This is a genomic window from Streptomyces sp. NPDC089915 (assembly GCF_040684675.1).
Classification (GTDB): Bacteria; Actinomycetota; Actinomycetes; order Streptomycetales; family Streptomycetaceae; genus Streptomyces.
The window spans coordinates 1-56051 of the sequence record NZ_JBFBGN010000025.1; the positions used below are offsets into that span (position 1 = coordinate 1).

General features: G+C 72.6%; 55 protein-coding genes (1 of these 55 running past the window's edge). 28 read left to right on the plus strand and 27 right to left on the minus strand.

Annotation, left to right across the window (positions count from 1 at the left end; genetic code table 11):
• Positions 1 to 595 precede the first annotated feature (595 nt).
• Together AB0O29_RS10775 and AB0O29_RS10780 are read right to left on the minus strand one after the other, a co-directional pair.
• Positions 596 to 895, minus strand: coding sequence for a hypothetical protein (locus AB0O29_RS10775; RefSeq protein ID WP_045952120.1), 300 nt, complete (start codon positions 893 to 895; stop codon positions 596 to 598).
• A gap of 127 nt (positions 896 to 1022) precedes the next feature.
• On the minus strand, positions 1023 to 1199 hold the full coding sequence (locus AB0O29_RS10780; protein WP_365149315.1) for a hypothetical protein: 177 nt from the start codon (positions 1197 to 1199) through the stop codon (positions 1023 to 1025).
• A gap of 192 nt (positions 1200 to 1391) precedes the next feature.
• Between AB0O29_RS10780 and AB0O29_RS10785 the strand changes: the two genes are divergently transcribed.
• Positions 1392 to 1931 carry an N-acetyltransferase gene (locus tag AB0O29_RS10785; protein ID WP_365149318.1) on the plus strand — a complete coding sequence of 180 codons (540 nt, stop codon included), beginning with the start codon at positions 1392 to 1394 and terminating at the stop codon, positions 1929 to 1931.
• Between the two features lie 83 nt (positions 1932 to 2014).
• Entirely contained in the window at positions 2015 to 3043 is a 1029-nt protein-coding gene (locus AB0O29_RS10790; protein ID WP_365149321.1) for a hypothetical protein, read from the plus strand.
• Here AB0O29_RS10790 and AB0O29_RS10795 read toward each other — a convergent pair.
• The gene (locus AB0O29_RS10795; RefSeq protein ID WP_365149324.1) at positions 3040 to 3846 is read right to left on the minus strand and encodes a hypothetical protein; all 807 of its coding nucleotides are present in this window, start codon (positions 3844 to 3846) and stop codon (positions 3040 to 3042) included. The genes AB0O29_RS10790 and AB0O29_RS10795 overlap by 4 nt on opposite strands.
• Positions 3847 to 4113: 267 nt before the next feature.
• On the opposite strand from AB0O29_RS10795, the gene AB0O29_RS10800 reads away from it, so the two are divergent.
• The 4 genes from AB0O29_RS10800 to dcm all read left to right on the plus strand — a co-directional run bounded on the left by AB0O29_RS10800 (position 4114) and on the right by dcm (position 9458).
• On the plus strand, positions 4114 to 4797 hold the full coding sequence (locus AB0O29_RS10800; protein ID WP_365149327.1) for a hypothetical protein: 684 nt from the start codon (positions 4114 to 4116) through the stop codon (positions 4795 to 4797).
• 93 nt (positions 4798 to 4890) lie between these two features.
• Positions 4891 to 6309 (plus strand): transcriptional regulator, encoded by a 1419-nt coding sequence (locus tag AB0O29_RS10805; RefSeq protein WP_365149330.1) that lies wholly within the window; start codon positions 4891 to 4893, stop codon positions 6307 to 6309.
• Positions 6306 to 8141 carry a DEAD/DEAH box helicase gene (locus tag AB0O29_RS10810; RefSeq protein ID WP_365149333.1) on the plus strand — a complete coding sequence of 612 codons (1836 nt, stop codon included), beginning with the start codon at positions 6306 to 6308 and terminating at the stop codon, positions 8139 to 8141. The genes AB0O29_RS10805 and AB0O29_RS10810 overlap by 4 nt, the downstream gene beginning before the upstream one ends.
• Positions 8142 to 8261: 120 nt before the next feature.
• Positions 8262 to 9458 (plus strand): DNA (cytosine-5-)-methyltransferase, encoded by a 1197-nt coding sequence (gene dcm / locus AB0O29_RS10815; protein WP_365149336.1) that lies wholly within the window; start codon positions 8262 to 8264, stop codon positions 9456 to 9458.
• On the opposite strand, the gene AB0O29_RS10820 is transcribed toward dcm, so the two are convergent.
• From AB0O29_RS10820 to AB0O29_RS10830, 3 genes are read right to left on the minus strand one after another with little or no spacing between them, the layout of a single operon-like run.
• Positions 9455 to 9901: a very short patch repair endonuclease gene (locus AB0O29_RS10820; RefSeq protein ID WP_365149339.1), complete on the minus strand. Its 447-nt coding sequence runs from the start codon at positions 9899 to 9901 to the stop codon at positions 9455 to 9457. The two genes, dcm and AB0O29_RS10820, sit on opposite strands and share 4 nt — an antisense overlap.
• Positions 9891 to 10790 (minus strand): NaeI family type II restriction endonuclease, encoded by a 900-nt coding sequence (locus tag AB0O29_RS10825; protein ID WP_365149342.1) that lies wholly within the window; start codon positions 10788 to 10790, stop codon positions 9891 to 9893. The genes AB0O29_RS10820 and AB0O29_RS10825 overlap by 11 nt, the downstream gene beginning before the upstream one ends.
• Entirely contained in the window at positions 10787 to 11803 is a 1017-nt protein-coding gene (locus AB0O29_RS10830; protein ID WP_365149345.1) for an SEC-C metal-binding domain-containing protein, read from the minus strand. Before AB0O29_RS10830 ends, AB0O29_RS10825 begins: the two co-directional genes overlap by 4 nt.
• Positions 11804 to 11937: 134 nt before the next feature.
• Between AB0O29_RS10830 and AB0O29_RS10835 the strand changes: the two genes are divergently transcribed.
• From AB0O29_RS10835 to AB0O29_RS10850, 4 genes are all read left to right on the plus strand, one after another.
• Positions 11938 to 12714, plus strand: a complete 777-nt coding sequence (locus tag AB0O29_RS10835) for a class E sortase (protein WP_365149348.1) — start codon at positions 11938 to 11940, stop codon at positions 12712 to 12714.
• A 143-nt stretch (positions 12715 to 12857) separates the two neighbouring features.
• The gene (locus AB0O29_RS10840) at positions 12858 to 13130 is read left to right on the plus strand and encodes a DUF6412 domain-containing protein (RefSeq protein WP_365149475.1); all 273 of its coding nucleotides are present in this window, start codon (positions 12858 to 12860) and stop codon (positions 13128 to 13130) included.
• Positions 13131 to 13257: 127 nt separating this feature from the next.
• A complete protein-coding gene (locus tag AB0O29_RS10845) occupies positions 13258 to 13917 on the plus strand; it encodes a YidC/Oxa1 family membrane protein insertase (RefSeq protein ID WP_365149351.1) in 660 nt (219 codons plus the stop codon).
• Between the two features lie 246 nt (positions 13918 to 14163).
• On the plus strand, positions 14164 to 15021 hold the full coding sequence (locus AB0O29_RS10850) for a fumarylacetoacetate hydrolase family protein (RefSeq protein WP_365149354.1): 858 nt from the start codon (positions 14164 to 14166) through the stop codon (positions 15019 to 15021).
• Between the two features lie 91 nt (positions 15022 to 15112).
• Here AB0O29_RS10850 and AB0O29_RS10855 read toward each other — a convergent pair whose 3' ends face one another.
• Both AB0O29_RS10855 and AB0O29_RS10860 read right to left on the minus strand, forming a co-directional pair.
• Entirely contained in the window at positions 15113 to 16309 is a 1197-nt protein-coding gene (locus AB0O29_RS10855; RefSeq protein ID WP_365149357.1) for an ALF repeat-containing protein, read from the minus strand.
• Between the two features lie 98 nt (positions 16310 to 16407).
• On the minus strand, positions 16408 to 17514 hold the full coding sequence (locus AB0O29_RS10860; RefSeq protein ID WP_365149360.1) for a Gfo/Idh/MocA family oxidoreductase: 1107 nt from the start codon (positions 17512 to 17514) through the stop codon (positions 16408 to 16410).
• Between the two features lie 55 nt (positions 17515 to 17569).
• On the opposite strand from AB0O29_RS10860, the gene AB0O29_RS10865 reads away from it, so the two are divergent.
• From AB0O29_RS10865 to disA, 5 genes are all read left to right on the plus strand, one after another.
• Positions 17570 to 18661 (plus strand): ROK family transcriptional regulator, encoded by a 1092-nt coding sequence (locus tag AB0O29_RS10865; protein WP_365149363.1) that lies wholly within the window; start codon positions 17570 to 17572, stop codon positions 18659 to 18661.
• Between the two features lie 196 nt (positions 18662 to 18857).
• A complete protein-coding gene (locus AB0O29_RS10870; RefSeq protein ID WP_365149366.1) occupies positions 18858 to 19262 on the plus strand; it encodes a hypothetical protein in 405 nt (134 codons plus the stop codon).
• A gap of 224 nt (positions 19263 to 19486) precedes the next feature.
• On the plus strand, positions 19487 to 20338 hold the full coding sequence (locus tag AB0O29_RS10875) for a hypothetical protein (protein WP_365149368.1): 852 nt from the start codon (positions 19487 to 19489) through the stop codon (positions 20336 to 20338).
• A gap of 179 nt (positions 20339 to 20517) precedes the next feature.
• Positions 20518 to 21942 (plus strand): DNA repair protein RadA, encoded by a 1425-nt coding sequence (radA, locus tag AB0O29_RS10880; RefSeq protein ID WP_365149371.1) that lies wholly within the window; start codon positions 20518 to 20520, stop codon positions 21940 to 21942.
• Positions 21943 to 22174: 232 nt separating this feature from the next.
• The gene (disA, locus tag AB0O29_RS10885; RefSeq protein ID WP_351890220.1) at positions 22175 to 23299 is read left to right on the plus strand and encodes a DNA integrity scanning diadenylate cyclase DisA; all 1125 of its coding nucleotides are present in this window, start codon (positions 22175 to 22177) and stop codon (positions 23297 to 23299) included.
• 65 nt (positions 23300 to 23364) lie between these two features.
• On the opposite strand, the gene AB0O29_RS10890 is transcribed toward disA, so the two are convergent.
• Entirely contained in the window at positions 23365 to 24153 is a 789-nt protein-coding gene (locus AB0O29_RS10890) for a hypothetical protein (protein WP_365149374.1), read from the minus strand.
• Positions 24154 to 24312: 159 nt separating this feature from the next.
• Here AB0O29_RS10890 and AB0O29_RS10895 point away from each other — a divergent pair, with 159 nt between their 5' ends.
• The 7 genes from AB0O29_RS10895 to AB0O29_RS10925 all read left to right on the plus strand — a co-directional run bounded on the left by AB0O29_RS10895 (position 24313) and on the right by AB0O29_RS10925 (position 30646).
• Entirely contained in the window at positions 24313 to 24927 is a 615-nt protein-coding gene (locus AB0O29_RS10895; protein ID WP_365149377.1) for a phosphatase PAP2 family protein, read from the plus strand.
• Positions 24928 to 24958: 31 nt separating this feature from the next.
• The gene (locus tag AB0O29_RS10900; RefSeq protein ID WP_365149380.1) at positions 24959 to 25864 is read left to right on the plus strand and encodes an A/G-specific adenine glycosylase; all 906 of its coding nucleotides are present in this window, start codon (positions 24959 to 24961) and stop codon (positions 25862 to 25864) included.
• 300 nt (positions 25865 to 26164) lie between these two features.
• Positions 26165 to 26725 (plus strand): SigE family RNA polymerase sigma factor, encoded by a 561-nt coding sequence (locus tag AB0O29_RS10905; RefSeq protein WP_358814434.1) that lies wholly within the window; start codon positions 26165 to 26167, stop codon positions 26723 to 26725.
• Positions 26713 to 27414: a hypothetical protein gene (locus tag AB0O29_RS10910; RefSeq protein ID WP_365149383.1), complete on the plus strand. Its 702-nt coding sequence runs from the start codon at positions 26713 to 26715 to the stop codon at positions 27412 to 27414. Before AB0O29_RS10905 ends, AB0O29_RS10910 begins: the two co-directional genes overlap by 13 nt.
• Before the next feature lie 38 nt (positions 27415 to 27452).
• Positions 27453 to 28166 (plus strand): two-component system response regulator CseB, encoded by a 714-nt coding sequence (gene cseB, locus AB0O29_RS10915; RefSeq protein ID WP_365149386.1) that lies wholly within the window; start codon positions 27453 to 27455, stop codon positions 28164 to 28166.
• A gap of 10 nt (positions 28167 to 28176) precedes the next feature.
• Positions 28177 to 29490, plus strand: coding sequence for a two-component system sensor histidine kinase CseC (gene cseC / locus AB0O29_RS10920; protein WP_365149389.1), 1314 nt, complete (start codon positions 28177 to 28179; stop codon positions 29488 to 29490).
• Positions 29491 to 29551: 61 nt separating this feature from the next.
• Positions 29552 to 30646: a LamG-like jellyroll fold domain-containing protein gene (locus AB0O29_RS10925; RefSeq protein ID WP_365149392.1), complete on the plus strand. Its 1095-nt coding sequence runs from the start codon at positions 29552 to 29554 to the stop codon at positions 30644 to 30646.
• Positions 30647 to 30659: 13 nt separating this feature from the next.
• Here AB0O29_RS10925 and AB0O29_RS10930 read toward each other — a convergent pair whose 3' ends face one another.
• Both AB0O29_RS10930 and AB0O29_RS10935 read right to left on the minus strand, forming a co-directional pair.
• Positions 30660 to 31286: a M23 family metallopeptidase gene (locus AB0O29_RS10930; protein ID WP_365149395.1), complete on the minus strand. Its 627-nt coding sequence runs from the start codon at positions 31284 to 31286 to the stop codon at positions 30660 to 30662.
• Between the two features lie 649 nt (positions 31287 to 31935).
• Positions 31936 to 34461, minus strand: coding sequence for an ATP-dependent Clp protease ATP-binding subunit (locus AB0O29_RS10935; RefSeq protein WP_365149398.1), 2526 nt, complete (start codon positions 34459 to 34461; stop codon positions 31936 to 31938).
• Positions 34462 to 34912: 451 nt separating this feature from the next.
• On the opposite strand from AB0O29_RS10935, the gene AB0O29_RS10940 reads away from it, so the two are divergent.
• Positions 34913 to 35494, plus strand: a complete 582-nt coding sequence (locus AB0O29_RS10940; protein ID WP_365149401.1) for an SCO3374 family protein — start codon at positions 34913 to 34915, stop codon at positions 35492 to 35494.
• Here the strand turns inward: AB0O29_RS10940 and AB0O29_RS10945 are convergent.
• The 12 genes from AB0O29_RS10945 to AB0O29_RS11000 all read right to left on the minus strand — a co-directional run bounded on the left by AB0O29_RS10945 (position 35473) and on the right by AB0O29_RS11000 (position 44743).
• On the minus strand, positions 35473 to 35811 hold the full coding sequence (locus AB0O29_RS10945) for an Lsr2 family protein (protein ID WP_344169801.1): 339 nt from the start codon (positions 35809 to 35811) through the stop codon (positions 35473 to 35475). The genes AB0O29_RS10940 and AB0O29_RS10945 overlap by 22 nt on opposite strands.
• Positions 35812 to 35975: 164 nt before the next feature.
• Positions 35976 to 36506: an amino-acid N-acetyltransferase gene (locus AB0O29_RS10950; RefSeq protein ID WP_365149404.1), complete on the minus strand. Its 531-nt coding sequence runs from the start codon at positions 36504 to 36506 to the stop codon at positions 35976 to 35978.
• A gap of 10 nt (positions 36507 to 36516) precedes the next feature.
• A complete protein-coding gene (locus tag AB0O29_RS10955) occupies positions 36517 to 36990 on the minus strand; it encodes a BlaI/MecI/CopY family transcriptional regulator (RefSeq protein WP_365149407.1) in 474 nt (157 codons plus the stop codon).
• 79 nt (positions 36991 to 37069) lie between these two features.
• Positions 37070 to 37234, minus strand: a complete 165-nt coding sequence (locus AB0O29_RS10960; RefSeq protein WP_344169792.1) for a hypothetical protein — start codon at positions 37232 to 37234, stop codon at positions 37070 to 37072.
• Positions 37235 to 37248: 14 nt separating this feature from the next.
• Positions 37249 to 37893 carry a hypothetical protein gene (locus AB0O29_RS10965; RefSeq protein ID WP_365149411.1) on the minus strand — a complete coding sequence of 215 codons (645 nt, stop codon included), beginning with the start codon at positions 37891 to 37893 and terminating at the stop codon, positions 37249 to 37251.
• An 88-nt stretch (positions 37894 to 37981) separates the two neighbouring features.
• Positions 37982 to 38170, minus strand: a complete 189-nt coding sequence (locus AB0O29_RS10970; RefSeq protein WP_365149414.1) for a DUF397 domain-containing protein — start codon at positions 38168 to 38170, stop codon at positions 37982 to 37984.
• 139 nt (positions 38171 to 38309) lie between these two features.
• Positions 38310 to 39062 (minus strand): GntR family transcriptional regulator, encoded by a 753-nt coding sequence (locus AB0O29_RS10975; protein WP_365149417.1) that lies wholly within the window; start codon positions 39060 to 39062, stop codon positions 38310 to 38312.
• 167 nt (positions 39063 to 39229) lie between these two features.
• Positions 39230 to 40039, minus strand: coding sequence for a type III pantothenate kinase (locus AB0O29_RS10980; protein ID WP_365149420.1), 810 nt, complete (start codon positions 40037 to 40039; stop codon positions 39230 to 39232).
• A 3-nt stretch (positions 40040 to 40042) separates the two neighbouring features.
• Positions 40043 to 41011, minus strand: coding sequence for a carboxylating nicotinate-nucleotide diphosphorylase (gene nadC, locus AB0O29_RS10985; protein ID WP_365149423.1), 969 nt, complete (start codon positions 41009 to 41011; stop codon positions 40043 to 40045).
• Positions 41012 to 41046: 35 nt separating this feature from the next.
• Positions 41047 to 42795, minus strand: a complete 1749-nt coding sequence (locus tag AB0O29_RS10990) for an L-aspartate oxidase (RefSeq protein WP_365149426.1) — start codon at positions 42793 to 42795, stop codon at positions 41047 to 41049.
• A complete protein-coding gene (gene panC / locus AB0O29_RS10995) occupies positions 42792 to 43799 on the minus strand; it encodes a pantoate--beta-alanine ligase (RefSeq protein ID WP_365149429.1) in 1008 nt (335 codons plus the stop codon). The genes AB0O29_RS10990 and panC overlap by 4 nt, the downstream gene beginning before the upstream one ends.
• Positions 43796 to 44743 carry a DUF2520 domain-containing protein gene (locus AB0O29_RS11000; protein WP_365149432.1) on the minus strand — a complete coding sequence of 316 codons (948 nt, stop codon included), beginning with the start codon at positions 44741 to 44743 and terminating at the stop codon, positions 43796 to 43798. Before AB0O29_RS11000 ends, panC begins: the two co-directional genes overlap by 4 nt.
• A 202-nt stretch (positions 44744 to 44945) precedes the next feature.
• Here AB0O29_RS11000 and AB0O29_RS11005 point away from each other — a divergent pair, with 202 nt between their 5' ends.
• Positions 44946 to 46262, plus strand: coding sequence for a beta-eliminating lyase-related protein (locus AB0O29_RS11005; protein WP_365149435.1), 1317 nt, complete (start codon positions 44946 to 44948; stop codon positions 46260 to 46262).
• Between the two features lie 1272 nt (positions 46263 to 47534).
• Here AB0O29_RS11005 and AB0O29_RS11010 read toward each other — a convergent pair.
• The gene (locus tag AB0O29_RS11010; RefSeq protein ID WP_365149438.1) at positions 47535 to 47744 is read right to left on the minus strand and encodes a hypothetical protein; all 210 of its coding nucleotides are present in this window, start codon (positions 47742 to 47744) and stop codon (positions 47535 to 47537) included.
• Positions 47745 to 47909: 165 nt separating this feature from the next.
• Here AB0O29_RS11010 and AB0O29_RS11015 point away from each other — a divergent pair, with 165 nt between their 5' ends.
• Together AB0O29_RS11015 and AB0O29_RS11020 are read left to right on the plus strand one after the other, a co-directional pair.
• Positions 47910 to 49034: a DUF5937 family protein gene (locus AB0O29_RS11015; RefSeq protein ID WP_365149441.1), complete on the plus strand. Its 1125-nt coding sequence runs from the start codon at positions 47910 to 47912 to the stop codon at positions 49032 to 49034.
• A 242-nt stretch (positions 49035 to 49276) separates the two neighbouring features.
• Positions 49277 to 50827, plus strand: coding sequence for a M28 family metallopeptidase (locus AB0O29_RS11020; protein WP_365149444.1), 1551 nt, complete (start codon positions 49277 to 49279; stop codon positions 50825 to 50827).
• Between the two features lie 133 nt (positions 50828 to 50960).
• Here AB0O29_RS11020 and AB0O29_RS11025 read toward each other — a convergent pair whose 3' ends face one another.
• The gene (locus tag AB0O29_RS11025; protein WP_365149478.1) at positions 50961 to 51920 is read right to left on the minus strand and encodes an SAM-dependent methyltransferase; all 960 of its coding nucleotides are present in this window, start codon (positions 51918 to 51920) and stop codon (positions 50961 to 50963) included.
• A 191-nt stretch (positions 51921 to 52111) separates the two neighbouring features.
• On the opposite strand from AB0O29_RS11025, the gene AB0O29_RS11030 reads away from it, so the two are divergent.
• A complete protein-coding gene (locus AB0O29_RS11030) occupies positions 52112 to 53317 on the plus strand; it encodes a sensor histidine kinase (protein WP_365149447.1) in 1206 nt (401 codons plus the stop codon).
• Positions 53318 to 53320: 3 nt separating this feature from the next.
• Positions 53321 to 53998: a response regulator transcription factor gene (locus tag AB0O29_RS11035; RefSeq protein ID WP_344169729.1), complete on the plus strand. Its 678-nt coding sequence runs from the start codon at positions 53321 to 53323 to the stop codon at positions 53996 to 53998.
• Between the two features lie 18 nt (positions 53999 to 54016).
• Here the strand turns inward: AB0O29_RS11035 and AB0O29_RS11040 are convergent, their stop codons facing one another.
• Positions 54017 to 54631 (minus strand): hypothetical protein, encoded by a 615-nt coding sequence (locus AB0O29_RS11040; protein ID WP_365149451.1) that lies wholly within the window; start codon positions 54629 to 54631, stop codon positions 54017 to 54019.
• Positions 54632 to 54742: 111 nt separating this feature from the next.
• A protein-coding gene (locus tag AB0O29_RS11045; RefSeq protein WP_365149454.1) for a DUF6177 family protein crosses the window boundary here: on the minus strand, positions 54743 to 56051 show its 3' portion. Its footprint extends 107 nt past the window's final position; 1309 of the gene's 1416 nt are visible here — the last part of the coding sequence; the start codon falls outside the window, past its right edge; its stop codon occupies positions 54743 to 54745.

Consider the following 56051-nt stretch of genomic DNA (forward strand, 5'->3'; position numbering starts at 1 on the left):
GTGGGCGGTGGGCACGCGGCTCCTGCCCGTACGGGGTGGGCGGTCGGCAAAGGCCCCCGCCTGCAGGCGGGGCGGAAGGCAGGCACGCGCCCGCGCCCGGACCTGGGGGAGGCGATGGACACGCGCCCGCACCGGCGGAGGCGCGGGCATCAGCCCCCTGCCCGTACCCGTGCCCGTGCCCGGGGTGGGCGGTGGACACGCGGCCGCACCGGTGGAGGCGCGGGCATCAGCCCCCTGCCCGTACCTGTGCCCGGGGTGGGCGGTGGGCGTGCGCCCGTAGCCGGATAGGCGGTGGGCAAAGGCCCCCACCCATACGCGGGGTGGGCGGCGTCCACGTGCCTGTACTCGGGGTGAGGCGAGGGCAGAAGACCCTGCCCGCACCCGGTGGAGGCGCCCCTGCCCGCACCTGCGGGAGGCGGGTGGGCACGCGCCCGTGCCCGGACGTGGGGGAGGTGGCGAGCATCAGACCCCTGCCCGCACCTGGGGTACGCGGTGGACACGCGCTCCCACCCCCACCCAGGGAGGCGGGTGGGCGGCCACAGCCCGGCCCTGGCGGGCGGGCCCCCCGGGACGCCCCCCGGGGACGGGACTCCGCTCAGCCCCGGTCCGCCACCGCCCACGCCGTGGCGGCCACGACGCCCGCCGCGCCGACGACGGCCGGCCATGCGCCGACCTTCTTCGCCAGCGGATGCGCCCCCGCGAAGCCCGCGAGGTACAGCGCCCCCAGGCCGGCCGCCGCCGGCACCCCGCCGCGGCGGTGCCATTCCCGCCCGGCCACGATCCCGGCGGCGCCGAGCACGACCCCGCCCAGGGGTCGCTTCTTCGTCCAGCGGGCGACGGCGTAGCCGCCGACCAGCCCGGCTGCCGCCACCGCGGAACTCGGTACCCGCGCCATGTCGATCTCCCTCGTCGTGTCTTGCGTACGCACCACACGAACCCGCGTACGCGCCAGATAAGTCATGCCATGCGATGCGATGCGCTGCGCTGCGAAAACCCGTTCAACCGTTCAACCGCTCACGAGGCTAACGCGGACGCCTGGAACCCCGGCGGACACCCACCGCCCCGAGCGCGAGAACGGCCCCGCCCACCACGGCGTCGGGCACCGCCTCGCGCAGCGCGCGCGGCAACAGCGCCACGACCCCGAGGACGAGGAGGAAGGCGAGCGCACACCGGCCCGCCACCCGCAGCAGTCTGTCCACGGGCTGCTCAACGCCCCGCACCGCCCCGCGACACGCAAACCCGGCGGCCGATTTGTCGGCACACGCCAGGTTCCTCCCATCCGCAGCCCGTGGAACCCCGATCGCCTACTTTCGGTCTTCCACCCCAAAACACCCCTCCGCAGCGCCCCACCCCCCACCGCCCCCACCCCCCACCTCCACCCGGAGCCGCACGTGATCTCCTACGGCCGCGCCGTCCTCGACCTCGCCGACGAACTCCTGGACGCCTACGCCGACGTCTTCTCCGCCCCGCCCTGGAACGAGGACGCAGAAACCATTCGCCACTTCGCGGGCCGCCTCCAGGCCGACGTCCGGCGCCCGGGCTTCCGTACGGCCTTCGCCCAATCCCCCGTCGGCATCGACGGCTTCGCCACCGCCTGGCTGACCCAGGCACCCTTCCCCGCAGGCCGCGGCTACCCCCAGGTCGCCGCCCAGCTCGGCCCGGAACGGGTGCGCGACCTGCTGATCGGGGCCCTGGAGATAGACGAACTGGCCGTACGGGCCTACGCGCGCGGCACCGGCACCGGACGGGCCCTCCTCACCGAGATCACCGCCGACGCCCCGCAGAACCGGGCCTGGCTCCTCACCTCACGCCTGGCCGAGGACACCATCGCCACCTACCACCGCCTCGGCTGGCACGAGGTCCCCGCCCTCCCCGGCACGGAGACGAACGTGGCCGTCTTTCTCTCCCCGACCCACCCGGGCCGCCCCTGACGACCCACCCCCCACCCCCACCCACTCATCCACAGCACCCAAACGAGAAGACTGGACACCCCCACCCCGGGCATACCGGGCCCATGAACACCCACAAGACACCCACCCCCCGAACACCCACCCCCCAAACACTCACCCCCCTCACCCGCCGCCAGCTGAACCTCGCCACCCGCCACCAGCTCACCACCACCGCCGGCGTCCCCCACGCCACCATCACCTCGCGCACCCGCCCCGGCGGCCCCTGGCAACGCCTCCTGCCCCGCGTCTACCTCCTCCAGACCGGCCCGCCCGACCACCGCCAACGCGCCCTCGCCGCGGTCCTCTACGCCGCCGAGCCCACCGCGGACCCCCTCGCCGGCGACACCGCCGCCCTCACCGGCGGAGCGGCCCTCGCCCTCCTCGGCATCCGCGACGCCCCGCCGACCCCGGCCGAGGTCCTGATCCGCGGCCCGCGCCGGCTCACCGCCGTCCCGCAGGTCCGCCCCGTGACCACCACCCGCTGGCCGGGCACCCTCACCGTCGCGGGCGTGCCCAGCGCCCGCCCGGTCCGCGCCGCCGCCGACTTCGCCGCCCGCTGCCCGAGCCCCGACCGGGTCCGCTCCGTCCTGGCGCAGGTCGTCCAGTCCGGCTGGTGCCACCCGAACGACCTCCACACCGAACTCCGCAGCGCCCGCCTCCTGTCCCGCCCGGCGGTCCGCGCCGCCGCCGGGGAACTCCTGGCGGGGGTCCGCTCGGTCGCCGAGGCCCGGGCCCGCGACGTCCTCGCCGGCACGGACCTCCCGACCCCGCTGTGGAACGCCCGCCTTTACACCCCGGACGGCACCTTCCTGGCCAGCCCGGACGCCTACTGGCCCGACGAGGGCGTGGCCCTGGAGGTCGACTCGGTGGAGTACCACTACACCCGCGACGCCTGGCACGCCACCCTCCGCCGCCGCCTGCGCCTGGAATCCCACGGCGTCCTGGTGGTCAGCGCCACCCCGTCGATGATCCGCGACACCCCGACCGAAGTCCTCTCAGCCCTCCGCACCCTCCTCACCCTCACCACCCCCCGCCACTCCCCACCCACCCTCACGGCCCGCGGCCACGTCCAGCTGGCCCTGCCGCTGGCCTAGTGATTCAGTGCGGCGGACAGCAGGAACGCCACGTCTTCCGCTCTCTCGGCACGCTGGAACGCCGCAGCGATGTTCAAGACAGCCTGCCTGTCGACGCGTTCGCTGACGCTGGTCAGCACGGCCTCGGCGGCTTCGGTAAGCCCTGCCGCGCGGCATGCTCCCACCGCATCCAGCAGTTCTGCGGGGGTGAGGGTCCTTCCGGCCCGCCACAACAGGAGTCCGGCGTCACGGTTGCGGCCATCGGCCAGGGAGGCCATGAGCGTTTCAAGCTCCGTCCAGTCAACGGCGGGGAGTCCGGCGTGCGGCCGGTCCCCCTCGGCTGGGGGGACCGGCACCTGGCGCCGGGCCAGAATCCGCTGCCGGGTGAGGCGGGAAGTCGTCCTTCCCGGAAAGGAGCGGCGTCGCATGCGCCGTGCGACGGGAGCCGTGTACGACGACGCGTCGTGGCCAGAACGCGGGAAAGCCGGCGGTGCATCAGCTTCTTCAGGTGCCGTTCTGTCGGTGGTGTGAGGAACGCACGAGCAGTGGTGTGCGCGAGCCAGCCGTCTCAGTTCCAGAAGCTCATCGAGCGAACAAGGCAGTTCGGCCCCCGTCCCGTCCGGCCCCTCACACTCGTCCCGGACTGCCTTGAAAAAGGCTTTGATCTGTGCTTCTTCCGGGATCCGGACGCCGTTGAGGTGGTTGGAGAGGCTGGACGGCACAAGGTGCCCGGACACGGCGATGTCGGCCTGCCGTCTGCGGCTGCAGTCGCGCAGCCTGCGCAGCATCTCCACCAGCGCCCGGTGGGCGGTGGGCAGATCCACCGGCAGGTCCTTCCATTTCCCCGTCAGCCGAGGCATCACCACTCCATTCGTCCCGATGCGGATATCTCACTGAAGTCTTACGGCAGAACGGTCAGAGGTGAACCGCCTGGAGTTTTCATCTGACCTCGAAATCCCGTGAGTACTGGATTTCCGCCGAGTTCCTGAGCAACAGTTACGTCGTTCGCTGAGGTGCCGGTGGGGGGCTCCTCTAGCTGTCCGCGAGGACGGCTGGACAGCTCAACCCTGACCAGAAAAAGGAGATGGGCAATGAGTCTTCCGTCCTGGACGGATGAGAAGTTCGGCACGATGAAGCGCGCGGCGCTGTGGCTTGTCACCGTCGTAGGGGAGGGGAACGTCTTCACCAAGGAAGAGGTGAAGCAGGCGTTCCCGGGCGTGAGCCAGGCCGACCGCAGGGTCCGGGATCTGCGTGACTTCGGCTGGCGGATCGACACCAACCGTGAGGACTTGGGGCTGAACCAGCATGAACAGCGCTTCGTCCTCCAGGGGGAACCGGTGTGGGAGCCTGGCAAGGGCACCCGGCCGGCCTCGTCCATTACCGATACGCAGCGCCGCGAGATCCTGGCCCGTGATGGACACCACTGCCGTTCGTGCGGGATCACCGCGGGAGAGACGTACGCCGGCACCTTCGCTTCTGCCCAGCTCGACATTGCCAGGAGGCCCGTCATCCAGGCGGATGGCAAGGTCAAGGTGGAGCTGGTGGCCGAGTGCAACCGGTGCCGGGTGGGAGGCAAGGGCCTGACGGCTGATCTGGAAGCCGTTCTGGTACGGGTGGACCGGCTCGACGGACTGAACCGCAAGACCCTGACGGACTGGGTCGCGGCCGACGCCCGGGAGTTCGCCGAGGTTGAGCGCCTCTGGGCGGACATCCGTACGCTGCCGGCTGACTCCAGGAACAAGATCCGTGAGGCTCTCGGGCTGCCTCCGGTCTGAAAATAGGTGTACTGGGGGGCCGTCTAGCGCGGCGGCCCCCCGCTGCCCGCCCCACTACGCATCCATGGACATGCAGTCAGAGGAGAACGCCCCGTGAGCATGGACTTCGGCCGGCCGCCCCGTGCCGCCGAGAACCAGGAACTGGTCGAGCAGCGCCTCAAGGAAGCCGGCGCAGGTGACGGCCTCCAGGAGACACTGACGGTTGAATGGCGGACAAAGCCGGAAGTGGTCCAGGTCATCGACATGCCGGTGGACCAGCTTTACTTCAATCCCTCGACCCACCGGATCCGGGCCCAGCGCAGCTTTGATCTCGAGCGTGACCGCCTCCTCGCGGCCGGCCCCTGGGCACCGGAGAGCCAGGAGTACCTCGGGTACCTGCTGCAAGCGCTCCCCGCCAACCCGGCGAAGCGCGACGGAGACTTTGACGAGCTCAAGGCGAGCCTTCGGGAGTACAGGCAGAACGAGCCGGGCCTCATCACGCGCGACGGGATCCTCGTCAACGGCAACACCCGAGTCGCGGCCCTGCGTGAACTCGGTGTTCCGAGTGTCCGGGTCGGAGTGCTGCCGGCGTCGTGCACCTGGGCCGACATCAACGCGGTGGAGCTGTCGCTGCAGCTGCGTCATGACACCCGTCGGCCGTACTCCTACATCAACCGTCTGCTCACGATCGAGGAGCAGGCCGCAGCAGGCCGGCCGCTCGCTGACATCGCCAAGGACTTCCGGATCCGGACGGAGACTGCTGAGCAGGACCGCTGGGTGCTCGCCACCCTCAACGACCTCGTCACGCGCTCCAAGACTGAGTCGGCTCAGCTCAAGCTGCTGGATTTCGAGGATCAGCAGGAGAAGCTGCGCGAGCTCCACCGGGCCTTCGCCAAGGCATCCCGGCAGAACCCGGCACAGGCTGACCTGTTGAAGGAGAACAGGCTCGCGCTCATCGTGCTGGAATTCTCGAAGACGGATGTCCGTCTCGCGGATGTGGACTTCCGCAGCCGGTACCTCCAGAGGCATCTGCCAGAGCAGCTCCAGCAGACTCCTGCCCAGGCTGGCACGGCCCGTGTCATCCCGGGCCTCAACCGGTCCGTCCCGGCCGACAGCCCCCAGGTTGCGGCGGCGAAGGCGTTCACCAATACGCTGCTGCAGGCCAAGGCGGTGGAGAGGGCGCCCGGGGCGGTGGACCAGCAGGAATCTGAGGAAGCAGCCGCCCTGTGGCGACAGGCCAGAGAGGCGGTTGAGGAAGCTCTCGTGCCGGCGGGCAAGGACGCCCGCGTGCGCAAGCGCAAACAGGCCGCTCCGGACCGGCTGCACGACGCTGTTCAGGACATTGAGCAGTGCGTCACTGACATGACCCTCGCCCGGGCTTCACGGAACCTGGATGAGGAGACGCTGGATGAGGCCATCCTGGCGCTCAAGGCCAGTCTTACGAAGCTTGCCCGTGAGACGGCGCGCATCGAAGAGCCGGGCGACGGAGTGGTGTGGCTGCTCGGAGCTATGCGGCAGCAGGAGGGGGCGTGACCGAGCCGTCGCTGCACCTGGCCTTTGACGTCTCCCGTACGAAGGCGGTGCTCCGCGCGTCTGAGCAGTTCGGACCCGACCTCACTCATGTGGCGACGGGCTTCCCTGTTGGCGGGCAGCGCGGGCCTCATCTGCTGGAGGTACCGCTCGACGACTTCCTGGCGGGCCTCCATGTGCTGTCGGACTGGCCGGCCCCAGATTCGGTCGAGTGGGAGCAGGATCTGCTTGCCCTGGTCAACGATGTCTTCGATGACGCGGACCAGGCGGCTGCCTACCTGGACGACGCTCCGGCGGCCAGCGGCTCAGGAGGGGCTGAGGATGATGCTGACGCAGTCCCCGCTCTTCTTGGCAGTGACTGGTGCGCAGACCTGACGGCCTTCCAGCGCCGGGACATCTCCAGACTTCTCACGATGAGGCACGGCGCGAACTTCAGCGTGCCTGGTGCCGGCAAGACAAGGGTCGGGCTGGCGGTCTACGCGGCTATGAAGGAGCGGGGAACGGCCAGGCGTCTGCTGGTTGTGAGTCCGAAGTCGGCTTACGAGTCCTGGATTTCTGAAACCCGGGAGTGTTTCCGCAGCCAGCCGGTGACCACGGTCATGGGCAGGCTTCCCGATCCGCACGCCGAGATCCTGGTGGTCAACTACGAGCGGCTCGACCCCTCGTTGACGGGGCTGGCTGGCTGGCTGCGTGCGGCCCCGTCGATGGTGATCCTTGATGAGGCACACCGGATGAAGCTCGGGGCCGAAGGCACGTATGGGAGTGCCTGCATGGCGCTGGGACCGCTGACCCGGCGCCGGCTGATCCTTACCGGTACGCCAGCCCCGAACGGGGCACGCGATCTTGAGAACTTGATGTCGTTCGTCTGGCCCGGTCATGGCCGCCGCGTGGTCACACAGGCGGTGGCGGGCGGGGATCTGGCCCACGCCAGCTCGGTTCTCCGTCCGCTGTTCACCCGTACCACCAAGAGTGAGCTGGGCCTTCCGCCCTTCCAGCCCGTTATGCGCACAGTTCCGCTTGAAGGGCTGCACCGCGAGATCTACGACGCCCTCGTCGGGCGGTTCACCGCGCGCGCCGAACTGTCCAGAGATGACTTCGACGCGCTGGGGAAGGCGATGCTACGGCTGCTGATGGCGGCCACTAGCCCCGCGCTCCTGGTGGAGGGGACCAGCAGGCACGAGCCGCTCAGTTTCCAGGTGCCGCCGTTGGATATTCCGGCGGACGAGCCGCTCTACGGTTTGCTGCAGCGTCTTGGCCAGTATGAGATGCCGCCGAAGTACAGGGAACTGAGGGCGATCGTCTCCCGGAATGCGGCAGCGGGCCGGAAAACCCTGGTGTGGTCGACCTTTGTTCGTAATATCACCAGTCTGGAGGTGTTGCTGAAGGAGTTCCAGCCCGCTGTGGTGCACGGTGGAACGCAGGACCGCGAGGAGCAGATCGGCCGGTTCCGCAACGATCCGGACTGTCTCGTGCTGATCTCTAACCCCGCCACTCTGGGTGAGGGCATCAGCCTGCACCGTCACTGCCATGACGCCGTGTATGTGGACCGCGACTTCATGGCTGGCCGGTTCCTGCAGAGCTTGGACCGCATCCATCGGCTCGGGCTGGCCCCGGGTACTGAGACCCGCGTCACGGTCCTTGCCTCGGAGGGCACCATCGATGAGGTGGTCGCACTGAGGCTCGCGGAGAAATTGGAGTTCATGGGCGCCATCCTGGACGACCCGTCGGTGCGCCAGCTCGGGGACCTGCAGGAGGAAGCGCCAGTGGCGGCCGGCATGGACGAGGGCGATATGCGGGCTCTGCTGGAGCACGTGCAGGCCGCCGGCGTTCGCTGAAGGCGACGTGACGGGTGAGGTAGACGGGGGCCAGCGCACCCGCACGGAGCGAAGTGGCCTTAGGTGTCAGTGGCAGATGCGACACTTGCCTGTCTGCATCTGCTACACCAGGAGGACCCGATGGATGCCCGCGACGACGCGCTGACCTCGATTGAGATTTGTGCTGGCGCCGGGGGGCAGGCCATCGGCCTCCACCAGGCCGGATTCAAGCACCTTGCGCTCGTCGAGATCGATCAGCACGCCGCAGCGACGCTGAGGCGCAACGTCACCCATCGGGAAGGCTGGAAATTCGAGCGCAAATTCTGCGACATCATCGAAGGTGATGTCAAAGATTTCAATCCGATGGTTCAGCTGAAAAAGGCCATTGCTTTTCTCGGGGGCCCGCTCGAGATGGGGAAGCTTGATCTTCTCGCTGGCGGCGTCCCTTGCCCCCCCTTCTCGCATGCCGGAAAGCAGCTCGGTAAGGATGATGAGCGCGACCTCTTCCCGGAGATGCTGCAGCTTGTTGATGGCCTCCGCCCCAAGGCGGTCATGATTGAAAATGTCCGGGGCATCAAGGATGACAAGTTTGATGAATACCGGGAGTGGGTCCAGGCGCGGCTGCAGGGTGGAATGGCCACGGACCCTCAGTCGGGTGTCCGGCAGATGTACGAGGGTGCCGGATACAAGGTGTGCGGCTGGAACGTCCTGGAAGCCAGTGATTTCGGTGTCCCGCAGCTGAGGCCGCGCGCGATCCTCGTCGCGATCCGCACCGACGTCCTGGGGGACCAGGAGTTCCAGTGGCCCGTTCCGAACAAGAAGCTCACGACCGTCGGGGAAGCCCTTGACGCCACGATGGCCGAGCGGTACCAGCCGTTCATTGACGCAGGCGGCGAGCTGGGGCATGACGCCCAGATCGCGCTGAAGGAATGGCGCAATGCCGCTGTCGGCATCGCACCCACTCTTGTCGGGGGCTCCAAGAAGCACGGTGGCGCCGACCTCGGGCCGAGCCGGGCGAAGGCTGCCTGGGCGAAGCTGGGCGTCAACGCGCTTGGCGTCGCCAACTCGCCGAAGGACGTCGAGAAGAAGGACAGTGCGGAGCGCGACCTGTTCCGTGCGGGTCCGATGCTGACGGTCACCCAGGCTGCGATTATCCAGGGGTTCCCGCGGGAGTGGGACTTCGAAGGCGACGGCTCCGAGGGCAAGCTTCCCGGCAAAACCGCTCAGTACCGCCAGGTTGGCAATGCCTTCCCGCCGCCCGTGGCCCGCGTGGTCGGCAAGGCCATCGCCACGGTGCTGCGAGGCGCAGGTGCGCAAGCGGCGCCTGTCCAGGACTAGCGGCGGCGCTCCTGCACGGCGGCGGCGATCGCCGCCGCGCAGGCCTCGGACCGCTCGTGCTCCCAGAACCGGAGCACGAGCCAGCCGGCCTGTTCCAGTTGCTGGTCCGTGTCCCTGTCCCTCGCGATGTTCCGGGCGACCTTCTCGGACCAGTAGCCCTGGTTGGTTTTGGGCGGCACATAGTGTTCCGGGCACCCGTGCCAGTAGCAGCCGTCGATGAAGACTGCCACCTTCGACGGGCCGAAGACGAGGTCGGCGGTGCGCCGCAGCCGGGGCAACGGCCGGGCGGCGACCCGATATCGCAGACCCTGTGCGTGTACGAGACGCCTGATGATCCACTCTGGCTTGGTGTCCCGGCTGCGGATGGCCTGCATGTTGCGCCGACGGGCCGCAGAGGAGGCCCATGAACCCTCGGGAGGCTGCCACGGGTCCTCACCCGTCATGAGCCTGCCCTTCTTCTAGCCGCAGGGCCACCCAGTCCTCCGGCCCTAGAGTGATCTTGTGAGCTGCTGCGAGATCCTGTTGGTCGCGCCACTTCCCGCACAGCAGGGTAAGGCCGTCCTTCGCCAGGTGCCTCCGGACGTTTCGGGCGCGGCGCAGCGGGTCAAGTTTGCCCGCTCCCACTGTCGAGATGACGCTGCGAGGGATGATGTGCCCTTCCAGATGCCGGAACATCATGGCGAAGCGCTGTTCCTGGCCGGGCCGCTTCGCCATGATGCGAGCGGACTGCTCTGCGGTGAGCAGGGTAAGCGGGTTGACCGGCAGAGGCGTCCAGTCGTAAAGCGGGGTGCTCCACTGGTCACGCGCATCAACCGCAAGGCCCCGCTTGCCGTCCTTGTTTCCCTTGCCCCGGTAAAGCCATGAGCGGTGGGTCCGTACCAGCCATGACCGGTGCCGGCCCCGTCCGAGTTGTATCTGGGTGCAGATACAGAGCTGGCAGTGAGCCTCTGACGGAATTGCCCAGTTCGAACCGACGGTTGCCTTGATGTCGACCGGGACCTTCGCGATGCGCGTGTCGAGCGGGGGCTCCTTCGGCAAGGAGAACGAGCGGAGAACCTCGTACTCGAGCTTTGCTCCCACAGAGGCTTTCTCGCCTGGGTGGACATCCGGAGCCATCAGGTCGTACCGGCCGGTCCGGGCCCCGTCCAGCACGTAGTCGATCGCGTTGGCGATGGCTCCTGTGTAAAGCCCGGCCACATCGAATGCCCGCAGCCAGTCCAGTACCGCTTGGGCCTCCGCGTCGTCGCTGGGGGCGAGCAGCGTGTGTTCACTCGTATCGCCGTTCGTGCAGATCTCCCCTGGCCGCTGGAGGATTAGACGTCCTCTGCTCATCCCTGCGCCGCCGCCCCGTCCGCCCCGTGGCACTCCGCGTACGGCTTGCCCGAGGTGCACCAGCAGGGGGAGGTGGGGGTGGGGGGCCAGGGGGTGGCTTTGCCTCGGGCGGCCAGGGTGGTGGCGTATTCGGCCAGGAGGGACGGGGACGCCGGGGAGGACTTCTCCGAGGCGGCGAAGGCCTCGTACGAGGGGACGCTGCCCGTGACGATGCCCAGGTTCGTGGTGCCCGAGGCGGCCAGGGCGCGGAGGGAGGATTCGACCTTCGCCAGGTGGGCCTCGTGGGAGGGGTACTCCGAGGTGAGGGTGGGGTAGCCCGTCAGGAGTTCGGCCAGTTCGCGGGCGGGCCAGTGGAGGATGGCCACCGGGAAGGGGCGGGAGAGGGCGGCGCGGCGGTCGCCGAGTTCGGCGCGCAGGCGGGCGATCTCGGCGCGGAGTTCGGCCGGGTCGTTGGAGCCCAGGGCCCAGATGCGCTTGGGGTCGTGGAGCTCGTCCAGCGGGATCGGGCCGATGTGGCGGGTGTCGGCGACCATGTCCCAGTCGTCGTGGGGGAGGGCGAGGAGCCGGCGGACGCGGTGGCGGCCCGTCAGGAGCGCGGTCGTGGCCTGGGTGAGGGGGGTGTCCTCCGAGGTCAGGAGGGTCGCGGCCTCCGTGAAGCACTCGTGGGAGGCCTCCAGTTCGTCGTGGGATTCGAGGGCCTCCGCGATCACCTCCCACGGGGCCGGGTCCGTGGGCGCCGCGGCGCGGATGCCGGAGATCAGGGCGCGCGCCTCGGCCTCGTGGCCGTACTCCCAGAGGTTCGCGGCCTGGCGGGCCTTGATCAGGTGGGGGTTGGCGGGCGAGGCCGAGAGGAGGCGGTCGTAGAGGGCGCTCGCGCGGTCCCGGGCGTCGCCCAGTTCGAGGTGGGCCGCGGCCTGGAGGAGCAGGGGTTCCTGGTCCTCGGGGTAGCGGGTCGCCGTGCGGATGAGGCGCTCGGCTTCGGCGATGTGCTCTGCAGGCGTGTCGGGGCGCATGGTTCACACCGTACTGCCGCTGGTCAGTTGAGGGGGGAAGTCTTAGGGTGCCGGCCGTGCGGGATCAGGTGCGTGTGGTGGTGCAAGGGGGCGGTCGGCGAGCGGCCCGGGCCGGGCTCGCGCGGCTGCTGTGGGTGGCGGCTGAGGTCCTGACCACGGTGGGGGTGGTGGTGGCGTTGCTGGTGGTGCACCAGGTGTGGTGGACCAATCGGCAGGCCGTGGCCGGTGCGCAGGAGCAGGTCAGGGCTTTGGAGAGGGCCTGGGAGGGGGGAGAGGGGGAGGGGGACGCCTCCTTGGCGCCTTCTGTGGGGGAGGGGGACGGGCAGGGGGCCGGGGTGGTTGTGGGGGGTTCTGGCGGTGCCGGGGGCGGGGACGTGCGGGCTTCGCCGCCCGCTGCGGGGGCCGGTGGGGGGACGGGGGCGAGGCCCGCGCCGGCCGCGGCCGGGCCCGCGCGGGACGAGGCGTACGGCGTGTTGCGGATTCCCCGGCTCGGGCTCTCGGTGCCCGTCGCGGAGGGGGTGGACCGGCGGGCGGTGCTGGACAAGGGGTACGTGGGGCACTACCCCGGGACGGCCCAGCCCGGGGCGGAGGGGAACTTCGCACTGGCCGGGCACCGGAACACGCACGGGGAGCCGTTCCGGTACCTGAACCGGCTTCGGGAGGGGGACGAGGTCTTCGTCGACCTGCGGGGGCGGCGGTACACGTACGTGGTGGGGAAGGTGCTGGCGGAGACCAGCCCGGGGGACGTGGGGGTCATCGCGCCGGTGCCGCGGAGCTCGGTCAGGCCGGGGTACGGGTATGAGAGCGCCGGGTCCTACATCACGCTGACGACGTGTACGCCCGAGTACACCTCCAAGTACCGGCTGGTGGTCTGGGGGACCCTCAGGAGCGTTGTCAGTGAGGCGCGTTAGGGTGGTGGACAGGTATCGCGGTGTCGATCGTGAGTTCTGGCGGGGTGGGGGTGGTTCGCATGGGGTGTCGTGAGGTTCGGCGGTTCAGCGTGTCCTCCTTCCTGTTCCGCGAGGGCTCGCGCGCGGGCTCCCGCGCCGCTCGGATGCTCGTCGGGCTCCTGCTGCTCGGCGGGGTCCTCGCGCTGCTGTCCGGGGAGTCCGGGCTGGCGGCCGGGGTGGTCGTGCTGGCCGCGGCGGTCGCCGTGGGCGCCGCCCTGCTGGCGGCGTGCCTCGTGCGGCCCGTACCGCCGCACCGAATACGTACCGCGATCCGTGATCGCGAGCAGCGCACGGCGTTCCTGCCGCAGCGCGATCCCGACGCTTCGGGCCGGTCTCGGCCCAGGGCGCCCGGCCGTCCGGTCCTGACGGCCGCGTAGGGGCGCGCAGTGTCCACTGCCTTCGCCTTCTGCTCTCGCACCACCTGAACGCTGTTGCCGCCCCTCGCGGGTCGTCACGCCGAAATGCACCTTTTCGACGTTTGACGAGACCCCTCGGAGGGCCCGCGTGTCCGTTTTCACTCATCTCGTTGCCGAGCTGGGCCGGCTCCTGGAGCCGGTACTGGCCGAGTCCGCGACCGCTGCCGCGATCGCGCTGTTCACCCTGCTCGTACGGCTCGCGCTGTTTCCGCTGGGGCGTGCCGCGTTCCGTGCGGCGACCCCCGTCGCGGGGTGCCTGCCGACGCTGCTGCAGCTGCCGGTGTTCTTCCTGATGTACCGGTCGTTCTCCTCGGGGGACGAGCTGCTGGGGCACCGGCTTTTCGCGGCGCCCCTCGGGGCCCGCTGGGCCGGGGCGCTGGAGCAGGGCGGCCTGTTCGGGGCGCAGGGGCTCGTGTTCCTCGGGCTGTTCGCCGCGATCGCCGTGGTGGCGGCGTGGAGTGCGGTGCGGGGGCGGCGGGCCGCCGCGGCCGCGCCCGCCGTGCCGCCGGTCCTGCCCCGGGTGAAGGGTGCGGGCGGGGCGCCGGCCGCGCCGAGCGCGGAGCAGCTGGCGGCGATGCGCAAGGTGGGCGGCGTACTGCCCCTGCTGTCGTTCGGGACGCTGATCACGGCCGCCGTCGTGCCGCTGGCCGCCGGCCTGTACCTGCTGACCACCACCGCCTGGTCGGTCGCGGAGCGGGCCTGGCTCCAGCGGCGGGCGGCCCGGACGGGGGCCGACGCGGCGGCCTGAGCGGCGGTCTGGCTGCGGTCTGGGCTGCGGCCCGGCCAGCGGCCGGGGGTGAGGGGCCGGGTTGCGGGGTGGGTGGTGGCCCGGTCGGTGGTCGGGGACGGAGGGGGGTGTTCCAGTCTGTGAACAGGGTCTTGCGGATTGGTCGGACATCTTGGAGGATCAGCCAATCCTCCGATGGCCGCAACCCATCGGCCGGCCCTCGGGCATGCCCGCGGGCCGACCACCCACGACCACGGGAGAATGCCCATGAAGCTGCTGCGTGTCGGACCCGTAGGGTCGGAGCGCCCCGCGCTGCTCGACCAGGACGGGACCCTTCGGGACCTGTCCGGCCTGATCACGGATGTGGACGGGGCCCTGCTGGCCGACGACTCCGTCCTGTCCCGCGTACGGGACGCCGCCGCGGGCGGCGAGCTTCCGGTGCTCGACGCGGAGGGCCTGCGCATCGGCTCCGCCGTCGGCCGGATCGGCAAGGTCGTGGGCATCGGCCTGAACTACTTCGGGCACGCGGCCGAGATCGGCGCGGAGCCGCCGGCCGAGCCGATCCTGTTCCTGAAGGCCGCGGACACCGTGGTCGGCCCGGACGACACCGTGCTCATCCCGCGCGGCAGCGTGAAGACCGACTGGGAGGCCGAGCTCGGCGTCGTCATCGGCAGCACGGCCCGCTACCTGGCCTCCGCCGAGGAGGGCCTGGCGCACGTCGGCGGCTACACGCTGGTCAACGACGTCTCGGAGCGCGAGTTCCAGATCGAGCGCGGCGGCACCTGGGACAAGGGCAAGAACTGCGAGACGTTCACCCCGCTCGGCCCCTGGCTGGTCACCGCCGACGAGATCCCGGACCCGCAGGTCCTGGACGTGAAGCTGTGGGTGAACGGTGAGCTCAGGCAGGACGGCAGCACCTCGGACCAGATCTTCCCGGTCGGCGAGGTCGTGCGGTACCTGAGCCAGTTCATGACGCTGTACCCCGGCGACGTGATCGTCACGGGTACGCCGGCGGGCGTGGCCATGGGCCAGCCGGAGCCGAAGCCGTACCTGCGGGCCGGTGACGTCGTCGAGCTGGAGATCGAGGGGCTCGGGCGTCAGCGTCAGGAGTTCAAGAGCGCGTAGCGCCGTACGGCGAGGGGGAGGGGCGGGCTGCCCGGGGCGGCCCGCCCCTCCTCGTTCGCACGGCGTGTTCGTGCGGCGTCTTCGCGCCGCGTCAGCCTTCGGCGGACGTGCGGCGGCGGCGGTTGGCCACGACCAGGCCGGCGCCCGCCGTGAGGGCGGCGGCGCCCGCGCCCGCGGCCCAGGTGGTCTCGGAACCGGCGCCGGTGCTCGCGAGCGGGCCGGAGGAGGAGCCGCCGGCCGGGGCGGTGTTGCCGTTGCCCTTGGCCGTGCCGGTGCCGGTGCCCGTGGCGACGGCCGGCTGGACGCCGTCCTTGGCGCCGGCGGTGCCGGTGCCGCTACCCGTGCCCGTACCGGTGCCCGTGCCGTGGCCCTCGTCCTTGGCCCGGGCCACGTGCTGGCCGGTCTTGAGGAACGCGGCGCGGTCCTCGGCCGTGCCCTTGAGGGCGGCGAGGGCGGCCTTCTTCAGCTCCGGGCCGGCCTTGGCGACCATGGACGAGATCTGCACCTTGTTGTCGTCGTCACGCAGCTCGTGCTGGGTGGTCGTCAGGAACGCGCGCAGCTGCTCCGGGGTCGGGTTGCCTTCGAGGAGCTTGATGATCCCCTCCTTGAGGCCCGGCCCCGCGTCCTTGATCATCCCGAACAGGGCGACCCGGTCGTCCTCGGCGCGGACCTTGTGCTGGCCCGTGGCGACGAACTCGCGGATCTGCTCGCGCGTGCCGTGGTCCAGCAGCTCGTTCACGGCCTTGGTGACGCCCCGGCCGGCGCCGTTCAGCATGCGGAACAGCTCGACGCGGTCATCCTCGAGGCGGGCCGCGTGCTGCCCCTCCCTCAGGAACTCCGTGTACGCCTCCTGGGTTCCCTTGCGGAGGGCCTCGACCGCGGCCGCCTTCACGGCGCGGCCGCCGAAGTTGTGGATCCGGGAGATCTTGACCTCGTCGTCGACGAACTGCTCCTTCGCCAGCTCGACCGTCAGGAACAGCCGCATCTGCTCGGCCGTTCCCTTGAGCGCCTTCGCGGCGGCCGCACGGACGCCGGGGCCGCGGGCCGGATCGGCCAGGATCGCCTCGATCGCCGCCCGGTCCTTCGCCGCCTGGGGGTCCTCGGCGGGCTTGTCGGCCGGCTTGTCCGCCGCCGGCTTCCCCTCGGCACCCTGGTCGGGCGCCGTCGGGGACGACGGGGTGGACGGTCCGGCCGCCGCGCCGTCGGCGGCGAAGGCGGGCGAGGAGAGCAGGACGGCCGGGGCTATCGCGGCGGTGGCCACGATCGATGCGATCCGGGGCAGCTTCACAGGTGGGGTTTCCATTCTTCACATGCGTGATGATCGGCAGCCTGTGCAGGATAGATCGTTTGTTCGCCCCGAAACCGTCGATTTTGCGACAGCCTGGATCAGACGGCGACGACCGACCCGTCACGGGACGAAGTGCGCGCCGCCTCCAGCACCGCCAGGCAGTGCGCCGCCTCGTCCGCCGTGACCGGGGCCGGCCCGCCCGTCCGGAGCGCCTCCGCGACCGCCGCGTAGTACGCCGGGTAGTCGCCCGGCACCGTCGGCACGGGGTCCCCGCCGCCGGTCAGCGGGGATTCGCCCGAGCCCAGCCGCCCCCACAGGTGCTCCGGCTCCTCGCCCCACGCCGGGCCGTCCGCGCCGCCCGGCCGCAGTCCCTCGCGCAGGGCGGCCTCCTGGGGGTCCAGCCCGTACTTGACGTAGCCGGCCCGCGAGCCGAGGACGCGGAAGCGCGGGCCGAGCTGGGCGGCGGTGGCGCTGACGTAGAGGTGCGAGCGGATGCCGTTCGCGTGCGTGATCGCGATGAACGTGTCGTCGTCGGCCTCGGCGCCCGGGCGGCGCACGTCGGTCTCCGCGTAGACCCGTACGGCCGGGCCGAACAGCACCAGCGCCTGGTCGACGACGTGGCTGCCGAGGTCGTACAGCAGGCCGCCGATCTCCTCCGGCGCGCCGGACTCGCGCCAGCCGCCCTTGAGCTGGGGGCGCCAGCGCTCGTAGCGGGACTCGAAGCGCTGGATCTCGCCGAGTTCGCCGTCGGCGAGGAGGCGGCGGACGGTGAGGAAGTCGTTGTCCCAGCGGCGGTTCTGGAAGACGGAGAGGAAGGTGCCGGTCCGCTCGGCGAGCGCGGCGAGTTCGCGGGCCTCGGCGGCGGTGGCGGCGAGCGGCTTGTCCACGACGACGGGGATGCCGGCGTTGAGCGCGGCGGTGGCGAGCGGGACGTGGGTCTTGTTGGGGGAGGCGATGACGACGAGGCCGAGGGGGGCCTCGCCGTCGGCGCCGTCGCCCGCGCGCTTCCACAGCTCGTCGGCGGAGGCGATGACGCGGACGCCGGGGTGGGCCTCGCGGGCCTGGGCCTGCCGGCCGGGGTCGGAGGTGACGACGGTGTCGAGGAGCAGGCCCTCGGTCGCGGAGACGAGCGGGGCGTGGAAGACGGAGCCGGCGAGTCCGTAGCCGATGAGCGCTACGCGCAGGGGGGTGGGGGAGGCGTTCATGGGTCCACTTTGGCAACAGCGTTGCGTAAGTGCAAGGAGGGTGGACAATGGGTGGGTGAACAGGGGAAACGCGGACGGTGGCCGAGGCGGCGGGGTGAACCTGCCGGTGGTGCGCGGGCACAACGAGGCCCTGGTGCTGGACCTGCTGCGCGCGGCGGGGCCGGTGGGGCTGGGGCGTGCCGGGCTCGCCGCCCGTACGGGGCTCACCCCGCAGGCCGTCAGCAAGATCACCGCCCGGCTCGCGGTGGAGGGCCTGGTGGCGGAGGCCGGCCGCGACGCGTCGACCGGCGGCAAGCCGCGCACCCGGCTGCGGCTGGTGCCGGGCGCGCGGCACGCGGTGGGGGTGCACCTGGACCGCGACGAGCTGAGGGCCGTACGGGTCGACCTGGCGGGCGGCGTGGTCGCGGAGTGGTCCGGTCCGCTGGACTTCGGGGCGGGGCCGGAGGTGGTGGTGGACGCGGTCGTACGGGCGGTCGCGCGGGTCGAGGACGGCGCGGGGGCGCCGGCGCGGCTGCTCGGGGTGGGCGTGGCCGCGCCGGGGCCGCTGGACTGGCGCGGCGGGGTGCTGGGGCGGGTGACGGGGTTCCCGGGGTGGGAGGGGTTCCCGCTGCGGGAGGCGCTGGCGGGGCGGCTGGGGGTGGCGGTGGTGGTGGACAAGGACACCAACGCCGGGGTCGCGGCGGGCGGCCCGGCCGGGGACGGCGCCGGTTCCTGCGTGTACCTGCACGTCGGCACCGGGCTCGGGGCGGGGCTGCGGCTGGACGGTGCGGTGTACCGGGGCGCGCGGTCGGGGGGGGGGGAGTTCGGACACCAGGTGCTGCTGCTGGACGGGCCGCGCTGCCGGTGCGGGGGCCGGGGGTGCCTGGAGGTGCTCTGCCTGGAGGCGGTGGCCCGGGGTGACCTGGCGGGGGCGGCGCGGGTGCTGGGGGAGGGGGCGGCCAACCTGGTCGCCCTGCTGGACGTGGACCGGGTGCTGCTGGGGGGCCGGGTGGTGGCGGGGGCGCCGGAAGTGTTCGTACGGGGCGTACGGGAGGCGCTGGCCGCGCGGTCCCTGACGGCCGACCCGCCGGTGGTGGGGTTGGCGCCGGCCGGTGTGGCGGAGGGGGCGGCGGAGCTGGTGGTGGGGCGGCTGTTCGGGGGCGGTTGACCTGGCGGTTGGCCTGGCGGCCGGGCCTTGTGGGGTGCGGGTGGGCTGCGCGGTGGCGTCGGGTCGGGTCGGGTCGGTCGGCGGTACGGGCCGGCCCCGGCCCGTGAGGGAGACGACGGCTCCGCCCGGGTCGACGCCCACGCGGGCGGTCCAGGCGCCGACGGGCTGGGTCTCGGTGTCGACGGTGATCCGCAGGGTGACCGATTCTCCGGGGGCGAGGGTGCCCGCCGTCCGGCTCGCGCGCAGCCAGGGCGCGTCGGACCAGAGCCGCCAGTCGACGGGGCTGCCGCCGAACGCGCTGAGGGTGAGCAGAGTGGTGCCGCCGTGGGTGGCGGCGGAGACGGTGAGGCGGCCGGGGGCGCCGGGCCCGGCGGCGTCGGGGGTGGCGGGGGCGCCGGAGCTGATGACCTCGACGGAGACGTCGGGGGCGGCGCTGCCGGGGGCGAAGCCGGGCTCGCCGGTGGTGCGGGCGGTGTTGCCGGTGTTCTCGTACGCGGTGAGCGGGCGGCCCTCGGTGAGCGGGGGCGGGATCTGCGATTCGCTGGAGGAGATGCGGGTGCCGTCGCCGACGGGTTCGCCGATGGCCGGGGCGCCCCGGTAGGCGGCCCACAGGGCGATGACGGGGGCGGCGACGACCGTGGCGACGACGGTGGTGGTCACGGCCCGGGCCCGGAGCCGGTCGCGGCGGGCGGCGCGGTCCTTGGGGTCCATGGGGAAGCCGGTGCGGTCGAAGCGCGGGCCGGGACGGCCGCCCCGGCGGCGGCCGGAGCGCAGCATGGCGGCGCGGACGGCGCCGCGGGGGGCCGCCACGAGCGGGAGCGCGGCGTGCAGGCCGCCGGAGCCGGGCCAGGGCGCGGCGGCGCCGACGCGTTCGGCGACGCGGCGGCAGCGCGGGCAGTCGTCGACGTGGCGGACGAGCTCGGCGCGCAGGGTGCTGGAGAGCAGGACGTCGCGGTCGCCGTCGTCGCCGGTGAGGCGGGAGACGGCCGGGCAGTTGCCGGTCTCGACGACGGCCAGGGCGGCGCGGGTGCGTTCCACCTCGCAGGCGGCGGCGGACAGCAGCTCGCGGGCGGTGGCGGGGGCGGTGCCGAGGACGGAGGCGAGTTCGGTGACGCCGAGGCGGTGGCGGACGGCGAGTTCGAGGGCCTCGCGCTGCTCGGGGGTGGTGCCGGCGGCCTCGGGCCAGGCGAGGCGGGCGAGCTCGGTGCGGCGGTAGGCGCTGACGTCGAGCGGGGGGTGCACCTGGGGCGCACGGTCGGGGTCGGTGTGCTCCGGAGTGCGCCGGGCGGAGTGCGCCCCCTGGCGGGTGCGCCGCTGCTCGGCGAGGCGGCGCAGGCAGGCCCAGCGGGCGAGGGCGTAGAGCCAGGCCCGGCGGTCGCCCTCGTCGGGACATCGGCCGGGGTGCCGGTCGGCGACGGCGAGGACGTCGCCGAGGGCCTCGGTGGCGGCGTCGTGGTCGCACAGGACGGACAGGCAGTAGGTGAACAGCCCGTCGAGGTAGGGCTCGTACCGGAAGGGCGGCGGCTCGGGGTCCCCGCTCCGCGCGCCCGCCGGATCCTCGGGGAGCTCGGGGAGCCCGGGGAGCTCGGGAAACGCGGACGTCGCCGCCGGCTCGGCCGGGTCGTACGCCCCCGCTCGGGGTGTGCGCCTGTGCGCCCGGTGTGCGCCGGTGCGTGATGCGGGGTCTCCCTGGTCGCTGCTGTCCACCTGGCGAAGGTAGGCGGCACGCCGGTGACGCCCCGGAAGCCTTCACCAGTTTTAGCCCTTACGGGTGAACAGATCGCCATCGCGCTGACCGCGCCCCTGACGCCCGGGTCCGCGCCGTGTTGTCGGTGGGGCCGGTTACCGTGGGCGGCATGGCTGCCCGAACCTCCCGCTCATCCGCCAAGGACCGTCCGTCCTTCCGCTGCACCGAGTGCGGCTGGACGACCGTGAAGTGGCTCGGCCGCTGCCCGGAGTGCCAGGCCTGGGGGACCGTCGAGGAGATGGGCACGCCCGCCGTGCGCACCACCGCGGCCGGCCGGGTCACGTCGGCGGCGCTGCCGATCGCGCAGGTCGACGGCAAGACGGCGACGGCCCGCAGCACCGGCGTCGACGAGCTGGACCGCGTCCTGGGCGGCGGCCTCGTCCCCGGCGCGGTGGTCCTCCTCGCGGGCGAGCCGGGCGTCGGCAAGTCGACGCTGCTGCTCGACGTCGCGGCGAAGGCGGCCACCGGCGACCACCGCACCCTGTACGTCACCGGCGAGGAGTCGGCGAGCCAGGTGCGGCTGCGGGCCGACCGGATCAACGCCCTGAACGACCACCTCTACCTCGCCGCCGAGACCGACCTGTCCGCCGTCCTCGGCCACCTCGACGCCGTGCGGCCCTCCCTGCTGGTCCTGGACTCCGTACAGACCATCGCCTCCCCCGAGATCGACGGCGCGCCGGGCGGCATGGCCCAGGTCCGGGAGGTGGCGGGGGCGCTGATCCGCGCCTCGAAGGAGCGGGGCATGGCCACCCTCCTCGTCGGCCACGTCACCAAGGACGGCGCCATCGCCGGCCCCCGCCTGCTGGAGCACCTGGTGGACGTGGTGCTGAGCTTCGAGGGCGACCGGCACGCGCGGCTGCGCCTGGTGCGCGGCGTGAAGAACCGGTACGGGGCGACGGACGAGGTCGGCTGCTTCGAGCTGCACGACGAGGGCATCACCGGGCTCGCCGACCCGAGCGGACTGTTCCTCACCCGGCGCGCCGAGGCGGTGCCGGGCACCTGCCTGACCGTGACCCTGGAGGGCAAGCGCCCGCTGGTCGCCGAGGTGCAGGCGCTCACCGTCGACTCGCAGATCCCCTCCCCCCGCCGCACCACCTCCGGCCTGGAGACCTCGCGCGTCTCGATGATGCTGGCCGTACTGGAACAGCGCGGCCGGATCACCGCGCTGGGCAAGCGGGACATCTACAGCGCGACCGTCGGCGGGGTGAAGCTGACGGAGCCGGCCGCCGACCTGGCGATCGCGCTGGCGCTGGCCTCCGCCGCGAGCGACGTGCCGCTGCCGAAGAACCTCGTCGCCATCGGGGAGGTCGGGCTGGCCGGCGAGGTGCGGCGGGTGACCGGCGTGCAGCGGCGCCTCGCGGAGGCGCACCGGCTCGGGTTCACGCACGCGCTGGTCCCGGCGGATCCGGGGAAGGTGCCGGCGGGGATGAAGGTGACCGAGGTCGCGGACGTGGGCGACGCGCTACGGGTCCTGCCGCGCGGCCGGTCCCGTACCCCGGCCAAGGCACGCGAGGGCGCCGCCCCGACGGAGTGACCCGCTCCGCTCCGACGGCGCGACCCGCCCCGCCGCCGGCGGAGCCGCTGGGTCCGCCTCGGCGGAATCAGGGGCTCCGGCCGGTGCGCCGGGGTGCAGGTCAGCGGGGCCGTACGGGCCGCCGCCGCGGCGCCGCGGGTTAACGCCCGGCGGGCGCACAGGTGGCGCCGGTAGACTTTGTGCTGGTCCGCCCGGCCCTACAGGCGGCGCAACCCGCGACCGGAGGAGTGCAGTGGCAGCCAAGGACGGGGCAGCAGCATCCGGCAAGTCGGGCGCGAGCTCCAAGCACGAGGCGCTGATGCGCGCCTCGCTGAGCGCGGTCGCCCCTGGTCAGCCGCTGCGTGACGGTCTGGAGCGGATCGTCCGCGGCAACACGGGCGGGCTGATCGTCCTCGGCATGGACAAGGCGGTCGAGGCCATGTGCACCGGCGGCTTCGTGCTGGACGTGGAGTTCACCGCGACCCGGCTGCGCGAGCTGTGCAAGCTCGACGGCGCGCTCATCCTCGACAAGGACCTGACGAAGATCCTGCGCGCCGGCGTTCAGCTGGTGCCGGACGCGTCGATCCCGACGGAGGAGACGGGTACCCGGCACCGCACGGCGGACCGGGTCTCGAAGCAGTGCGGGTTCCCCGTCGTGTCGGTGTCGCAGTCGATGCGGCTCATCGCCCTGTACGTGGACGGGGAGCGGCGCGTCCTGGAGGAGTCCGGGGCGATCCTGTCCCGCGCGAACCAGGCCCTCGCCACGCTGGAGCGGTACAAGCTGCGCCTCGACGAGGTCGCGGGCACGCTGTCGGCGCTGGAGATCGAGGACCTGGTCACGGTGCGCGACGTGACCGCGGTCGCGCAGCGGCTGGAAATGGTCCGCCGGATCGCGACCGAGATCGCCGAGTACGTGGTCGAACTGGGCACGGACGGGCGACTGCTGTCGCTCCAGCTGGACGAGCTGACGGTGGGCATCGAGCAGGAGCGGGAGCTGGTGATCCGGGACTACGTTCCGGAACCCACGGCGAAGCGTTCCCGCACGGTGGAGGAGGCGCTGCCGGCGCTCGACGCGCTGACGCATCCGGAACTGCTGGAGCTGGCGATCGTCGCGAAGGCGCTGGGGTACACGGGGTCGCCGGAGACCCTGGACTCCGCGGTGTCGCCCCGCGGGTACCGGCTGCTGGCGAAGGTGCCGCGGCTGCCGGGCGCCATCATCGAGCGGCTCGTGGAGCACTTCGGCGGGCTGCAGAAGCTGCTCGCCGCCAGCGTGGACGATCTGCAGACCGTCGACGGGGTGGGCGAGGCGCGTGCCCGCAGCGTGCGCGAGGGGCTCTCGCGGCTGGCGGAGTCCTCGATCCTGGAGCGGTACGTCTAGGCTCCGCCGCCGCTACGTCTGACCCTGCGCGGGTGTCCGGGGGCGGAGCCCCCGGACGCGGCGGCTCAGTCCTGCTTCAGGACGAAGGACGTGCGGGCCACCGGGAGGCCCGGGGTGCGGGCTTCGACGACGTAGGTGTCCGGGGCCGGGGTGCCCGCCGGGGGCGACTGGCACTGGTCCGCCGCGCTGAGCTTGCGGTCCCACTCCAGCGACTGCTTCGTCTCGCCCTGCGCCGGCAGCCGGAAGAACGCGGTGCCCGGGCCTGACGGGCAGTCGGCCGAGGACCAGACCTGCTTGGCGCCGGTCGTCTGGAAGATCGTCACGACCGCCTGCTTCGGACCCAGTCCGAACTTGCAGGTGCTGCCCGAGACGTTGCGGACGAGGAGTTCGAGGCGCGGCTTCTCGTTCGTCTCGTACTCGTTCTTCACGCTCTTGACCTCCCACTGCACCGCGCTCGCCGCGCAGGTGGGCAGCGGGGAGTCCGCCGGGACGGCCTGGGAGGCGCCCGTACCGCCGCCGGAGGAGCCGGAGTTGGCGCCGCCGCCCTGGTCGGGGTTCTTGGGCGTGCCGCCGCCCGCGCCGGCCGCGGAGCCGCCGCCGGTGCCCGACTCGGCCCGCCCGCCCGGGGCCTGACTGATCGCCGGGCCGGAGCCGGAGGGGCCGGGGGTGATCGTGCGGGTGGGGCCGGAGGCACTGCCGCCGCCCTTGCCGTTCGTACTCGTGCCGCCGCCACCGGAACTGACGAACCATACGGCGAGGAGCGCGGCGAGCGCCGCCGCGGACGCCAGAACAGCCCTCCGCCGCCAGTAAATGGAGGAGGGAAGCGGCCCGACCGGATTGCGCAGAGATCCCACGTACCGAACCTTACGAGAACTCGCGCCGCGATCAGCGCCCCACATGCCGCGCATCCGGCGCGTTTTGCCGATGATCATCTTGCGGTATGACGCCGGGGCGATGGGTTCAGGCCAGGGTCTGACGTGACCCCGACCAGGGGTTGAGTACGGTCGGTCACCATGGACACCTCCGGCCTCTACCGCGACATCACCGACTTCGCCCACGGCACTCCCCTCTGGGTGCAGTCCGCCTTCGAGGTCTGGACCGAATACGGTCTGCTGCTCTTCGGGCTCCTCTACATAGCCGTCTGGTGGCGTGCGCGCGGGCAGGGCGATCCCCGGGCGGTGTCGCGGGCGGTGCTCGCACCGCTGGTCACCGCGCTCGTGTACGTCGCCTCCGAGCTGGTGAAGTCGACCATCGACGAGGAGCGGCCCTGCCGGGCGGTGGCCGGGGCGGCCGCCTCGCTGGTGCCGTGTCCGCCCTACGGGGACTGGTCCTTCCCCAGCAACCACTCCGCCATCGCGGGCGCGGCCGCCGTGGCGCTGGCGCTGGCGGTGCCGCGCCTGGCGGTGCTGACCCTGCCGATGGCCGTGCTGATGGCCTTCTCCCGGGTGTTCGTCGGGGTGCACTACCCGCACGACGTGGGGATGGGCCTGCTGCTCGGCGCCTCGCTGGGCGCGCTGGCCGTGGCCCTGCTGACCGGGCCGCTGAGCCGGGTGGTCGCCGCCGTACAGGGGAGCGGGATCCGCGCGGCCGTCTGGTTCACCGGTCCGGGCCCCGCGCACCGCCCGTAGAACGTGCCAGGATGCCCCTGACATGCCTGACATGACTGCATCCGCCGAGACCGCCGCGTCGTCCCCCTCCCCGCTGCACGAACCCGTGATCGCGTGGTTCGACGAGCACGCCCGCGACCTGCCCTGGCGCCGCCCCGAGGCCGGCCCCTGGGGGGTGATGGTCAGCGAGTTCATGCTCCAGCAGACCCCCGTCAGCCGGGTCCTGCCCGTGTACGAGCAGTGGCTCGCCCGCTGGCCCCGGCCCGCCGATCTGGCCGCCGAGGCGCCGGGCGAGGCCGTACGGGCCTGGGGCCGGCTCGGCTACCCCCGCCGGGCCCTGCGCCTGCACGGCGCGGCCTCGGCGATAACGGAGCGCCACGGGGGCGACGTGCCGCGCGACCACGCGCAGCTGCTCGCGCTGCCCGGGATCGGCGAGTACACGGCCGCCGCGGTGGCCTCCTTCGCGTACGGGCAGCGGCACGCGGTGCTCGACACCAACGTGCGCCGGGTCTTCGCCCGTACCTCGACCGGTGTGGAGTACCCGCCGAACGCGACCACCGCCGCCGAGCGGCGCCTGGCCCGGACCCTGCTGCCCGGGGACGAGGCCACGGCGGCCCGCTGGGCGGCGGCCTCGATGGAGCTGGGCGCGCTGGTCTGCACCGCCAAGAGCCCGGACTGCGTGCGCTGCCCGGTGGCCGGGCTGTGCGCCTGGCGGCTGGCCGGGAAGCCCGCGCACGACGGGCCGCCGCGGCGCGGGCAGACGTACGCCGGGACCGACCGGCAGGTGCGCGGCCGGCTGCTGGCGGTGCTCCGCGAGGCGTCGGGGCCGGTGGCCCAGGCGCAGCTGGACGCGGTGTGGGACGAGCCGGTGCAGCGGGCCCGGTCCCTGGACGGGCTGGTGTCCGACGGGCTGGTGGAGCCGCTGGCGCGCGGGATGTACCGCCTGCCGCAGTCCTAGGGGCGCCCCCGGACCGGCCCCTGACCGGCTCCGGACCGGCCCCGCGGCGGAATCCGTGGCGGCCGGCCCCGGAATCCGCAGGTCCGCCGGGGGAACGCCCCGGCGGCCCGAAGCTGACTGACGCATTCCGTTTCGGTCCGGGAAACCCCAGCTCACGGGCACTGTTACACAACCTACGGGTGTCCGTGCGCCCACCGCAGGCTGACCCGCACAGTGCCGTGACAACCCCTCCGTACCTTCGGATCCGTAAGGCAGCGGATGACGCGGCGGGTGACGGGGACGGCAGCGGAGGCGGTCTAGATGGCGCACGGAGATGTACTCGAGTTCGAGGAGTACGTACGTACCCGGCAGGACGCCCTGCTGCGCAGCGCCCGGCGCCTGGTCCCGGACCCGACGGACGCGCAGGACCTCCTCCAGACCGCCCTCGTCCGCACCTACGGCCGCTGGGACGGCATCGCCGACAAGTCCCTGGCCGACGCCTACCTGCGCCGCGTCATGATCAACACGCGGACCGAGTGGTGGCGGGCCCGCAAGCTCGACGAGGTCCCCACCGAGCAGCTCCCGGACGCCTCCGTCGAGGACGGCTCCGACCAGCGCGCCGACCGCGCCCTGCTCATGGACATCCTCAAGGTGCTCGCGCCCAAGCAGCGCAGTGTCGTGGTGCTGCGACACTGGGAGCAGATGAGCACCGAGGAGACGGCCGCGGCGCTCGGGATGTCGGCGGGAACCGTGAAGAGCACACTGCACCGCGCACTGGCCCGGCTCCGCCAGGAGCTGGAGAGCCGGGACCTGGACATGCGTGCGCTCGAACGCGGTGACCACACCACGCGTTACGAGGGGCGGGAGCGGTGCGCGGCCTGAACGGCCAAAGCCTGAGCGGGAGAAGCTCGCTGGTACTGACGTCGGCGGGGACGGTCGTCCTCGTCGGCACAGTGCTGTTCGCGGCCGGCTGTTCCACCGGCGGCACCGGCCTGCGCGACGGCGGCCCCGCCCGCACGGAGTCGGTGGCCCGCAACACCCAGCCGACCGCCGCCCCCAGCGGCCCGGTGGCCCCGGGCCACTCCCCCGCCGCGGGCACGGCGAACCCCCTGAGGAAGGTCGACCCGGTGGCCCTCCTCAAGGCGGACCCCAAGGTCAGCGCCGAGATCAAGCGGGACCTCAAGCCCTGCACGGGCAAGGAGTACCCCGTCGACGTCAGCTACGGGAAGATCACCGGCAGCTCCGTCGTCGACATCGTCGTCAACGTCCTGTCCTGCGCCGACGCCCTGGGCCGCGGCTCGTACGTGTACCGGTCGGACGGCGGGAAGTACGAGAATGTCTTCGCCGACGAGCAGCCCCCCGTCTACGCCGAGATCGACCGCGGCGACCTGGTGGTCAGCAAGCCGGTCTACGGCAAGAGCGACGCCCTCTCCTACCCCTCCGGCGAGGACGTGATCACGTACCGCTGGAACGGGGAGAAGTTCGCCGAGCAGGACCGGGTCCACTCGGAGTACAGCAACGTCGGCGACGGCGGGGCCCAGCCGGCCCCGGCCGTCAGCCAGAAGAACTGACCGCACAAGCAGACGGAACGACCGGAGTGAGGCTGGGCATGGCCGAGACCCACGTGCTGTTCGTGGAGGACGACGACGTCATCCGCGAGGCCACGACCCTGGCGCTGGAACGCGACGGGTTCGTGGTCACCGCCATGCCCGACGGCCTGTCCGGACTGGAGTCCTTCCGGGCGAACCGCCCCGACATCGCCCTGCTGGACGTGATGGTCCCCGGCATGGACGGGGTGAGCCTGTGCCGGCGCATCCGCGACGAGTCCACCGTCCCCGTCATCATGCTCTCGGCGCGCGCCGACTCCATCGACGTGGTCCTCGGCCTGGAGGCCGGCGCCGACGACTACGTCACCAAGCCCTTCGACGGCTCCGTCCTCGTCGCCCGGATCCGCGCGGTGCTCCGCCGCTTCGGACACGCCGGCGGCACGCAGAACGGCGCCCACGGCCCGTCCGACGCGGACGACTCCGACGAGCGCGGGGTGCTGTCCTTCGGCGACCTGGAGGTCGACACCGAGGGCATGGAGGTCCGCCGGGCCGGCAACCCCGTCGCCCTGACCCCCACCGAGATGCGGCTGCTGCTGGAGTTCTCCTCCGCACCCGGTACCGTCCTGTCCCGCGACCGGCTCCTGGAGCGGGTGTGGGACTACGACTGGGGCGGCGACACCCGCGTCGTGGACGTCCACGTCCAGCGGCTGCGCACCAAGATCGGCCAGGACCGGATCGAAACGGTCCGCGGCTTCGGATACAAGCTCAAGGCATGAGAACCACAGCATGAGGCGTTTCACCCTGCGCACGGGGATCCGCTGGAAGATCACGCTCGCCATCGCCGCCGTCGGCGCCCTCACCGCGCTCGCCCTGAGCCTGGTGGTGCACAGCGCCGCCCGCGTGTCGATGCTGGAGAGCGCCCGCGACTCGGAACTGGAGCGGGTCCAGTACATCGCCCGCACCCCCGACGCCGGCCGCAAGCCCATCTGGGGCGCCAAGGTCAACGACCCCGAGCTCCCCGCCGAACTGCGCGAGAAGGCCCGCTCGGGGCGGCGCGGCACCTACATCCAGGAGACCCCCAAGCGGGCCCCCGAGGTGTGGGCGGCCGTACCGCTCGGCAACGGGCAGGTGCTGTCCATGCACCACCAGTTCCGCGAGAGCGCCAACATGGTGCGCGACCTGGACCGGGCCCTCGTCATCGGCTCCCTCGCCGTCGTGATCGGCGGCTCGGCGCTCGGCGTGCTCATCGGCGGGCAGATCTCCAGCCGGCTCCGCAAGGCCGCGGCCGCAGCCCAGCGGGTCGCGCACGGGGACCCCGAGGTCCGCGTACGGGACGCGGTGGGCGGCGTCGTCCGCGACGAGACGGACGACCTCGCCCGGGCGGTGGACGCCATGGCCGACGCCCTCCAGCAGCGGCTGGAGGCGGAGCGGCGGGTGACCGCCGACATCGCGCACGAGCTGCGCACCCCGGTGACGGGCCTGCTCACGGCCGCCGAACTGCTGCCCCCGGGCCGGCCCACGGAGCTGGTGCGCGACCGCGCGCAGGCGATGCGGGCCCTGGTCGAGGACGTCCTGGAGGTGGCCCGCCTGGACGGCGCGTCCGAACGGGCCGAGCTGCAGGACGTGGCACTGGGCGAGTTCGTGACCCGCCGGGTGACGGCGCTGATGCCGGAGGCCACGGTACGGGTCGTCGCGGACGAGATCGTCAGCACCGACCCGCGCCGGCTGGAGCGGATCCTCGGCAACCTCCTCGCCAACGCCGCCCGCTACGGGCAGGCGCCGGTCCAGGTCGACATCGAGGGCCGGGTCGTCCGCGTACGGGACCACGGGCCGGGCTTCCCCGAGGCCCTGCTGCGGGAGGGCCCGAGCCGCTTCCGCACCGGCTCCACGGACCGGGCGGGCGTCGGGCACGGCCTCGGGCTGACCATCGCCGAGGGCCAGGCCCGCGTCCTGGGCGCCCGCCTCACCTTCCGCAACGTGGCCGCCCCGGGCGGCGCGGAGAACGAGGGCGCGGCGGCGGGCGCGGTGGCCGTCCTGTGGCTCCCGGAGCACGCCCCGACGACGACGGGCAGCTTCCCGATCGTCCGGCTCCCGGGCTGACCCCGGGCCGGTATCGGTCCGGGGGCTCCCCGCCCCACGGTGATGTTCTAGCATCCGTGCCATGACTGACGGTACGGATCGCCCTGACAACCCGCAGCCCGGCCCCGCCTCCGGCGGGTACGGCTACCCCCAGCCCGGGCAGTCCAACCCCTACCAGCCGGAGCCCGCGACGGGGCAGCCCGGACAGGGCTTCGGGCCGCCGCCCACGGCGGCCGAATCGTTCCCGCCCCCGATACCCGAGACCTTCACCCCCGGCCCCACCCCGGACTGGCAGGCGATGGCCGACGCCTCCGAGTCCCAGCGCAGGAAGCGCCGGCTGCTCACCATCGGCGGCGGGGTGCTCGCCGTGCTGCTCGTGGCGGGGGGCGCGACCTTCTTCGTCCTGCAGGGCGGGGACGGCAAGCCGGACGACAAGCCGACCGCCTCCCCCTCGGGCTCCGCCACCCCCTCGGGCGGGTCGAAGTCCCCGTCCAAGAACCCCGACGACGACTATCCGACCCTCCCCGGCGAGCCGAACGTCCTGCGCGACTACAACGGCAAGACGGGCATCGCCCTGGGCCCGGGCGCCTCGCTGGGCGAGCTGTCCATGCGCACCGAGGTCCGCTTCAAGGGGGCCCCGGACTCGTACGCGCAGGGCGCCGAGGCGGCCGTGGACGTCACGAAGAGCTTCAGCGTCTCCACCCGCGCCTACAACACCACCGAGGGCGGCTCGCACATGGCGGTCAGCCAGGGCGACGGGGACTCGTACTCGTTCGAGCTCGGCTTCGAGGTCGTGAACGGCAAGAAGGCCTGGGTGTTCCGGGTGCAGACCGGCGACAAGGGCCAGGCGGCCACGGCCCAGCAGGTCGTCGTGGACAACGTGGACACCGTGAAGAAGTGGGCGCTGCTGACGGGCACCTACGACGCGGAGAAGAAGACCATCTCGCTGTGGGTGGACGACAAGCAGGCCGGCCAGGCGCAGGTCGCCGGCATCTGGGCGGGCCCCGGCCCGGTCCAGCTCGGCCGGGCCCGCCACCACGGGATCTGGAGCGCCTCGTGGGAGGGGGCCCTCGACCACATCCGGATCTTCGACCAGGCCATCAACCAGGAGCAGGTCACGGCCCTGAAGAACAACAAGCCCGGCAAGCTCAAGCCGGTCCACTCCTGGCTCGTCTGAGCCGGGGGGGGGATCAGACGGTGACGCCGACGTTCCGCAGGAAGGCCACCGGGTTGATCGCGGAGCCGTAGTTCGGCGTCGTGCGGATCTCGAAGTGCAGGTGCGGACCGCTGGAGTTGCCGGTGTTGCCGGACAGGGCGATCTTCTGGTCGAGGGAGACCTTCTGGCCGATCTTCACCAGGATCTTCGACAGGTGCGCGTACTGGGAGTACGTGTTGTCCGCGTGCTTGATCACGATGGCGTTGCCGTAGGCCGGACCGTCACCGCCGCCGTTGGGGCCGGCCTTGACGACGGTGCCGGCGGAGGCGGCGTGCACGGGGGTGCCGACGGGGACGGCGAAGTCCTGGCCGGAGTGCTTGTGCGCCCACATGCTGCCGCCCTTCCCGAAGGTCGCGGAGAGCGTGTAGCTCTCGACGGGCTTCTCCCACAGCACGGCCTTCGCGGCGGCGGCCTGGGCGGCCTTCGCCTGGGCCTGGGCCTGCGCCTGGACGGCGGTCAGCTCGGCGGTGGCGGACAGGTTGGAGGGGGCCTCGTCGGCGAAGGCGGCGGTCGTCCCGGCCCCGAGGGCCAGCGTCGCACCGAGAGCGGTGGCGGCGAGGGCGGTACGGGTACGACGGGTGCTGACGCGCTTCGCGGACATGCGGGGACCTCCGGGGCCGGGGACAGGATTCGGGCAAGAAAGATCCCGGCACTGCGGCCTGCGCCGCGACTGCCGGGCTTGCCCCACCTTGGTAACCCGCGCCCCCACCCAGACCCAAACGCCCGATTTACTACGCCCCCTCGTAGCCGCGCAACCCTCCCGCCCCCGGTTGACGTCCCCCACGCAGGCCCGACACAGGTACAAACCGGGACACGATCCCCTACGACACCACGTAGTAGGTCCGTTTTGTTCTGTGCGGCTTGTCACCGCCCCCAGGCCCAAAGCCCCACCCCCAAGGGCCCAAAGCCCGCAACCCCAAACCCCCGAAACCACTCCGCCCCCGCCGGCCGGTATGCCACTCTGATCGGCCCTTGGTGCGGGTAACGGCCCCAGACGGCGGCCGGCCGCCAAGCCGAGGGAAGCGCGTAGCGATCTGCCGCGTGGGTCGGCCCCAGGCTCCGCTTCGCCGGTCGGGGGCCGGATGTGTGGTCTGCCGTGTCCCGACGACCCGACTCGGCGCTGACACGGCCGCATGCCCGCCTTGCATCCGTCCCGTCCCTTTGGGGGGTCCCCCACGCCAAAAGGGGCGGCCCCGGGACCGATGGTCCCGGGGCCGCCCCTTTACCGCTTACCGCTTACCGCTTACGCGTTACGCGCCCTTCGACAGGTCCGGGCCGGAGCCCGTGGCCTCGATCGGGGGGAGGTCGGGCAGGGCCGACTTCTCCTCGCCGCGGAAGGTGAACTTGGCTTCGTCGCCCTCACCCTCCACACCGACCACCACGATGTGACCGGGACGCAGCTCGCCGAAGAGGATCTTCTCCGACAGCAGGTCCTCGATCTCTCGCTGGATGGTCCGGCGCAGCGGCCGGGCACCCATGATCGGGTCGTAGCCGCGCTTGGCCAGGAGCAGCTTCGCGTCACCGCTGAGCTCGATGCCCATGTCGCGGTCCTTGAGGCGCTCGTCCACCTTGGCGATCATCAGGTCGACGATCTGGATGATGTCTTCCTGGCTGAGCTGGTGGAAGACGACCGTGTCGTCGACGCGGTTGAGGAACTCGGGCCGGAAGTGCTGCTTGAGCTCTTCGTTGACCTTGGCCTTCATCCGGTCGTACCCGGTCTTGACGTCACCCTGAGCCGCGAAGCCCAGGTTGAAGCCCTTGGAGATGTCCCGCGTACCCAGGTTGGTCGTCATGATGATGACCGTGTTCTTGAAGTCGACCACTCGCCCCTGGGAGTCGGTCAGGCGACCGTCCTCCAGGATCTGGAGCAGCGAATTGAAGATATCCGGGTGCGCCTTCTCGACCTCGTCGAAGAGGACGACGGAGAACGGCTTCCGGCGGACCTTCTCGGTCAGCTGGCCGCCCTCTTCGTAGCCCACGTAGCCGGGGGGCGAACCGAAGAGACGCGAAACCGTGTGCTTCTCGCTGAACTCCGACATGTCGAGGGAGATCAGCGCGTCCTCGTCGCCGAAGAGGAATTCGGCGAGCGTCTTGGACAGCTCGGTCTTACCGACGCCGGACGGGCCGGCGAAGATGAACGAGCCACCGGGGCGCTTCGGGTCCTTCAGGCCGGCCCGCGTACGGCGGATCGCCTGCGAAAGGGCCTTGATGGCGTCCTTCTGCCCGATGACGCGCTTGTGGAGCTCGTCCTCCATGCGCAGCAGGCGCGAGGACTCCTCCTCGGTCAGCTTGAAGACGGGAATGCCGGTCGCGGTCGCGAGGACCTCGGCGATGAGCTCGCCGTCGACCTCGGCGACGACGTCCATGTCGCCGGCCTTCCATTCCTTCTCGCGCTTGGACTTCGCGGCGAGCAGCTGCTTCTCCGAATCACGGAGCGAAGCCGCCTTCTCGAAGTCCTGGGAGTCGATGGCCGACTCCTTGTCGCGGCGCACGCCCGCGATCTTCTCGTCGAACTCGCGGAGGTCCGGCGGCGCGGTCATCCGGCGGATGCGCATCCGGGAGCCGGCCTCGTCGATCAGGTCGATCGCCTTGTCCGGCAGGAAGCGGTCCGAGATGTACCGGTCGGCCAGGGTGGCCGCCTGCACGAGGGCCTCGTCCGTGATCGAGACGCGGTGGTGGGCCTCGTACCGGTCGCGGAGACCCTTGAGGATCTCGATGGTGTGCGGCAGCGACGGCTCGGCGACCTGGATGGGCTGGAAGCGGCGCTCCAGCGCGGCGTCCTTCTCCAGGTGCTTGCGGTACTCGTCGAGCGTCGTGGCACCGATGGTCTGGAGCTCACCGCGGGCCAGCATGGGCTTCAGGATCGAGGCCGCGTCGATGGCGCCCTCGGCGGCACCCGCACCGACCAGCGTGTGGAGCTCGTCGATGAACAGGATGATGTCGCCGCGGGTGCGGATCTCCTTGAGGACCTTCTTCAGGCGCTCCTCGAAGTCACCGCGGTAGCGGGAACCGGCGACCAGCGCACCCAGGTCCAGGGTGTACAGGTGCTTGTCCTTGAGGGTCTCGGGCACCTCGCCCTTGACGATGGCCTGGGCCAGCCCCTCGACGACGGCGGTCTTGCCGACGCCGGGCTCGCCGATGAGGACCGGGTTGTTCTTGGTCCGGCGGGACAGCACCTGCATGACCCGCTCGATCTCCTTCTCGCGCCCGATGACCGGGTCGAGCTTGGATTCGCGGGCAGCCTGGGTGAGGTTGCGGCCGAACTGGTCGAGGACCAGCGAGGTCGAGGGGGTGCCCTCGGCCGGGCCGCCTGCGGTGGCCGACTCCTTGCCGCCCCCGGTGTAGCCGGAGAGCAGCTGGATGACCTGCTGCCGGACCCTGTTCAGATCGGCGCCCAGCTTCACGAGGACCTGGGCGGCGACGCCCTCGCCCTCGCGGATCAGGCCGAGCAGGATGTGCTCGGTGCCGATGTAGTTGTGGCCGAGCTGGAGGGCCTCTCGGAGCGAAAGCTCCAGGACCTTCTTCGCCCGCGGCGTGAAGGGGATGTGGCCGGACGGGGCCTGCTGGCCCTGACCGATGATCTCCTCAACCTGCTGGCGAACAGCCTCGAGCGAAATCCCGAGGCTCTCCAGGGCCTTAGCGGCGACACCCTCACCCTCGTGGATCAAGCCCAGGAGGATGTGCTCGGTGCCGATGTAGTTGTGGTTGAGCATCCGGGCTTCTTCCTGAGCCAGGACGACAACCCGCCGCGCGCGGTCGGTGAACCTCTCGAACATCGTTTATCGCTCCTCAGAGCGGTCGGGCAGTTCGGGGTCGGTCCCCGCCCTGTCCTTCCGCATGCTAGTCCCGCGGGACGGGACAGCTCATTCCAACTGCCGACATCCGTCCACGGCTCACCCCCACGTCGGTGAGGAAAACCGGCTGTAAGAGCCGACTACTGCTCCAACCCGATGGTGCGAGACGATGTTCCCGCAGGCCAGGCAGATACCCGTCAGACGAGTACGCCGATGGCGAACGGAAGCCGCTCAAATCAGCGTGTCGCCCCGATCCACTAGGAATGTCTTACCCGTAAGGACTGACACTCCATGCCGGTCAGCACGGTTCCCTCCGCTACGGGCGAACACGCTTGTGTCCCGAATGTGGGACTCCGCTCCGCGGATGTTTACGTTCCGCATTGAACCGGGTGCACTGCGTAACCCGGCGGCACCACTCGGAGTTCATCCGTTCATGGCCGTCGTCAACACCGTGAACGCCGTTCCCCCGTCCATCGTTCCCCCGCCCCGCGTTCCCTCCGGGCCGGACACCCGTACCTGGTACGAGCGGGTGCTCGGATGGACCGTGGCGGCCGGGCCGCCCGTGCGGCTGGTCACCGGGATCCGGTTCGACGTGCTGGAGCTGCCGGCGGACGCCGGGGCCGGGCTGCTGCGCCGTCCCGGCCTGGCCACCGGTCCGGTGGCGCTCGCGGGGCGCGCGATGCGCTTCCTGGTCGCCCCGGGGGCCGCCGAGGAGCTGGACGGGCTGCTCGACTGGCTGGAGTGGGGCGGGGTGGAGCTGGAGCTCACCGCCCTGGGTGCGGGGGGCGGGATCACCGCCCCCGTGCCGCCCGGGCGCGGGCCGGGTGGAAACCCTCGGGGGGCCGCCGTCTGGCTGCGGCCCCCCGAGCCGGGGTGCGAGGCCTCTCTGCCTGCCCTGCCCGGTCCGGGGCGGGGCCGCGGGCCCGATCTCGTACGCCTGGTGGCCGCGGCGGCGACGGAATGCCACCGCGCCCGCCTGTGGCGGCGTACGGGTCAGCCCTTGGCGTTCTCGTAGGCCTCGCGGATCTCGGCCGGAACGCGGCCGCGGTCGTTGACGCTGAGCCCCTGGGCCTTGGCCCAGGCGCGGATCTCGGCGGTGTCGGGGCTGCCGGCCGAGGTCGCGGCACGGCCCTTGGCACGGCCGGCGGAGGCGCGCCCACCGGTGCGGCGGCCGCCCTTGGTGTACGGGTCGAGCAGCCCGCGGAGCTTTTCAGCGTTGGCGGTGGTGAGGTCGATCTCGTAGGTCTTGCCATCCAGAGCGAACGTCACGGTCTCGTCCGCCTCGCCACCGTCGAGGTCGTCGACAAGAAGGACCTGAACCTTCTGTGCCACCGGATTTCCTTTCATCGAAAATGCAGTACGCGGAAAGGAAACCGCTTTTGCCTGGAAAACACAAACCCCCGGGGAGAGGTTCAGGAGCTCAACAAGGCGGGAAACGTACGCGATTCGGACATAGGCCACGGGCGGCCGCGGCCTGGAATAGCCCTCGCGCCCGATCAGAGGTGCAGCAGCATCCGGCTGTTGCCCAAGGTGTTCGGCTTCACTCGTTCGAGACCGAGGAACTCGGCGACTCCCTCGTCATAGGAACGCAGGAGCTCCATGTAGACATCGGTCTCCACCGGGGTCTCGCCGATCTCGACGAACCCGTGCTTCGCGAAGAAGTCGACTTCGAAGGTCAGGCAGAATACCCGGCTCACCCCGATCCGGCGGGCGGTCTCCAACAACTTGGCGAGCACCAGGTGGCCGACTCCGGCGCCCTTCAGGCCGCGGTCCACCGCGAGGGTGCGTACTTCGGCGAGGTCTTCCCACATGACGTGGAGAGCTCCGCAGCCCACCACCTGGCCGTCGGAGTCGCGTTCCGCGACCCAGAACTCCTGGATGTCCTCGTAAAGGACGACCGGGGCTTTGTCGAGGAGGATCCGCTGCTGTACGTACTGGTCCAGCAGGCGGCGCAGCGCCGGAACATCTCCGGTGCGCGCGCGGCGGATGGTCACTGTTTTCGCGTCCGAGGCGGAAAGGTCTCCCATAGGCCGGACGCTATCGCCCCGGCTCGCTCCGGTGCGCGCCGGAGCCCCCCTCTTCCGCGGGCGGGGCGGGGGGCGCGGCCGGGCCGGCGGCGGGGGCTTCCGTTCCGCTCTGCGGCTCGGGCTCGTCGTGCTGGACGATGCGCACGGCGTCGCGGAGGGCCTCGCGCTGTTCCGGGGACATCATGCCGAAGAAGGCGACGAGCGCGGCCGCGGGGTTGTCGCTGGTCGACCAGGCTTCGTTCATCAGTGCGGCCGAGTAGGCGGCACGGGTGGAGACCGCCGTATATCGATAGGCGCGGCCTTCCGCTTCCCGGCGGACCCAGCCCTTCTGATGGAGATTGTCCATAACGGTCATGACCGTGGTGTACGCGATGGACCGTTCCTGCTGGAGGTCTTCCAGGACTTCCCGAACGGTGACCGGGCGGTTCCACTGCCACACCCGTGTCATGACTGCGTCTTCGAGTTCTCCCAAGGGGCGAGGCACAGCAGCACGATAGTGCGGAATGGGCTGAATTGCCCGACTATTCGTTGTGCAACGCGCGGCCAATACCCGGGCGGCGGCCCTACTTCTGCTGCGTCGCGGCTTCCGCGCGGGCGAGCACGGCGTCGACGGCCGCGTCTTCCTTGGCCTTGTTGGCGCCGCCCTGGCTCTTCACGATCGTCCTCACGAGGAAGATGAAGAACGTGGCCATCACGATGGGGGGCACGAGCGCGGAAACGTAGTCCATGCCCCCCAGCGTAGCTACACCGCCTCCCGGCCCGCCGCCGGGGGCGGGGAGGGCTTGCGGCGCGGCGGGAAGACCTCGCCCGGGGTGGGGACGGGCCGGCCGGGGCGCGGGGGCTCCTTCGGGGCGGGCTCCGGACGGGGCCGCTCGGGGGCCGGGGTCTGCCGGCGCGGGGTCTCGGGGCCGGGGGCCGCGGCGCGCGGTTCGCCTCGTCCGCCGGGCAGGGCCAGCAGGCGGGTGCGGGGCGCGGGGGCGGCGGCCGCCAGCCGGCGGCGCACGGAGCGCTCCGCGACGCCCTGGGCCCGTTCCAGGACGGCCGCGGCGACCGGGTTGGACCGCAGGGCGCGCAGGGCGCAGAGGTCGTCGGGGACGGGCTCGTACCCGGCCGCGAGGGCGTCCTGGAGCAGTTCGAGGTAGCCCGAGAGGCTCCCGGGCAGGGCGCTTCGGTAGCGGGCGAGGTCGTCGAGCAGGAAGGCTCTGAGCCGGCCCGCCTCCTGGACCGCTTCGTCCACCGACGCCGCGAGGCGCAGGCAGTCCTGGACCTCGGAGGCCGTCAGGGGGGCCGTGGAGGACTGGAGGGCGTGGGCGAGGCTACGCCGGAGCACGTGCAGCTCGGCGGCGCTGAAAGCCATGCCGCCGCGGGATCCGTAGGGCGTGGGCATGGGCCGAAGATACGCGCTAATCGGACAAAATCCCCTGATGACGGGGGTGTGCGGCGCGGCGCGGCAGCGCGCCGCGGACCGCCCGGGATCAGCCGCTCTCCTTCACGGCCTCGACGAAGTCGGCCCAGGCGGCGTGGGTGGTGGCCATCACGAGGTGCGCGGGGTCGGCGCGGTCCGCCACCCGTACGAGGGTGCCCGGGGCGGCGGCCACGTAGACGCAGGCCTCCCCTTCACCGCAGTACGACGATTTGCGCCACTCGACCGGGGCGTTCGTCATGGTGTCTCCTCCGTCGTGGACGAGGCCACGTTGCCTCTCCAGCGGGACGCTACCTCCGCGAGAGTCACACTCCGGCCACTTCCCGTAAAAAAACGCCGTTCATGAATATCGCTCCGCCGTCATCCGCCCGTCACACGGCTCACTCGACGGGGAAGGCGTACGCGATCTCGTAGCGGGAGTCCGGGATTACGAGGTCCGCCGTCTCCACCGGGCGGCCGTCGGCGTCGAGGTAGGTCCGCTCGACCCGGGTGATCATCGCGCCGAGGCTGATCCCCAGCAGGTTGGCCTGGTCCTGGGTGGCCCGGGAGGGGCGCGGGACCTCCACCACGGAGGTGACCGTGATCCCGATGGAGCGCATCCGCGCCACGACCCCGGCGCCGCGCATCTCGCCCGCCTCGGGCAGCACGATCGGGGTCCCGGAGGTGATGGCGAGGGGCTCCCAGGACTCGGAGAGCTCGGCGGGGCTGCCGTCGGCCATGAACTCGTAGCGGGTCATCACGCACGGCGCGCCCGGCTCGATGGCCAGCCGGGCGGCGATCCGCTCGGGGGCGGGGAGCTGGGGGTGGGTCCGCGAGTCCCAGGAGGCGGCGATGCCGTGCGCGGCGGCCTCGGAGCGGAAGGTGTTGCCGGAGCCGGGGACCCGGCGGCGGGTGCGGAGCATCCGCATGCGGCGGCGCGGGGTGCGCACGTAGGTTCCCGAGCCGGCGCGGCCTTCGAGGAAGCCCTCGATGATCAGCTGTTCCATCGCCCGCTGGGTGACGCCCTGGCCGACCTCGTACTCCTCGGCGAAGCGGGCGCGGGAGGGGAGCCGGTCCCCGATCTTCCACTCGCCCGCCTCGATGCGGGTCCGGAGCGATTCGACCACCTGCAAGTACGGTGATTTACGGGGCATTCGGTCCGTCCTCTACCGTCTCGACCCTGCCGCCCGGGAGCGCGTGCGTCCGACGCCGACAAGCTAACCGATCAGCTTGAACCTGAGGATTCGGGATGACGGTGGGTACGGAACGCCCGCCCGCCGCGCCCCGGACGGGGCGGGCGGACGGGCGAAGTGCCGTGCGCTCAGTCGAAGTTGGGCGCGTTGCGCTCGTACACCAGCCGCAGGCCCATCAGGGTCAGCCACGGCTCGTGCTCGTCGATCACGGTGGTCTCCCCGAGGACGATCGGGGCCAGCCCGCCCGTCGCGATGACGCGGACGTCGTCCGGGTCGCCCTCCGGGCCCACCAGGTCCCGCGCCATGCGGTGCACGATCCCGTCCACCTGGCCCGCGAACCCGTAGACCACGCCCGACTGCATCGCCTCGACCGTGGACTTGCCGATCACGTTGCGCGGCCGGGCCAGCTCGATCTTGCGCAGCTGGGCGCCGCGCATCCCCAGCGCCTCCATCGAGATCTCGATGCCCGGGGAGATCACCCCGCCCACGTACTCGCCGCGCGCGGAGATCGCGTCGAAGGTGGTCGCCGTCCCCATGTCGACGACGATCGCCGGGCCCCCGTACAGCTCGACGGCCGCGACCGCGTTGACGATGCGGTCCGCGCCGACCTCCTTCGGGTTGTCCATCAGGATCGGCACGCCCGTCTTGACCCCGGGCTCCACCAGCACAGACGGCACGTCCCCGTAGTAGCGGCGGGTGACCTCGCGCAGCTCGTGCAGGACGGACGGGACCGTCGCGCAGATCGCGATGCCGTGGATCCCGTCGCCCAGCTCGCTGCCGAGCATCGGGTGCATCCCCATCAGGCCCTGGAGCAGCACGGCCATCTCGTCGGCCGTACGGCGCGGGTCCGTCGAGACCCGCCAGTGCTCGACGATCTCCTCGCCGTCGAACAGGCCCATGACGGTGTGGGTGTTGCCCACGTCGATGGTGAGCAGCACGGACTACACCGCCTCGCGCAGGTCGAGGCCGATGTCCAGGATCGGCGAGGAGTGCGTGAGCGCGCCCACCGCCAGGTAGTCCACGCCGGTCTCGGCGTAGGCGCGGGCGGTCTCCAGGGTGAGGCGGCCCGAGGACTCCAGGACGGCGCGGCCGGCCACGATCGTGACGGCCTCCTCGGTCTCCGGGACGGTGAAGTTGTCCAGCAGGATCAGGTCGGCGCCCGCGTCCACGACCTCGCGGACCTGGTGCATCGTGTCGACCTCGACCTCGACCGGGACGTCCGGGAAGGCCTCGCGGACGGCCTTGAAGGCCTGGGCGACGCCGCCGGCCGCGACCACGTGGTTGTCCTTGACCAGCGCCGCGTCCGACAGGGACATGCGGTGGTTGACGCCGCCGCCGCAGCGGACCGCGTACTTCTCCAGCGCGCGCAGGCCGGGGGTGGTCTTGCGGGTGTCGCGGACCTTGGCCTTCGTGCCCTCCAGGACGTCCGCCCAGCGGCGGGTGGCCGTGGCGATGCCGGAGAGGCGGCACAGGATGTTCAGGGCGCTGCGCTCGGCCGTCAGCAGGTCGCGGGTGCGGGAGCGGACCGACAGCAGCAGCTGCCCTGCCTCCACGCGGTCGCCGTCCTCGGCGTGCCGCTCGACCTCGAAGGCCTCCGTGCACACCACGGAGAACACCGCCTCGGCGATGCGCAGGCCGGCCACGACGCCGGCCTCGCGGGCCACGAAGTCGGCGACGGCCTCGGCCTCTTCGGGGACGGTGGCGACGGTGGTGACGTCGACGCCGCCGTCCAGGTCCTCGGACAGCGCCATGTGCGCGACGTCCTCGACCTCGATCGGGTCGAGGCCCGCGTCCACCAGCAGCTGGGCGAGCGCCGGGTCGAGGCCGGTCTCCTCGCCGTCGCCGCAGCCGCAGTCGTCGCCGCAGCCGCCTTCGTTCTGCTCGATCAGGGGGAGTTCGGGGGTGCTCACGGTCAGTGCTCCTGGCTTGAGGGGTGGGGGAACGTCTACGGGCGGGGGGCGCCGGAGGAGGCGTCCGCGTCCACGGGCGGGAAGTCCGCCGAGTCGGTGGGGGTGACGACCAGGGCCCGCCGCTCGGTGGCCGACAGCCGCACCACCAGGTGGCGGCGCCAGGCGTCGTCGCGGTCGGGGTGGTCCTCGCGCCAGTGGCAGCCGCGGGTCTCGGCGCGCCGCTGGGCCGCGGCGACCAGGACGCGGGCCACGCACAGCAGGTTGGTCGCCTCCCAGGTGTCCACGCCCGGTTCGGCGGTCTTCCCGTGGGTCTCCAGCTCGCCCAGAGCGGTCGTGTACAGGGTCTCCAGGGCCTCGGCGGCCTCGGCCAGGGACTCCGCGGAGCGCACCACGCCCGCGCCCCGGGTCATGATCCGCTGGACCTCGTAGCGGGCGCTCGCGGGCTGGAGCGGGCCGGTGGCGGGCACCGGTATGCCCGGGCCGCTGCCCTGCGGGGTGCGGGAGACGATGTCCTCGGCGATCCGCTCGGCGAAGACCAGGCCCTCCAGGAGGGAGTTGGACGCCAGCCGGTTCGCGCCGTGCACACCGGTGCAGGCGACCTCCCCGCAGGCGTACAGGCCCGGGACGGTGGTACGGCCGTGCAGGTCGGTGCGGACGCCGCCGGAGGCGTGGTGCGCGGCGGGCGAGATCGGGATCGGCTCGGTCACCGGGTCGATGCCGTGGGAGCGGCAGGCGGCGAGGATCGTGGGGAAGCGGTTCTCCCACATCTCGGCGCCGAAGTGCCGGCCGTCCAGGTACATGTGCAGGGTGCCGTGCTCCTGCATGCGGCGCGTGATGGCCTTGGCGACGATGTCGCGCGGGGCGAGCTCGGCGAGCTCGTGCTGGCCCACCATGAAGCGGACCCCGTCGGCGTCGACGAGGTGGGCGCCCTCGCCCCGTACGGCCTCCGACACCAGGGGCTGCTGGCCCTCGGCCTCCGGGCCCAGGAACAGGACGGTCGGGTGGAACTGGACGAACTCCAGGTCGGAGACCTCCGCGCCGGCGCGCAGCGCGAGGGCGACGCCGTCGCCGGTGGAGACGGACGGGTTGGTCGTCGCGGAGAAGACCTGGCCCATGCCGCCGGTCGCGAGGATCACGGCGGGCGCGTGGACGGCGCCGACGCCGTCGTGCTGGCCCTCGCCCATCACGTGCAGGGTGACGCCGGCCGTACGGCCCTCGGCGTCCTGGAGCAGGTCCAGGACCAGCGCGTTCTCGACCGTCTCGATGCCGGCCGCGTGGACGGCCTCGACGAGTGCGCGGGAGATCTCGGCGCCGGTGGCGTCGCCGCCCGCGTGCACGATCCGGCGGCGGTGGTGGCCGCCCTCGCGGGTCAGCTCTATCTCGCCGGTCTCGGCGGAGGTGTCGAAGACGGCGCCGGCCTCGATGAGCCGGCGGACCGCGTCCGGGCCCTCGGTGACCAGGACCCGTACGGCGTTCTCGTCGCACAGGCCCGCGCCGGCGACCAGCGTGTCGTCCAGGTGCTGCTCGGGGGTGTCGCCCTCGCCGAGGGCGGCCGCGACGCCGCCCTGGGCCCAGCGGGTCGAGCCGTCGTCGAGGCGGGCCTTGGTGACCACGACCGTACGGCGGCCCGCGGCGGCGCAGCGCAGCGCGGCCGTCAGGCCCGCGATGCCCGATCCGACGACCACGACGTCCGCGTCGACGGCCCAGCCGGGGGCGGGGGCGTGCAGCCGTATGCGGGTGCCGTCGTCGGCGCCCGGGGTGCCTGGGTTGCCTGTGGTGCTCACGCGTGTGCTCCGAACTCCAATGGGATGTTGTCGATCAGCCGGGTCGTGCCGACCTTCGCCGCGACGGCCAGCACGGCCTGCCCGGTGAAGTCGGGGCCGACGTCGGTGAAGTCCTTCGGGTCCACCAGTGCCAGGTAGTCCAGGACCAGCGGCGGCTCGTGGCGCCCCGCCTCCTCCAGGACGTGCCGGGCCGCGGCCCGTACGGCGTCCGGCAGCCCGGCGGCGCCGGTGGCGGCCGCCGACACGGCGTGCGCGTCGGCTGAGGCGCGGATCTCGCCGAGCCGGGCCAGGGCCGTGGCCCGCTCGTCGCTGGCGGGCGCCGCCTCGGCGCGGGCGCGCAGCGCGGCCTGCGCCGCGAGCCGGTCGCGGCCGGCGAACAGGGCGTGGGAGAGGGCGAGGGCGGTGTGCCGCTCCACCGGGGAGAGGTAGCGGTTGCGGGAGGACAGGGCGAGCCCGTCGTCCTCGCGGACGGTGGGGACGCCGGCCACCTCGACCGGGAAGTTGAGGTCGGTCACCATGCGCCGGATCAGGGCCAGTTGCTGCGCGTCCTTCTGGCCGAAGAGGGCCAGGTCGGGGCGGGTGAGGTGGAGCAGCTTGGCGACGACGGTGAGCATCCCGTCGAAGTGGCCGGGGCGGGTGGCGCCCTCCAGCCGCTCGCCCATCGGCCCGGCGGTGATCCGCACCTGCGGGTCGCCGCCCGGGTACACCTCGTCGGCGGAGGGCGCGAACACGGCGTCGGCGCCCGCCTCCTCGGCGATCGCCAGGTCGGCGTCGAGGGTGCGGGGGTAGCGGTCGAGGTCCTCGTTCGCCCCGAACTGGAGGGGGTTGACGAAGACGGTGACCACCACCTGCCCGTCCGGTCCGGCCTGCTCGCGGGCCGTGCGCACGAGGGTGGCGTGTCCCTCGTGGAGGGCGCCCATCGTCATCACGACGGCCCGGCGGCCGGTGCGGGGCAGCTTGTGGAGCTCTTCGGCGGTGTTCAGCAGCTGGAGCGGGCCGGTCATCGCTCCCCACCCTTCGGGTCGGCGGCGTCGGTGTTGCCGTGGTCGCCGTCGCCCCGGTCGTCGGCGAGCACGCCGAGCAGGTCTTCGGCGAGCTCGGGCTTGAGCAGACCGTGCGCGAGGGCCCGGTCGGCGGTGGTGCGGGCCATGGCGAGGTACCCGGCGACGGTGGCGGGGGCGTGCTTGCGCAGCTCGGAGACGTGCGCGGCGACCGTGCCGGCGTCCCCGCGGGCGACGGGGCCGGTGAGGGCGGCGTCGCCGGAGCGCAGGGCGTTGTCGAGGGCGGCGCCGAGGAGGGGGCCGAGCATCCGGTCGGGGTGCGCGACACCGGCGGTGCGCAGCAGCTCCATGGCCTGGGCGACCAGGGTGACCAGGTGGTTCGCGCCCAGGGCGAGGGCCGCGTGGTAGAGCGGACGGCTCTCCTCCGCGATCCACTCCGCCTCGCCGCCCATCTCGATGACCAGGGCCTCGGCGGCGAGCCGCAGCTCGTCGGGGGCGGTCACGCCGAAGGAGCAGCCGGCCAGGCGCTGCACGTCGACCTCGGTGCCGGTGAAGGTCATCGCGGGGTGCAGGGCCAGCGGCAGCGCGCCCGCGCGGCGCGCGGGGTCGAGCACGGCGGTCCCGTACCGGCCCGAGGTGTGCACGAGGAGCTGCCCGGGGCGCACGGCACCGGTCTCGGCGAGCCCCTCGACGAGCCCGGGCAGGGCGTCGTCCGGGACCGTCAGCAGCACCAGCTCGGCCCGCTCCAGCACCTGCGCGGGGCTGACCAGCGGGACGTCGGGCAGCATCCGCTCGGCCCGGCGGCGGGAGGCGTCGGAGACGCCGGAGACGGCGACGGGGCGGTGCCCGGCCTGCTGCAGGGCGCGGGCCAGCGCGGGCCCGACGCGGCCGGCGCCGACGACGCCGACGGAGAGCCGGGCTGGACGCTCTTGCTGCGGTGAGTTCACGCGGGGAATGCCTTCCGTTCCAGTCCGCGGGGGGTACCGGACGATACGTCGCCATGCTAGGCCCTCGGACCCGGGTGCCGCCGGTCAGGCCCGGGGGTGGGCGGCGCGGGACGGGGCGCGGGACGGGGCGCGGGACGGGGCGCGGGGCGGGGCGCGGGAAATCGTTCGGGGCGGGTGGGGTGGGAGGGGCATGATCGGGCGCATGACTGGTGTGACGGACGAAGGCGCGGGCGACGGCGTGGGTGACGGCGTGTACGGCGGCGCGGGCGACGGCGTGGGTGACGGCGTGGGTGCAGGCGTGTACGGCAGCGCGGGGGACGGGGGCGGCGTCGGGGGTACGGCGGAGACTGCCGACGCGGCGGACACGGCGGACGCGGCGGGCACGGCCGACGAGGCCGACGAGACCGAGGCCCGGACCCGGCGCGTCGTGGCCGCCTGGCGCGGAGCCTCCCGGAAGCTGACCCACAGCCCCCGGGAGGCGACCGTCCGGGAGCTCCTGGCGGAGCTCGCCGACGCCCCGTACGACCTGGACGCGCCCGGCGACCTCTACGGCGACGGGGTCGTCACCGAGCTGGAGCGGCGCGTCGCCGCCCTGCTGGGCACCGAGGACGCGGCCTTCTTCCCGTCGGGCACCATGGCCCAGCAGATCGCCCTGCGCTGCTGGGCGGGCCGCACCGGCAACCCGGTCGTGGCCCTGCACCCCATGGGCCACCCCGAGCGGTGGGAGGGCGGCGCCCTGTCCGCGGTGTCGGGGCTGCGCACCGTCCACCCGGTGCAGGATCCGCGCCAGCCGACGGCCGCCGAGGTCCGCGACCACCCCGAGCCCTTCGGCACCCTGATGCTGGAGCTGCCGCTGCGCGACGCCGGCTTCCTGCTGCCCACGTGGGAGGAGCTGACGGGACTCGTGGACGCCGCCCGGGAACGGGACGCGGTGGTCCACTTCGACGGGGCCCGCCTGTGGGAGTCCACCGTCCACTTCGGCCGCCCGCTGGAGGAGATCGCCGGGCTGGCCGACTCCGTCTACGTGTCCTTCTACAAGTCCCTGGGCGGCCTGAGCGGGGCCTGTCTGGCGGGCGCCCGCGGCTTCGTGGAGGAGGCCCGGGTGTGGCGCCACCGGTACGGGGGCCAGATCTTCCGCCAGTTCCCCCAGGCCCTGTCGGCGCTGTCCGGACTGGAACGGGAGCTGCCGCTGCTCCCCGCGTACGTCGAGCAGGCCCGGATGGTCGCGGCGGCGCTGCGCGAGGGCTTCGAGGCGGCGGGGGTGCCGTGGTTCCGGATCAACCCCGGGGTACCGCACACGCACCAGTTCCAGGTGTGGCTCCCCCACGACCCGGACCGCCTGATCGAGGCGGGCACCCGGCAGGCGGAGGAGGAGGGCACGGTCCTGTTCGGCCGCTGGGGCACGGAAGGCGTCGCCCCGGGCCTGTCGATGACGGAGGTCACGGTGACCCAGCCGGGCCTGGGGTGGACTCCGGAGGACGTCCGCGAGGCATTGAGGGGCTTCCTGGCCCGGCTGTAGGGGGCGGGGGGCTCGCGGTGCGGGCCCGCCATCGCCCCCGCGAGGGGCCGGGGGCGGATCGGCGGCTGCCCACCCGCCTCCCGGTCTGCGGCCCGGTGGGGCCGGTGGCCGGGGTACCGCCGGGCTGGGACGGGAGCGCTGGCCGGGACCGGGGGAGGGCGGGGCCTCAGCGGGGCTCTCTCAGAGATGGTTGGGGGTTTCCCGCCAGTCTCATCGTCCTTCCGCGTCGGGCCGGTCAGTCAAGAGCGCTCCTTCGTCGCGTCGCTTCGCGATGGCCTTCGGCCACCCTTGACAGACCGACCCGCCACGAAATGCCGAAGACTGCCGGGAACCCCCCAAAGGAACGGGACGGATGTAGATCAGAGGACCGGCGGGATCAGCGACCAGCCGGGCAGACCGGGGGCCGGCAGACCGGGCAGCCGACCCCCAAGACCGGTAATCGGCATCCGATGCCGCCCCATGCATCAGATCGCTACGCGCTCCTCATTTCTCAGCGGCCGCCGCCCGTCTGGGGCCGCTACCCGCACGAAATGCCAATCAGGCGGTCATCTCTCGCGGGCGGGCGCGTCAGATCGCTACGCGCTCCTCTCGTCTCGGCGGCTTGCCGCCGTCGTGGGCCACTACCCGCACCACATGACGAACAGGACCCCATCAGCCCCTGCCTGGCGCGTCAGATCGCTACCGGCCACCGATCGGCTGCAGACGCCGAGACGAGAGGAGCGCGTAGCGATCTGTTGCGCCCACCGGTCCCGAATGCCGCTCTGATTGGCATTTCGTGTGGGTAGCGGCCCCAGGCGGCCGTCGGACGCCGAGATGAGAGAAGCGCGTAGCGATCTGATGCGTGGGTTGGCACCGATTGCCGCTTGCGGCTGTTGGGGGCCGGATGTGTGGTCTGCCGTGTCCCGACGACCCCGACTCGGCGCTGATACGGCCGCATGCCCGCTTTACATCCGTCCCGTTCCTTTGGGGGGTTCCCGGCAGTCTTCGTTTTTCCGTGGCGGGACGGTCTGTCAAGGGTCGCCGTAGGCGATCGCGAAGCGACGCGACGAAGGAGCGCCCTTGACTGACCGGCCCGACGCGGAAGGACGATGAGACTGGCGGGAAACCCCCAAGCTGCTCTGAGACCGCCCCGCTGAGGCCCCGCCCCTCCCCCGGCCCCGCCGCACCGTGCCACCCCCGCCCAGCCTCCACCCCGCCCGGGCGGGTGGGCAAACACCGCCCCGCCCCCGGCCCCTCGCGGGGGCGATGGCCGGCCCCCGCCGCGAGGCCCCCTCAGCACGCCCTCGGGCGGTGGAGGAAGCGGGTCAGGGCGTGGCGCCAGGGGTGGGTGGTGGGGGCGCCCTCCAGGGCGGCTTCGAACTGGGCCGCCGTGCGGAGGGCGCGCAGGGTGGCGACGTCGTCGCGGCCCGGGGGCGGGGGCATGGGGGTGCCGTGCTGGGAGGCGCGGTAGGTGTCGATGAGGTACTGCTCGATCGCGGTCATGGATCCACCCTCACCCCGTCGGCCGCACGGCGCGCGTCGATTGACGGGAGGCGTCAATCGACGCCTCCCACCTGCGGCGGAACCCCCATGCCGCCACCCGGAGGGCCGCGCCCGAGCCCGTACCCCGAGGGGCCGGGCGCGGGCGGCGGCGGACAGAATGGGGCGATGAGCGTGACCATCGACATCGCCGGGCTCCCCGTGGAGCGGATCACCTTCGCGCCCTCCCCGCTCGCCGAGCTCTGCATGACGCTGCACGCGCTCTCGCAGCCCGCGCACCACCCCGGGCTGCAGTCCTGGACGAGGACCACCAAAGCCTCGCTCGACCCCTGCTTGGCCGAGCGCCTCCTCGAGGCCGATTTCATGTGGCGGAGTTCCTTCTCCGACATCTTCATGGCCTTCGCCGGCATCCCCGGCGGCAGCGGCCGCCCCGGGGCGACGCTGGCCGAGGAGCTGGACGTCCTCGACCGCATGGACGACGAGCGGTTCGTGCTGGCCGCGCTGGAGCACTGCTGGCTGGCCCTCTACAACGAGGGCGGCGCCCCCTCCCCGCTGAGCGACCCCGCCGCCCGCGCCAAGGCGCTGGAGACGGCGGCCGCGCGCGGTCCGGCGCGGCTGGAGTTCACGCGGCGGCTGCTGGACGACCCGTCCACCGTGCGGGTGTGGCTGCGGCGGCTGCTGGAGGACTGTGACGAGGCCTTCTTCGCCGAGACCTGGCGGCGGATCGAGCCGCGACAGACCGCGGACGTCCGGCACAAGACGGAGGTGCTGCGCCACCGGGGGCTGCCGGCCGTGCTGAAGGAGGTGTCCTCGGCGCTGAGCGTGGACGAGGCGCACACCCGGATCACCGCGGACAAGATGGTCAACGGCCAGGCCACCGCCACCGATCCGGAGGTCGGGCCGGGCCTGCTGTTCATCCCGACGAACTTCGGCTGGCCGCACCTGCTCGTCCTGCACGCGCCCGGCTGGATGCCCGTGGTCCACTACCCGCTGGAGTCCCCCGAACTGCCCGCCGAGCCGCCCTCGGTGGAGCAGGTGCAGCGCCGGATGGAGGCGCTGGCCCACCCGATGCGGATGAGGCTGTGCCGCAGCCTGGCGCGGGCCCCGTACACGACGAGCGAGCTGGCCCGGGTGTACGGGATAACTCCGCCGGAGGTGTCCCGGCACCTGGCGGTGCTGAAGCGGGCGGGGCTGATACACACGCGCCGTCAGGGGCGCTACGTGCAGCACCAGCTGGACCTGGCGGTGGTGGCCCGGATAGGCCCGGACCTCATCGAGGGCATCCTCCGCTGACGTTCCGACGCTGACGTTCCGAAGCTGCCGTTCCGAAGCACCTGACCGGCCCCGATCCGCCCTCCGGACGGTGGCCGGATTTCGCTGTTCCCTATCGGCGCGGACGTACCGATATCCGGATTTCACAAACCGGAAGCAGTGAAAACCCTGGCGACGGCGCCCGGTTGCTGCCTAACGTGCCCCCACCGCCCCACCGCTCGCCCCGCAGTCGCTCCTTGCCGTGATGCAGTGAAAGGATCCGCATGCCTTCTCGCCGTATAGCCGCAGCAACCGCCGCCATGGCGGCCGCGGCCCTCGTCTCCCCGCTGCTCCTCGCCGCGCCCGCCGGCGCGTCGAGCCCGCAGAGCGACGCCGCCCGGGGTGACGCCCTGGCCAGGAAGCTGGTCAAGGAGGCGACCGGCAAGGGCGCCAACAACCACCTGAAGGTCTTCCAGTCGATCGCCGACTACAACAACGGCACCCGGGTGGCCGGTTCGAAGGGGCACGAGCAGTCGGCCAAGTACGTCGAGGGCGTGCTGAAGGCGGCCGGGTACGAGGTCTCCCGCCACGAGTTCGACTTCGTGTACGTCGAGACCATCGCCGAGACGCTGAAGGTGAACGGCGCGAACGGCCGCGACGTGCCGCTCAAGCTGATGACCTACACGGCGAGCGGCCCGGAGGGCGGCGTCACCGCCCCGGTCGCCGTCGTACCGGTCGACGCGGACGGCTCCAACGGCTGCGAGGCCGCCGACTTCGCGCCCGGCGCCTTCACCGGGAAGATCGCCCTGGTCAAGCGCGGCGGCTGCACCTTCGCCGCGAAGCAGGCGAACGCGGCGGCGGCCGGCGCGGTCGGCGCGGTCATCTACAACAACACCGCCGGCGCCCTGAACGGCACCCTCGGCGACCCGAACGCGGGCAAGGTCCCCACCGGGGGCATCAGCCAGGCCGACGGCGAGAAGCTGGCCGCCGAGGCAACCGCCGGGACGGTGAACGTGACCCTCGACGTCCGCCAGTTCCGCGAGAACCGCAAGACCTGGAACGTCGTCGCCGAGACCAAGGGCGGCGACCCGGAGAACACGGTCTTCCTCGGCGCCCACCTGGACTCGGTCGCCGCCGGTCCGGGCATCAACGACAACGGCTCGGGCTCGGCCGGCATCCTCCAGGTCGCGCAGCGCCTCGCGAGCGAGCAGAAGAAGATCAAGAACAAGGTCAAGTTCGCCTGGTGGTCGGCGGAGGAGTTCGGCCTGCTCGGCTCGGAGGCGTACGTGGCCTCGCTGACGCCGGAGCAGAAGAAGCAGATCAAGCTCTACCTGAACTTCGACATGATCGCCTCGCCCAACGCCGCCTACTTCGTCTACGACGGCGACGACTCCGACAAGGTGGGCTCGGGCCCCGGCCCGGAGGGCTCGGCGCAGCTGGAGAAGCAGATCACCGACTTCCTGGACGCGCAGAAGATCCCGCACGAGGGCAGTGACTTCACCGGCCGCTCGGACTACGGCCCGTTCATCGAGGCGGGCATCCCGTCCGGCGGTACGGACACCGGCGCCGAGGGCATCAAGACGCCGGAGCAGGCCGCGAAGTTCGGCGGTCAGGCCGGGGTCGCCTACGACGTGAACTACCACGGCAAGGGCGACGACATCACGAACATCGACCAGAAGGCGCTCGACATCAACGTCGACGTGATCGCGAACGCGGTGGGCCACTACGCCTACGACCTGGCCCCGCTGTCGCAGCCGGTCGTCTCGAAGCCGACCACCGGCTCCGGCAACGGCGGCGGTCTGCGTCCGGGCCACGACCACGAGGCCGCCGAGTAGCAGCCGCGGCCGAGCGGTCGGCGGCGCGGAGGGACGGAGGGGCCGGCTTTCCCGGGGGGATGCCGGCCCCTCCGCCGTGCCCGTACGCCTCCGCCGTACGCCTACGCCGTGCCCGTACGCCTACGCCGTACGCCTACGTACCGGACGCGGGCCCCCGGAAGGGCAGCGCCCCCGCCGGGATGCCGACCGGCTGGAGCAGCCAGCCGAAGTCGCCCAGCCCCCCGCGCGCGGTGAGCTCGGCCGCCTCCCCCGCCGAGGCCAGGGCGCGGACGTAGCCCGCCGGGTCGGTGGAGGCCAGGGCCAGCGGGGGGCGGCCGCCCGAGACGCCGAGGGCGGTCAGGGCCTCGCGCTGGGTGAGCAGGGCCGCGCCCGGGCCCGCGCAGGAGTCGAGGGCGACGTGCGCGGTGACGTCGCGGCCGCCGTCCGGGACGGGGGCGACCTCGCGGCCCTCGCGGAAGCCGGTGAGGGTGCCGTACGGGGGGCGGTCCGCCCGGGTGTGGGCGTAGTCCACGGCCACCGCCAGGCCCCGGTCCAGGGTGGCGACGGCCGCCGCCCAGGCCTCGTCGCGGGCCCGGCCGATCTCCGCCCGGCCCTCCCGGTCCCCGCCGGGCCACCACCGCTCCAGCCAGGCCCGGTCGGCGGCCTCCAGAGGGCCGCCGGGGGTCTCCGTGCCGTCGGGGGCGACCAGGACGTACCGGCCGTCCTCGGCGATCTCCAGCGGTACGTTGTCCAGCCACTCGTTCGCGAACAGCAGGCCCGTCGTCCCCGCGGGCGGCGCGTCCACCCAGCGGATCCGGGGGTCCAGCCCCTCGGGCGCGGCCGCCCGCTCGACGGCGTACGGGACCACCCGCTCCGCCGTCGCCTCCGGCAGGGCGGCGAGCACCCCGGCCAGCAGCTCGCCCCGGCCGGCGCCCACGTCCACCAGGCCGAGCCGCTCCGGACGGCCGAGCGCGGCGTCCACCGAGAGCAGCAGCCGGGCCACGGCCCCCGCGTACAGGGGGGAGGCGTGCACGGAGGTGCGGAAGTGGCCGGCCGGCCCGCCGCCGCCGGGCCGCACGTAGAAGCCGCCGGGCCCGTACAGCGCGGCCTCCATGGCCGCCCGCCACCGGACCGGCTCCCCCGCCGGATCCCCGACCGGGCCCCTGACCCGGCCCCCGACACCACCCTGAGCGTTCATCCCGCCCAGGTTAAGGTCACCCTCCACCTTGGGGAGTACTCGCCCGCCACAGGGATCGCACCTGTGGTTGACTCCAGCACCTATCCCCTTTCCCTACTCTGGGTTACGTGCAGCGCCTCTACGACTTCATCCGCAGACACCCGACGGGCGTCGACAGCTTCTGGGCTGTCCTCTTCTTCGGGTTCTCGATGCTGAACGTCGCCGACCTCGGCGGGGCGAGCACGGCGCTGCGGCTGGCGACCGTGCCCGTCGTGGCCGCGCTGACCGCCGTCATCGCCCTGCGCCGCAAGTGGACCGGGCAGATGTTCTGGGTGACGGTGGGCGCGGGCGTCTACCAGCTGGCCATCGGGTCGCAGGCGCAGTTCTGCGACATCGCGATGCTGGTGATCCTCTACACCGTCGCGGCCTCGGGTGACGTGCCGCGCTGGGTCTCGCGCGCCGCGCTGGTCTCCGGGCTGCTGGCCTCCCCGCTCTACTCCCTGCGGTTCGGCGTCGACAAGGGGGCGAGCGGGCCGCAGGAGGCCCTGATCGTCGTCTTCATGATGGTGCCCTTCGCCCTGGCCTGGGTGCTGGGCGACTCGCTGCGCACCCGGCGCGCCTATTACGCCCAGCTCGTGGAGCGCAACCAGCGGCTGGAGAAGGAGCGGGAGGCGCAGGCCAAGGTGGCGGTGGCCGCCGAGCGCGCCCGGATCGCCCGCGAGCTGCACGACGTCGTCGCGCACAACGTGTCGGTGATGGTGGTCCAGGCCGACGGGGCGGCGTACGTCATGGACGTGGCTCCCGAGCAGGCCAAGGAGGCCCTCCAGACCATCTCCGGGACGGGCCGGCAGGCGCTCGCGGAGATGCGGCGGCTGCTGGGCGTCCTGCGCACGGGCGAGCCGCAGGAGTCCGAGGACTACGTGCCGCAGCCCGACGTGGAGCAGATCGAGGTGCTCATCGAGCAGGTGCGGGCGGCCGGCCTGACGGTGGACTTCGAGGTGGAGGGCGCACCGCGCAGGCTGCCCAGCGGGGTCGAGCTGACCGCGTACCGGATCGTGCAGGAGGCGCTGACGAACACGCGCAAGCACGGCGGCCCGGACGCGAAGGCGAGCGTACGGCTGGTCTACTTCGACGACGGGCTGGGCCTGCTCGTCGAGGACGACGGCCGGGGCGCCGCGCACGAACTGTACGAGGACGGCGGCGCCGACGGCGCCGGGCACGGACTGATCGGCATGCGGGAGCGCATCGGTATGGTCGGGGGCACCCTGGACGCGGGCCCGCGCCCCGGCGGCGGCTTCCGGATCAGTGCCCTGCTCCCGCTCAAGAAGAGGTGATTGATGTCCATCCGAGTGATGCTGGTCGACGATCAGGTGCTGCTGCGCACGGGCTTCCGGATGGTGCTCGCCGCCCAGCCGGACATGGAGGTCGTCGCGGAGGCCGGGGACGGCCTGGAGGCGTTGGAGGTGCTGCGGGCCACGAAGGTGGACGTGGTGCTGATGGACGTGCGCATGCCCCGGCTGGACGGGGTGGAGGCGACGCGGCGGATCTGTGAGCCGGAGGAGCACCCGAAGGTGATCATCCTGACCACCTTCGACCTGGACGAGTACGCCTTCTCCGGGCTGAAGGCGGGGGCCAGCGGCTTCATGCTGAAGGACGTGCCTCCGGCGGAGCTGCTGGCGGCGATCCGGTCGGTGCACAGCGGGGACGCGGTGGTGGCCCCGTCGACGACGCGCCGGCTGCTGGACCGGTTCGCGCCGATGCTGCCGACGACCACGCAGGAGCCGGAGCACAAGGAGATCGAGCGGCTGACCGAGCGGGAGCGGGAGGTCATGCTGCTGGTGGCGCAGGGCCTGTCGAACGGGGAGATCGCGGGGCGGCTGGTGCTGTCGGAGGCCACGGTCAAGACGCACGTGGGCCGCATCCTGACGAAGCTGGGGCTGCGCGACCGGGTGCAGGTGGTGGTGCTGGCCTACGAGACGGGGCTGGTGCGGGCCGGGGGCGGCCCGCAGCTGTAACCCCGGGGCCTCGGTGGCCTAGCCGCGCTGGACGTACTCGCAGGTGTTCGGGACGAGGTGGTCCAGGGTGGCCGCGTCGGCCAGGAGGATGTCGGTGTCGGCCGGGCTCTCGCCGCAGTCGATCCTGTCGTAGCCGCCGTTGCGGCTGATGATCGTGTCGTTGCCGCCGCGCCCCTCGAAGGTGTTGGAGCCGGGTGCGGCGTTCCAGCCGTCGGAGTCGATGAGCCGGTCGGGGCCGCTGCCGCCGATGAGCATGTCGTCGCCCGGGCCGCCGGTGAGGTCGCTCGGGATGGCCGTCTCGTTCCTGACCACGTCGTCCCGGTCGCCCAGGGAGGCCTGGAGGCGGGTCACGGCCGCCGAGTGCCCGCAGCGGATGATGTGCGGGTCGTTGTTGAACCGGGAGCAGCCGGAGCCCGGGATCATCCGGCTGGTCTTGTCCTCCACCTGGAGCCAGCCGCCGGGGGTGCTGAAGGTGACGGTGTTCGTCGCCCCGGGCTGCGCGGTGAAGACCACCTGGTTGTTGTCGCGCGAGACGACGGCGGGGGCGGCGGAGGCCGGTCCCGCGAGGACCGTGGTGAGGGCGAGCGCGGCCAGGGCGGGTGCGGCGAGACGGGCCGGTCGGGAGAGGTGCATCGGGCTGTCCTTCGGTTGCGGGCGCGGACCGGATCGGGGGTCCGTCCCGTGCGGCCCTACCCGGAGGGGCCGTCAGATTCATATGTTCGGCCCGGAGTTACCCCGACCGGCCTACGGCAGCGGGGGTACGGCCGTGCGCAGGTGGGTCAGGAGCGCGGCGAGGTGCTCCCACCCGGCGGGGTCCGTTCCGCCGCCCAGCGGGTAGTGCAGGGCGGGCCTGCGCTCCGGGCCGAGCCGTACGGGTTTCAGCGCCAGCGGCGGCCGCCGGGCGGCGGTCAGGGTGGCTTCGGCGACGCCGCGGGCGCCCAGGGTGTACGACACCGGCAGGGCGGGATCCGTGTAGCGGGGGGCGAGGCTGGGGTCGCGGCGGCCGGGGCCCAGCGCGACCAGCATGCCGATCAGCCCGTGCCCGCGGGCCAGGGCCTCGGCGAGCTCCCGCACCGCGTCGAGGGGGACCTCCTCGGCGGGTCCGTAGCCGAGGGACAGGGTGGCGTCCTCCTCGATCCCGGCGGCCGTGCGGGTCACGCGGACGGTGGCCAGCGCGGGCCGGTCCGGGTGTCCGACGGCGGTGACGAGGGTGGGCTCGGGCATCCGGCCGCGCGCGAGGTCGGTGAACCGGCGGGGTGACCAGGGCAGGTTGACGGGTTCGGCGGTGCCCCAGCCGGCCGGGCCCGCTCCGGTGAGGGTGCGCCAGGCGGTCTCCAGCGCGCCGCCGAGCAGGGTGTCGTCCTCGGCGGGCTGTTCCGTGCGCAGCTGCACGGTCAGCCGCCGCTCGCCGGTCCCGGCGGCGGGCCGCCCGAAGGCCTCGGCGGGCCGGGCCCGGCCCTCGGCGTCGCGGACGGGGGCGAAGGTGCCGTCCTGCCAGGCGAGTACGGCTCCGGACAGGCCGTCGTAGTAGCCGCCGGCGGGGTCCTGGACGACCCAGCGGTTGGGGGCCCCGGTCAGCACGGTGCGCAGCGGCAGGCTGATGCGGCAGTGGGCGGGGGTGACGAGGTGCAGGGCCGCGCCGTGGGCGGCGGTGGTGCGCAGGACGTCCGAGAGCCAGGCCGTGAGCGGGACGACCGGCCGGTCCGCGAGGACGACGGCGGTGGAGGCGGTGACCACGTCGACGGTGGGGAGGGCTCCGGGGGGTGCGGGGGCGGCCGAGGCCTCGGAGTCCACGGGGACGGTGGTGACCCGCCCGGCGCCTTCGGGCCAGACCGTTCCGCCGAGGACCTCGGCGAGGCGTCCGGCGACGGCCCCGGCCAGTCCGGCCGCCTCGGGCACGGCGGTGGAGGCGCGGGTCTCGGTCCACCAGAGGGGGGTGGCGGCGGGGGTGCCGAGGAGCCGTTCGGCCTCGCCGGGCACCTGGAGGAGAACGGGCGCCTCCACGGAGACCAGGGGCCGTCCGCCCGCGCCCAGCAGTTGGATGACGGCTCCG

Coding starts and splice junctions, on each gene's coding strand:
- AB0O29_RS10925 (WP_365149392.1), top strand. CDS start 29,552: ATGACTGACGGTACGGATCGCCCTGACAACCCGCAGCCCGGCCCCGCC.
- AB0O29_RS11015 (WP_365149441.1), top strand. CDS start 47,910: ATGAGCGTGACCATCGACATCGCCGGGCTCCCCGTGGAGCGGATCACC.
- AB0O29_RS10820 (WP_365149339.1), bottom strand. CDS start 9,901: ATGACGGGTGAGGACCCGTGGCAGCCTCCCGAGGGTTCATGGGCCTCC.
- AB0O29_RS10930 (WP_365149395.1), bottom strand. CDS start 31,286: ATGTCCGCGAAGCGCGTCAGCACCCGTCGTACCCGTACCGCCCTCGCC.
- AB0O29_RS11020 (WP_365149444.1), top strand. CDS start 49,277: ATGCCTTCTCGCCGTATAGCCGCAGCAACCGCCGCCATGGCGGCCGCG.
- AB0O29_RS10965 (WP_365149411.1), bottom strand. CDS start 37,893: ATGCCCACGCCCTACGGATCCCGCGGCGGCATGGCTTTCAGCGCCGCC.
- AB0O29_RS11035 (WP_344169729.1), top strand. CDS start 53,321: ATGTCCATCCGAGTGATGCTGGTCGACGATCAGGTGCTGCTGCGCACG.
- AB0O29_RS10830 (WP_365149345.1), bottom strand. CDS start 11,803: ATGCGCCCCGACACGCCTGCAGAGCACATCGCCGAAGCCGAGCGCCTC.
- radA (WP_365149371.1), top strand. CDS start 20,518: ATGGCTGCCCGAACCTCCCGCTCATCCGCCAAGGACCGTCCGTCCTTC.
- AB0O29_RS10895 (WP_365149377.1), top strand. CDS start 24,313: ATGGACACCTCCGGCCTCTACCGCGACATCACCGACTTCGCCCACGGC.
- cseC (WP_365149389.1), top strand. CDS start 28,177: ATGAGGCGTTTCACCCTGCGCACGGGGATCCGCTGGAAGATCACGCTC.
- AB0O29_RS11005 (WP_365149435.1), top strand. CDS start 44,946: ATGACTGGTGTGACGGACGAAGGCGCGGGCGACGGCGTGGGTGACGGC.
- AB0O29_RS11010 (WP_365149438.1), bottom strand. CDS start 47,744: ATGACCGCGATCGAGCAGTACCTCATCGACACCTACCGCGCCTCCCAG.
- AB0O29_RS10850 (WP_365149354.1), top strand. CDS start 14,164: ATGAAGCTGCTGCGTGTCGGACCCGTAGGGTCGGAGCGCCCCGCGCTG.
- AB0O29_RS10950 (WP_365149404.1), bottom strand. CDS start 36,506: ATGGGAGACCTTTCCGCCTCGGACGCGAAAACAGTGACCATCCGCCGC.
- AB0O29_RS10900 (WP_365149380.1), top strand. CDS start 24,959: ATGACTGCATCCGCCGAGACCGCCGCGTCGTCCCCCTCCCCGCTGCAC.
- AB0O29_RS10790 (WP_365149321.1), top strand. CDS start 2,015: ATGAACACCCACAAGACACCCACCCCCCGAACACCCACCCCCCAAACA.
- AB0O29_RS10940 (WP_365149401.1), top strand. CDS start 34,913: ATGGCCGTCGTCAACACCGTGAACGCCGTTCCCCCGTCCATCGTTCCC.
- AB0O29_RS10860 (WP_365149360.1), bottom strand. CDS start 17,514: ATGAACGCCTCCCCCACCCCCCTGCGCGTAGCGCTCATCGGCTACGGA.
- AB0O29_RS10825 (WP_365149342.1), bottom strand. CDS start 10,790: ATGAGCAGAGGACGTCTAATCCTCCAGCGGCCAGGGGAGATCTGCACG.
- panC (WP_365149429.1), bottom strand. CDS start 43,799: ATGACCGGCCCGCTCCAGCTGCTGAACACCGCCGAAGAGCTCCACAAG.
- AB0O29_RS10975 (WP_365149417.1), bottom strand. CDS start 39,062: ATGCCCCGTAAATCACCGTACTTGCAGGTGGTCGAATCGCTCCGGACC.
- cseB (WP_365149386.1), top strand. CDS start 27,453: ATGGCCGAGACCCACGTGCTGTTCGTGGAGGACGACGACGTCATCCGC.
- AB0O29_RS10960 (WP_344169792.1), bottom strand. CDS start 37,234: ATGGACTACGTTTCCGCGCTCGTGCCCCCCATCGTGATGGCCACGTTC.
- AB0O29_RS10970 (WP_365149414.1), bottom strand. CDS start 38,170: ATGACGAACGCCCCGGTCGAGTGGCGCAAATCGTCGTACTGCGGTGAA.
- dcm (WP_365149336.1), top strand. CDS start 8,262: ATGGATGCCCGCGACGACGCGCTGACCTCGATTGAGATTTGTGCTGGC.
- AB0O29_RS10935 (WP_365149398.1), bottom strand. CDS start 34,461: ATGTTCGAGAGGTTCACCGACCGCGCGCGGCGGGTTGTCGTCCTGGCT.
- AB0O29_RS11040 (WP_365149451.1), bottom strand. CDS start 54,631: ATGCACCTCTCCCGACCGGCCCGTCTCGCCGCACCCGCCCTGGCCGCG.
- AB0O29_RS10800 (WP_365149327.1), top strand. CDS start 4,114: ATGAGTCTTCCGTCCTGGACGGATGAGAAGTTCGGCACGATGAAGCGC.
- AB0O29_RS10840 (WP_365149475.1), top strand. CDS start 12,858: ATGCTCGTCGGGCTCCTGCTGCTCGGCGGGGTCCTCGCGCTGCTGTCC.
- AB0O29_RS10905 (WP_358814434.1), top strand. CDS start 26,165: ATGGCGCACGGAGATGTACTCGAGTTCGAGGAGTACGTACGTACCCGG.
- AB0O29_RS11025 (WP_365149478.1), bottom strand. CDS start 51,920: ATGGAGGCCGCGCTGTACGGGCCCGGCGGCTTCTACGTGCGGCCCGGC.
- AB0O29_RS10775 (WP_045952120.1), bottom strand. CDS start 895: ATGGCGCGGGTACCGAGTTCCGCGGTGGCGGCAGCCGGGCTGGTCGGC.